A 54102-nucleotide genomic window follows, 5' to 3' on the forward strand; every position below is an offset into this window, starting at 1 on the left:
TGATGATCCCTCTCCATACTCTCTGCTCTGGGGGTTAGTGCATCCACCACTGCATTCGTGTCGTTTTTGTTTGGTTTGCCTGGACGAGGCCCTTGTTAATGGCTTGCTGGGCCCTGGCCTGGCCGGCGCGTCCATACCGGCCACGCAGGTAGGCTTCAACGCTCGAGTAGTCAACATCTTCTGTCAACTGTGGATCATTGATGCTTGGTGTTCCCTGGCTGCAGGTGTGAATGAGAGGCATCATGCAGTCGCATGTGCTACACCAGGACCAGGAGGACGCGCGGCTTTCAATCTCGGCTGACATGGGGAATCTCGCTTTCTACTGAAAGATCTCATGAACAAATGGGCTCGTCTCGCCGACGGTGGTAGTGTCGGTAGGTTTGGCACCAAACTCACTTTCGAACCCTCTCATGACATCGCCATACAATTTGTAGTCATCCATGTTTCTACCCTACATCGCCATACAATTTGTAGTCATCCATGTTGTTGTCGCTAAGGAGGCAAGGTCGCCAATTGGCAGAACATGCTAAAGTGGTAGGGAGAACCGCCTGCTCTTCTCTTGACAACGTGCTTCTTTCTCATTACAATACGAGTATGATATGCAACCAAAGGTTGCGCAAATGGGCTCGACTATAGAAGCGTTGGACATGTGACATGACGTCAGGAGAATTTCAATGACCGAGAAGATCGATGGCTAGCCAGAGCACCTGTGTGGAGCAGCGCAGCCGGGTGCGCAGTTCGTCCAACGGGAGGTGCGGGAGGTGGAGATGGAAGAAGAAGTGCTCGTGCAAGGTCTGTGCGTGCCCACCTGCACGAGTGAGCCACGTCGTGATGGTGGCCTGGCGATAGCCGAAGACCCGTTCGGCTTGGGTGAAGATAGCTGTCAAACCCGTACGGGATCCGTTCCCAGTTTGCTTGCTCAGCTCAATAGAGCTGTGTTGAGTCTGATGGATCGCCTTGGCGTTCGCAATGTTGCTCGCCAGATGCGCTACTTGAACGCCCATGTTGATCAGGCTCTTGATCTCATCCTTCTTGGCCAATGTTCTGTTTATTAGAATTGGAAAGCCCTGGGGTTACAAAGTAAACCTCTTGCAAGCGTACGGGCATATATGGCACAATGAGCACAGCATGCATAGCAAGAAAAGAGCATCCAGGTAATACCCATCTGGATGCTCTTTTCTTTGTGAGCAGTAAACATGGCAATTAGGGACGGAAATATACGATTTATTGAGGGATAAAACCGTTTTCCTCTCTTATAATACAAAGAAGAAGAAACGATAGTGCTTATAAGTGCTGATGTAGTGCAGCAGGAAACTACCCAGGCTTGTCATATCGTCTGCTGAGCCTGGATAGCTTCTTTGTCATTGTATAGCAAGCACGAAGCCATCCAGGGCGCAATACGCCATTGTTTTGCGGGGAGACTGAATAGCTTCTGTAGTCATTGTAATGGGCAACGATAATTAGCAAGTTTTATTGAAGCATGATACAACACTAGCCATAATGGTTATTTTTTACCAATATTGATATTTCTTGTTTAGACTAATGTAGAGCTAAAAGGCAATCTCTCTTGCGAAAGATTGCCAAAGCGAGTACTGTTCCGGTATCAAAGAAACAAAAGGAGCAGAACTCGCATGTACCTTAACACATGGAACGAGTTTCGTCACGAGATCTATGACTGCTTTTTGCGAGCCAAAGATGCGCTGTTCAATACGGTGGATGCGCTGATGACGGAAACGCAAGCCAAATCGTTGCCAGAAGTGACCCAATCACTCTGGTTTGAACGAAAGTGGTCGTCGATCGGTTGTGTTGCAAAGATGACGCCAATGTGATAAGTTTGGGCTTATTTTCCGAAGAGAGGCCCTGTCATGGAAAATGCCAAACTGTTCAAATGGCGTCATTTTGAAGCGGAGCTCATTTTGCTCTGTGTTCGTTGGTATCTTCGGTATGCTTTAAGCTACCGAGATCTCGAGGAGATGATGCGGGAGCGGGGCCTATCCATCGACCATACGACCATCTATCGCTGGGTTCAGCACTATGCTCCAGAATTGGAAAAACGCTGTCGGCTTCACCTGAAAGCCTGGAATGATTCGTGGAAAGTCGATGAGACGTACATCAAAGTCAAGAAAGTCTGGATGTACCTCAGGGCAATCGCATCTAAATAAGCTCAGCAACAATAAAGGAAAGGAAGAGGAGGTGATAAAATAAGCCAAAAAAGCGGGAGGCTATGAGATGGAGGAGAATGGCCGACGAGATCTTGAACGTCTGTTTGCGCAAGTAGAAGACCCTCGGGTGGAGCGAACCAAACTGCATCGATTACGGGATATCATCATCCTGGCGATCTGTGGAGTCTTATGTGGAGCAGAAGGCTGGGTTGAGATCGAGGAATTTGGGAACGCCAAAAAGGCCTTTTTTACGGATTTGCTCGACTTGCCCAATGGGATCCCGTCTCACGATACGTTCGGGCGTGTGTTTGCGCTCATTGATCCCAAACAGTTTGAAGCCAGCTTCATCCGATGGGTGCAAGGGATCAGCCAAACAGTCAACGGAGTGATCGCGATTGATGGCAAAACGCTGCGCCGCTCGCATGATCAGGCAGGAGGCAAAAAAGCGCTGCATCTGGTCAGTGCCTGGGCGGTCGAAAATCGTCTGGTGTTGGCTCAACTCGCGACGGAAGGGAAGTCCAACGAGATTACCGCCATCCCGCTGCTCTTAGAGCAACTGGCGCTCAAAGGCTGCATTGTGACCATTGATGCGATGGGGACGCAAACGAAGATTGCCGAGCGGATTATTGAGCAAGACGGCGACTACGCCCTGGCTCTCAAAGACAATCACGGGAACCTCTTTGACGAGGTGAAAGCGACGTTTGCTCTCGCGGAAAAAGACGGCTTTGCTAGCCCGTACTGGGAGTTGGATCGACAGGTGGAGAAAGGTCACGGTCGATTGGAAATTCGCGAACAGTGGACCCTGAGTGATCCGGAAATCCTGGCGTATCTCGACCCGCAACACCAGTGGAAAGGCTTGCGAGGCATTGGGGTCGTTCGGGCGCAACGGCGCATGGAACAGAAGACCACAAAAGAAACGCGCTACTTCTTGCTCAGTTTTTCGTCAGTCAACACCTTTGCCACTGCGGTCAGAAGCCACTGGGGCATTGAAAACAGCCTGCATTGGGTCCTCGATATCGCCTTTCGGGAAGATGAATCGCGCGTCAGGCTCGGTCATGCCGACGAAAATCTCGCGGTACTCCGCCATATCAGCTTGAATTTGTTGCGTCAGGAACGCTCTTCCCGTGTTGGCATCCATGCCAAACGTCTCAAATCCGGATGGGACAATCAGTATCTTTTGCGCGTTCTGGATGGGGTTAACTAGATGCGATTGCCCTGGGATGTACCTCTATCGCGCAGTGGATTCTGAAGGAAATACGCTCGAGTTTCTCCTGAGCCCAACGCGGGATGCAGAGGCTGCCAAATGCTTCTTCCTCAAAGCCTTGCAACGCACAACGTGTTCTCCCCCTCAAGACCGTTTGCCCCTGGAGCTCATGAAAGATCCCTCGGCAGAGGATGCGGTTCAACCCACCGCTTCTGCTCGTTTTGAGGTCCGCAGAATGATCCCAAGAGTGATCAATGTCGATAAGAACGCAGCCTATCCCAAAGCGATTGCTGGGCTTAAAGCAGCCGGAGTGCTGCCTGAACACGTGGAACTGCGGCAAGTGAAATACCTCAACAATCTGATCGAGCAAGACCACCGGTTCATCAAACGCTTGACCAAGCCAGGAATGGGCTTTTTCTCCTTCGAAACAGCCTGGCGAACCATACAAGGCTTCGAGGTGATGAATATGCTGAGGAAGGGGCAGGTACAAGGAGTGAACAAAGGCGATGTACAAAGGCAGGCCGCACTAGTACACGGAGGCGCAAATCCTCGTGTGGTAAAATAGGGCCAGCAAAATCGGAGGAGCAAAGCAGATGCGCGGTCCCAAACCAGCGATGTTGGCATTGAATGAGCGAGAGCAAAGAGCGTTGGAAGAACTGGTGCGTCGGCACAGCACCCCCCAACAGATTGCCCAGCGAGGGCGGATGATCCTGGCTGCGGCTCTGGGCAAGAACAACGGACAAATCGCCAGAGAACTGGGAGTGAAAGCGGATACGGTGCGCTGTTGGCGGATGCGATGGATTGGCTTGCAGGCAGTGTCGCTAGAAGACCTTCCCGCCAGCGAGCGACTCCAGGATATCCCGCGCCCAGGGCGACCAGCACAGATCACTGCCGAACAAACCTGCCAGGTGATCGCACTGGCCTGCGAGCAGCCCAAGGAACGTCCGATCAGCCACTGGACGGGGCGGGAGATAGCCGACGAAGTGATGGCACGAGGCATCATCAAGCAGATCTCCCCACGACATGCAACTCGCCTTTTAAAAAAAGGGATCTCCAGCCGCATTTGATCCGTTACTGGCTGACCCCGCCGGTTGATCCGCAACGAGAGGAAACCATCAGAACGGTCTGCCAGGTGTACCACGACGCGCCTGCTTTGGCCAAGCGCGGCGAGCGCACAGTGAGTACCGATGAACTGACTGGGGTTCAAGCGCTTGAACGCAAATATCCCAGATTACCTCTCGCATCAGGCCACGTGCAACGACGCGAATTTGAATACGAGCGTCATGGGACGCGTTGCTTTATCTTGAGCCGGGATGTGGTTACCGGAAAGCTGCTGGCTCCTTTTTGCGGCCCAACGCGTAAGGAAGAAGATTTCCTGGCTCATGTGCAAGCCGTCGTTGCCACCGACCCGCTGGTCAAACGCTGGCATTTCGTCTGTGACAATCTCAACATCCATCAATCGGAGGCTCTGGTGCGCTGGGTCGCCCAGATTTCTGATTTCCAGCAGGAACTGGGCAAGAAAGGCGAATATGGCATCCTGGCGTTGATGCCCCGTCGAACTGCCTTTTTAAGCGACCCCACGCATAAGGTTGTGTTCCATTACACCCCCAAGCACAGCTCCTGGCTCAACCAGATCGAGATCTGGCTTTCGATCCTGGTGCGCAAACTGCTCACCCGCAGTTCCTTCGTCTCGGTTGAAGACTTGCAGGCCAAAGTCCTGGCTTTTATCGAGTACTACAACCAGACCATGGCCCAGCCCTTCAAGTGGACCTATCAGGGAAAGGCATTGACCGTGTAGAAAGAACAGGAGTATTTTCTCAAAAATGGCCATCCTACTTAGGAAGGGAGATGGCTCCGGAGGCTCATTGCTGTTCCACACCTTTTCATCGAAGAGGACACCTCCGCTTTTCATTTATCTCTGGTTGCCTTTGAGGATGCGCTCGTTGATGAAAGGAGCAAAATGTCCTTGATATCGCTGTTGGACCTCTGGCAATTGCCAATCAATGCCCCTAATGCTCTGGCGACAGGCAGTCGTTCCACACTGACAGGGTTGATCAAGCTGCCAATGGGGTTCGACCGTGGTCAGCGCATAGTCCAACGTTAATTCTTCTCCTGGCGCGATTGTCCGACGCGCGACAATCGTGACTTCATCTTGCAACCACAAATTGGAATCACAGGAGTGATTGATGGACCCAGCTACGGCCTCTGGTGCTTGAATAAGATCAACCAGGTGGAGGTGTTCTCCGATCTGGGTCGCATTAAAACGCGAGGTGATCGCGATATAGGCATGGAACTCGTCTTCAGTCATCACGGTTCCCCCAACAATGGCAACAATTTCACCTGCTTGAATCGATTTACGTGCAAACATGCCACCTCCTTGAATCAGGGATGGACGAATTTCCACACGCGCATCATACCAACTCGTTGTTCGATAGATTTTTGGAGGCACAATACCCCTCCTTCATCATTTCTGCTGGCCCTATTTTACCACACGAGGATTTGCGCGTCCGTGTACTAGTCGCCAGACTCTTTGGAGTTGTTGTCTAAGCTGAACAAGGAGAGGCATTCCACGCTCATCTTGTTTCTTCTCATTTCTTGCAACACAACCCTTGAGCCGGGCGTTTTTCCCCAGCGGCCAGTTGACGCACAATAGCCAGTTTCAACTCTCTTGAGTGAACCCTTCCGCTCATCTGTTGACTCCTTTTGGGTCTTCTCTTTTCACTGTATCACAGTGCTCCTCTGCCTTTGGTCTGGCATCTTGGGTTCACTCCAGAGAGTGTGCACCTGCGTCCTCTGGATGGAGCGAAGGAGTAGCAGCAAACATGCTCAGCAGCACTCGCGCGTTTCGTTCTTCTGTTTCCTGTAGCTCGCGTTGGCGTCTATGAAGTCAAGGACCGCGAGCTTTTTGTCATCCAGGAGAGCGGAGAGAACCGGTATCATCGTTGGAGCTTGGAGAGAGATGAAAAAGCGCATAGGACAGAAATAGAGTATACTTGAGGCACTAAAGTAAGAAGCAACAGGGCGAGCATCTCTCGTCAAATCGGCTCGCCCTGGTGTGATCGGAGAAGAGCAAGGCTCTTGCTTTCATGATACCAGATGAGGATGGAAGAATGACATTTAACACACAGCAGTTATTGACCTGGCCGCGTGTCCATGAGTGGGCAGAACAACAGGAACCCGGCGCGATCGTCGGCGAGAGCTGCACCAACAGCACTTGCCCACTCGCCAACTATCTACGAGATCAGACCGGCATCCATTGGAGTGTAGGCCCAAGTATCCGGCCAGCAGACGGTATGGTACAAGATCGCTTGAACAAGCCAAAGTGGGTACAGATGATGATTGATCGAACTGACGAGGCCACCGGCAACAAGAGCGGTCACGTCACACGAGAGCAGTTGCTTGCAGTGCTAGAGCAGGTGAAGAACGAAGCAGAGCCATATACACCCTCACCCTCTGATGAGGGCCTCTTCTTGACGCTCCTCACAGGTCAGGTGTGCCAAAAAATTCAGAGTGAGTACTCAGCTGGTCGAATCGCCGACCTGGAGACCTACAATTGCCTGTCTGAGATGGCGAGGAAGGCTGATATGCAGGCGAGGAAGCTTCTTCAACTTTTAGAAGGCGGTCAACAAAGAGAGGAGAAATAGAGCATGCCAAAACGTGTACCGCATGTGGCAAGCCTGCATACGACGGCGAGGAAGAAGGGCGTGGATAAACGCAAAAGAATGATGGGCGACCTCAGCTATGCCGAGCACGTTCTCATGCGTGTAAGCACCTGGCTAGAGAAGGTACAGCATGATGAGGCACTCTCATCCGACCTGCGCACGCAAGCCTCTTCGTATTGCACAGATGTAAGACAGGCTCTGCATGGTATTCAAGAGCCTACCGATGGGTGAAAGGTGGCAATTCTCTCTCTGATAGGCGAGTTCTTGCCTGGGGATATCGTGAATCATCCTCTTTTCGGGAATGGCATTGTGCTACCATCGGCATCACACCCTGGATCTATCACAGTTCAATTTGCAGATGAAGCAAAGCCAAAAGAGCTTGATTTGTCAATTGCCAAGCTGAAAAAGGTTACCATCTCCACTCCTTAACACCTGCCACCTCGACCAGAGCGCCTCTCCAACTGGAGGGGCGTCTCTTTTGGTGCACCTTCTAGTGGCTTGCCCGGCTTTTTGCGGAATGTAGGGGACAATTTCTGTTCACGCTCCTTGAGGATCTCCATCATGTGCCTGGCGATCGCCATTGTGCGAAGCGGCTCCCCCTTCCCCCTTCGGCTGCTTCGCGACATCGTAGCCCGCAATCAGCACCTTGCCAGAGGTCGGACTGAGCGTGGTGGTCAGAATAGAGATGGTGGTTGTCTTCCCTGCTCCGTTTGGTCCGAGCAGCGCGAAGAGTGAACCAGGAGCCACGGTAAAGGAGATATCGTCAACTGCGTTGGTCACCTCGCGTTTATAGCGCTTGACCAGGTGCTCAACCGTGATGATCGGGCACGCATGCTCCCTCGTTGCATCTTGAGAGCGCTGAAGTGTGTCCTTTTGCGGCGAAAGAAGTACTCCGCTGGTATGTTGCATAGAATCCTTATACAGTGATCACAGAACTATTTCCTCATAATCTCTACGATCGAGAGAAAAGATATGTTGTGCATTTCCTGGCAGCGCATGCTTGTTATGAATTGTCGTCAGGGACCCAGCGGTTAGCTCTGTGCTGATCGATCAGGTCGGATGCGAATCTCAATCCTAATCGCGGGGCCGGGCAGAGCTTTCCAGGCGCTCGCGCATCTGCTCAAAAGAGGTGGCGTCAATCTCACCGCGTGCATATCGCTGGCGTAGCACTTCCATCGCGTCAGGCCCGGCAGGGCTGGCAGGCTCACTGCGCGGCATCCCAGCCGGGAATCTGCCCAACCTCCTGCCCTTGTGATTCAACCAGTAGATGACTCCCCCTATCAGGAGTCCTATTAGCAGCAGGCAGAAAAAGTGAAATGGCCACAGGCCAACTCCTGCCGCAGCTCCAGCTTCCCAGTGTTCCCAATGCATAAGAAAACCTCTCTTTCATACTCTTGTTTGCCCAAATTCAACTCTATGAGCGTGTCGTATCAGTGTAACTGGAGAGGATGACAGGGTCATGGACTTTGCCGCTTCCTTTTGTCATCAATCTGTCATCTGTTACGAACGCGAGGGATGACAGATTGATGACAAAAATGGGCAGAGATATTCACATTCCTGTCACCTTCGAGCGCTATACTCGTACTGCAACATCCTATAGTGGATCTGGGCGCACTCACGCTCATAGGAGTTCTCGGTGCGTGGTATCTCCGCCTCAAGCGGTCAGTCATCAAAGCTCCTGCGCTTCAAGCAGAAAGATAGTACAAAGAGGAAAGAGCATGATTAGAAAAGCGCTGGCCATACTGGCACTGTGTAGTCTTATTACCGTTCTCCTGGTAGCCTGCGGTTCTGTTGGCTCCGCTACCAATACGGAAAGGAACACCGTCCATATGAACGATACAAATTTCGTTCAGACATCCATAACGATCAAGAAGGGGGAGCGTCTCAAGCTGATTAGCGATACATTGACACCGCACGCTATCGCTAATGGAACCTGGGAGAGCGGCACGGCGCATGCGGCCAGGGAGTCGGGCGCACCGCAGGTCAAGGACGTGCAGGTCGACGGCTACAGTTCGCAGACCTTTGGTCCCTTCACCACGGCCGGAACGTTCAAGCTCTACTGCACCGTCCATGCCGGTATGAACCTGACCGTTGTAGTGCAGTGACGACTTCCCGCAGCTCTGCTTCATGCAGATCAGCGTTTGTCAGCTCTGCGTCACGGAGATCGGCTCCATTAAGATCGGCGCCCCACAGATTCGCCTCCCTGAGATCGGCTCGACAGAGATTGACTCCCCTCAGCGAGGCGGCAAAAAGGCAAGCCCCACGCAAGTCGATAGCGACGCCAGGAGATCGCCAGGTATTCCATTCGAGCACGCTGCGCTTGAGCCGTGCAAGTTGTTCTGGATCTGCCATGTTGCACCTTACGCTTTCTTTGTTAAAACCCCTTTGTTCAGCGACGGTTATTCTTGCCGCGGCAAAAATAGGGTTCATACGCAACCTCGCTGATACGAAAAGTGGTCTGTTGAAAGAGTGCGTATGAGCCACTACGTTGGTAAAATGAGACCGGGTGGACTATGACGCACATGAGTTAATCAGAAAAGAGGTAGAGACCACCTGATGCATTTTTCTCTCCATGCGACACGCTTCAAGGACGTCAATCATATCGCATGGACGTGATGCAAGCAACTGTCCTCTCGTCAAATGAGAAACCATGTGACATACTGTAGTATCTATATTTGTCGAGTGAGAAAGAGAGCATGATGGATTCGTTCCCCTCTGATGGCACATCGGTCCCGATGGTTCCTCCACCATCACCACTTGAGCCGACAGGGACCCCTCATTTGGATCTGGTGTTAGGTGGAGGGCTTCCAAAAGGAGGGTAGTGACTCTATTGAGAAGTGGTGTAGAGAGAAGTGGTCAAGAACGCGATCCAGGACCAGGGATGGTCGGTGAGTCCCAAGGCCATGGCAGGAGTGCGTGGCTGATAGCGTCGCGACTCCGCAGGCATTGGGAGACGTAATGCGCGATGAGGGCGTATCCAGTTGTGTTCAAAAAGCTGCAGGTGGACCAGGGCATCCCAGGTAGCGTCCCGTTTGGCAAAGGCATGGGTCTTGCGGGTGAGGGCATTGAGCCGATCGCGGAGCATGCCGTTGACCCGCTCAATATGGACGGTTCCGGGTTGGGAGATCACCTCGCCCAAGGCGGCACGGATCTCAACGGAGAGCAGTTTCCCATGCTCATCGCGATGCTTGATGGTCTGCGTCAAGCACACATGTGGAGGGACGACCAGTGGGGGCCGACCGCGCTGGCCCGAACGTAGAGGCTGACGATAGGCTCGAGTGAGGATCGCGGCATACCCCCGCCAGCCATCGCCGCACCAGTTCAACGGATGGCCCTGCGTGCGTGCTACGGTGAGGGTGACCGCTCGCTCGACGAGATCGTCGCCGATGCGTCCTGTGGCACAGGCGGCGATGAAGCGGCTAGGGCGATCTTGCACGAGGTATCCCCAGCGTTCACCGGCATCAGCTTCGTCGGGGACTCCGTTTTTTTGCGCACGAAGGACCAAAACTCGTCGATTTCTACCGTTGTGAGGTGCAGATCCTGCGTGAGAATGGCCGTCAAGGCCTCCGCATGCTCGCCTGCTCGCCGCAGCCATTGGCCAATCGTCTCGTACTTGTGTCCAGTAATCTCTTCCGCCGCCCGCAGACTTCCTCGGCGCATCACGACCAGGAGCGCTTGAGCCACCTCGGCTACTGGCGTATGCAGGCCATACATCGGTGTGCCTTCCGTTTCGCCAAAGAAGCGGCCGCATCCACGACACTGATAGCGCTGTCGTCCTTTGCTACTGCCATTGCGAATGACGTGTGGCTGCGCACACGCAGGATTGGGGCATGCTGGCAGAGATGGGGTTGCTGTCATGGTCAGTCCTCCTGACCTCTATTTTACCACTTCTTTCAAGAGTCATTACCAAAAGGAGCATTAACGGTTATTCTTGGACCACCTGGAAGTGGGAAAACCACGCTTGCCAGTCAGATCGCGTTCGCCGCAGCTCAGCGTGGAGAGAAAGTTCTCTTTTTGACAGCACTGTCCGAACCAACGACAAAGCTCTTAGAGCATCTGCGTTCCTATAGCTTCTTTGCGCCAAACCTCGTTGGTCGCACTGTACAAGTGTTCAGCTTGCAGCAATTTTTTCCACCGGAAGGTCCCATAACGGGGAAGGCGATTGTGGCAGAAGTGCATCGTATGAAGGCGAGTGTCGTGGTGCTTGATGGCTTTCAAGGGTTACGTGGCCAGGAAACCGATTTTGTTGCCGCCCGCCGCCTTCTCTACGATCTTGGAACACAATTGAGTATGTTGGGCACAACCTCACTCGTCACAGCGGAGGCAGATCCCCGCGATACAACGCTCTTTCCAGAGATGACCACTGCGGATGTGCTCATCGGGCTCTACAATACATTGCTCGGCGTGCGCACTCATCGGGCGCTTGAGGTGCTCAAAGTACGAGGGAAAGCTGCATTACCAGGCCTCCACGGTTTGGCGCTCAACGAGACAGGAGTACACGTTTTCCCTCGATTGGAAACCCGCCTCAGGCACCCGTTCAAGGTGGGCTGGAATAAGAAAACGCTCTCAGCAACGCCAGCGAAACGAGCGACCTTTGCATTGCCCGAACTTGATACCTTGCTTGGCGGTGGCTTGACCCGGCAAACAGGGACGGTCCTGATTGGGAGTCCCGGAACGGGCAAGACACTTCTCGCGCTCCAATTTCTCCTTGCTGGCGTAGCAGAGGGAGAACCGGGAGTGTATCTCGGCTTTCGAGAGACAGCAGATCAGTTGGTTCAAAAATCGGAGGGCTTTGCGTGGAGCCAACAATTACAGCACGCTTTGTCTGCGAGGAGGGGATTGACCGTCCATCACTGGGATCCGGTTGAATTGGACCCCGATCATGTTGCCACAGAGGTGCTTGCGGCATTAGAGCAAATAGGTGCACGGCGTCTGGTCATTGATAGCCTTGCTGAATGGGAGCGAGCCATCCAAAGGAGCAGTGGAGCCGAACGTGTTCCCGATTATCTCGCGGCATTCCTGAGTCTCTTACGTGAACGGGGTGTGACGCTGCTTGCCATCAAAGAGCCAACGCAAGGCGTCACCACGCAACCGGATTTCTCCGTGAATGAGCTGACGGTGCTTGCGGAAAATGTGGTGTCCATGCAGCACCTCATCTATCAAGGGAAACTCCATCGCATCCTCTCCGTTCCGAAGATGCGCTTTTCCACCCATGACGAAACGCTCCGTGATTTTCTGATAGCGACGCCCGAGGGGGTGCGCGTGCTGACACCCAATGAAAGTGAACAGGACATCTTGATCAAATTAGCAGAGCAGCAAGCAGCAATCCAACGGAGGGAGCCCCCCCACAGAGGAGTTCCCCTTCAGAGCAAGAGCAACACTAAGAAAGCAGGATGTAACACTTGCATGAGGAAATATACGAACCACCCATCGTCTTGATCGTTGACGATGATATCCCGATTACCGAAATCCTGACGCTGGTGGTCGAGAGCCTTGGGTACCAGCCACTGGTCGCCTTTAATGGTCAACAAGCGCTCGACCTCGCCCGTGAGCACTGGCCAGCGCTTGTGCTCACGGACGTGATGATGCCCATTATGGGGGGATTGGTGTGGTGCAAGGGTTACGTGAGGAAGCAAGCGCAAGGGGAATCGCGCCGCCGCACATGGTACTACTCACGGCAGCCAACATATGGCCTGAGTTATCTTTGCCTGTAGACGCTCTCATCTCTAAACCATTTGAGATAGATCAGCTTGAGCAACTCATTCACCGCTTCCTTCCCTCACCAGCTTCCTCCTAGTTTCTCTCCTCACGTGGATACCTTCTCTGCTAGAGTGCAAGCAGAAAAACAAGATGAGCAAAGACGTACGCAACAGAAGGCCCGTTCTTTTGCCTTGTACTTCATCTGTTCTCAAAAATCAGCGAACCTGCGTAAGAGCCCTTTTGCCTACACCCTGCACCGTGCTGGGAAGTCTTCTCGTCATCATCTCCGCGGTGGATGTACGGAAGGCGTATTGGGAGCGTGTAGAGGGTGCAGGAGGAGGGTATGGTGGTACGTGCGATGTTGTGCGTTGGGGTATCCTCTAGCAGTGAATGTCTGCCGTGGGGCGAGCGTGGAGAGGGTGTATCTTTCCTCATGTTCCTGGTCTGGTAGGTGTCCGTGTCTTCTGTCGTTGTGGAGAGATGATGAGGGGGGAGACGAGATGAGGTACAATAGAGGCATATTTTTGGCAGAGAAGGAAGGTATGCACAAGGCATGCGGTTGAAGAAGACGCAAGCGGGCGTGAGCGTGCAGTCGGCGTTACCCTGGGAGGCGGAGCATTTGTTGTCGCTTGCGGCCCAGGGGCGTGAATGGGTGCCACTCTCCAGTATAGGAGAGCAGGGGCAGGTGCTCGGCGAGATTAACAGCCAGACGTACGAGATTCGGCTGCGCAAAGGGGTCGAGGTGGTGGATCGGCAAGTGGTGGTGTTGAGCCCGCCGGAGGTGCCCAGGCGGTAGGTGAGAAGACTCCAGGCGAGGGATTGAGGGTTCTGTCAGAACTCAAACAACCCCTTGGCAGAGCGGTCAGACTTCTAGTATGCTGATCCCACGAAAACAGGATTGGATGAGGAGCATTGACTGATGAACTGTCCCCATTGTGCTGCCACTACCACCAAGAATCGAGCGAAGAAAACCAAGCTGGGTTATGCGACATTCTCCTGCCCTCATTGTCACTGTGCTTTCAACGAACGAACTGGTACTCCCTTCAACTACCTGGAATTTCCTACCGATATTGTTTTGCTCGTCGTTTTCTGGCGCCTGCGTTACAAACTGAGCCTGCGTGACCTTGCTGAAATGTTTTTAGCGCGTGGTTTCATCTTTACGCACGAGGCCGTTCGCGATTGGGAAGCACGATTCGCCCCATTGATAGCGGAGCAGTTGCGAATCAAGCGGCATGGGAAGGCGGGAAGATCCTGGCACGTTGACGAAACCTACCTGAAAGTGCATGGGAAGTGGTGTTATTTGTATCGAGCTATCGACCAGGATGGAAAGCTGGTGGATTCCATGCTGAGTGAGAAGCGGAATATGGAAGCGGCTAAATGTTTTTTTCGACAGGCTGTTGACGTTGTTGGTCATATTCCCGAGCAGGTGACGACAGATGGGCATAGTTCCTATCCGCGAGCAATTCGTGAGATAATGGGCAGCGATGTTGTCCATCGAACGAGTAAATATCTCAACAATCGGTTGGAGCAAGACCACCGTGGAATCAAACAACGATACTATCCAATGCGCGGTTTTGGAACAGTTGAAGGGGCAGCACGCTTCTGTTGTGCCTTCGACGAATTGCGCAATTATCTTCGTCCTCGTCGCACCATGGGTGAAGCGGTCTCTCTCCTAGAACAACGACAGGTTTTTCTCCAGCGTCTTGCTGCTCTCTAGACGGAAGCGTCAGAACTGAGAACAGGAGAAGCAACAAAATTGTGGGACGACGTCTCGTCCTCTCTCCTTGGGCTTAGGCTCTCAGAATGAGAGCCTTCAAGCTGTTCAGTCGTTGACAAAACAGAGCGCGTTGTTGGGCAAGAGGCACTAATTGGTTCATTGTCGTGCGGAAGCGGAAGAACTGCCGTAACTCATCAAAAGCGCGACAAAATCGGGCTGCCGAGGCTACGTTTCCGAAACCTCGCATCGGGTAGTAGCGTTGTTTGATCCCACGATGATCTTGTTCCAGTCGGTTGTTGAGATAGGGATTGCAACGATGGTGAACCTGGCTACCAAGTGTCTCACGAATCGCGCGCGGATAGGAATCATGTCCATCGGTCGTCACCTGCTCTGGTCTGTGTCCAACTGTCTCGACTGCCTGCCTGAAAAAGCACTTGGCGGCCTCCATATTCCGTTTCTCGCTCAACATACAGTCAACCAGATTGCCATCACGGTCGATAGCACGATACAAATACCACCACTTCCCATGCACCTTGATGTACGTTTCATCGACAAACCAGGATCGACCTGCTTGCCCACGTCGTTTGGCTCGCAGTTGGTCTGCTAACAACGGCGCAAACCGGGTTTCCCAGTCTCGGACCGCCTCATGGGTGAAGACCCAACCTCGCTCGAGAAACATTTCAGCGAGATCCCGCAGACTCAGTGTATAGCGCAACCGCCAGAGGATGACAAGCAGGACAAGATCGGTCGGATATTCCAGAAAGTTGAAAGGCGTGTTAGTGCGTTCGTTGAAGGTATGGTGGCATCCTCGACAACGGAACATCCGATAGCCAAGTGTGGTTTTCTTGTTCTGTTCTGTGGAGGTCGCTGACATGCAGTATGGGCAGTTCATAGGATACTCCTCATCCAAACGTTCCTGTGCTGATCAGTCTATCACGCCTTGTGGAACTCTGCTTGAGGTCCTGTTCTCAGTTCTGACGCATCCGTAGATGACTGGCGAGAGCGCATCGGCGCTTGTAATGGTAAAGTCGTGCGAGCGCTTGATGGGCGCGTCGCCAGAATGACCAGGCTAGGTGATAGGCAAAAGAGAGAGGCAGTTTGCCGACAAGATGAAAGAAAAGCCGCCGGATTTCGGCGACACTGAGGGGAACCATGACCGGGAGATCAGAAGGTACGTGAGTTTGAGCAGCGTCGGCTGCTTCTGGCTCTGGGGTCTGGAGCGTCTGCTCAGACTTTTTTTAAGCACGTTTTCTTCGCCATTGGCTCGTAAGACTGCTAAAAAGGCCAGAGCCAACATCGAGAGCGTGACGTGACGGAACCATCCGTGCCAGGAGCGAACTTCGTACTCATCCAGACCAACCTCTCCTTTGCCTTCTTCAAAACACTGCTCAATGGTACAATCGCAAACGACAAATTCTGTATGAGCCGAGCAGGCCGCTTGCAACTCAGCTGGTGGAGACTGCCGAGAAATCTCCGTCTTCCTGCCACGCCGCAAACGATCTATCCTACTGAGAGACATGAAGGGGAAAGTGAAGCTCAGGAGGATAGGCATGAAAGTACGTCAGTGGAGCATCCGGCGTCAGGCCATCCCAACAGCCGACGGGCAACGGAGGTGGGATCAAGCGTATCAGAATCTGATCCGATGGAGCCTGATGGCTCCGCAGGATCGTTTGCAGGAAGCGCCTCAACAGGAGAATGGTGATGAAAGTGGCAATATATGTCCGTGTGTCTACACAACGGCAGGCGCAAGCACAGACCATTGAGCAACAATTGGAACAACTTCGTCTCCACAGCCAGGCCCACAACTGGCTCTGGTGCGATGACCACATTTTTCGGGATGATGGTTACAGCGGGGCGAGCCTACGCCGCCCTGGGCTGGATCGTTTACGAGATCAAATCAGCGCCGCTGCCTTTGATCGTTTGCTCATCACGGAGCCGTCACGGCTGGCTCGTAAGTATGTGCATCAGGTTCTCCTCATCGAAGAATTCGAGCGAGGAGGATGCCAGGTAGAATTCCTCGATCAACCGAGAAGCGACACCCCTCATGATCAATTGCTGCTCCAGATCCGAGGAGCGGTGGCCGAATATGAACGCAGCTTGATCGCTGAGCGCATGCGGCGTGGTCGGTGGCACAAATATCAAGCCGGTGGTTTACTCCCTTGGACACGTCCCCCGTACGGCTACCGCGTCGATCCGGCACGCCCACGAGATCCAGCAGGGGTCCGTTTGGAGCCAATGGAGGCAGCAGTCGTTGCAGAGATTTTTGCCAACTACACCCAAGAAGGGCAGAGCTTGATGGGCATTACGAGACAGTTAGTAGCCCAGGGTGTGCGCAGTCCCTACGGACGACTGCGTTGGAATCAAGCGACAGTACACGGGATCGTTTCTAATCCGGCGTACACAGGGACGGTGTACATTGGTCGGAGTCATCGCACTCCTTCTCGTCATCGTCACTCTCCCCTTGCTCCCGTCGGTCGAGATCACGGTGGCCATCCTCGCACCCCGCGCGACGAATGGATTGCTGTGGCTCAGGTGCCGGCGATCATCAGCCAGGAGCAATTTGATCTGGTGCAGGCAAAATTGGCTCACAACCAGCAGTTCGCTCGTCGTAACAATACCACTCATCAGTACCTGTTGCGGGCTCTGGTGAGTTGTGGCATGTGCCGTCTGGCCTGTATGGGCCGCAACCGTGAGGGAGGATACGCCTACTACACGTGTCGCGGCAAGAAAGCTCCGATCTACTCCTGCCATGACGAGAAGTGCCCCTCTCGCTACATCCCGGCGAAGCAACTTGATGAGTTAGTGTGGCAAGATGTGTGTAAGCTTCTCACGCATCCTGAGCACATTGTCGCGGCGCTCCAGCGAGCACAAGGAGGACTGTGGCTTCCCCAAGAACAGCATGCAAGGCGCGAGAATTTGCGCAAAGCACGTGTGAGCCTGGAACACCAACTGGAGCGACTCACCGATGCGTACCTGGCCAGCGTTCTCCAATTGGACGAGTACAAGCGCCGGCACCAGGAGCTGGAGCAACGGCTACAATCTGTTGCAGAGCAGGTTCGCCAGTTAGAGGCCAGCGTGGGACACCGGGATGAGTTAGCAGCACAGGTTCAATCCATTGAAGCCTTTTGCCAACGGGTGCAGCAAGGGTTAGACCAGGCGACCTTTGAGCAAAAACGACAACTCATTGAGTTGCTTGTGGACCGTGTCGTGGTCACGGGAGAAGAGGTGGAGATCCGCTATGTGATCCCCCTCTCTCCCAGGAGTGAGCAGATTCGTTTTTGTCATTTGCGATTAGACTATTTCGACCGTCCAGCGGGCGCCGTACGCCTCCACCATCTCCTGCAACGTTGTGCCAATGGGAGCAAAGACCGCCCTCTCTGCTGGTTTGGCTCCCTCGTCCAGGCTTTGTCGCACCAAGAGCCAACGCTGCCACCCGTTGGCCTCTGGCGCGGCGAGTTCGATACGTGCCCACGCGAAAAGGCGCGGCCCTTTGCTCCCAGTGCCTGCACTTAGCTCCTGCCAATCCTCTCTCGCCAGACTACGCGCGACCTGATCCGCTCGCCTGCGCGTTCCCTGTACCTCCACGTGTTCTTTGCAGGCCACCGCCAGGGCATATGCCTGCTTGCGGGTCTCCAAACCAGCTCGGAGCGTCTGTGAGCTCCCGTAGACGGTATCACCGGTCACCCAGGCAACCTCCAACCCGGAATCTAAGCTGCGCCAGAGCATGCGGGCGGCCAATTCTGGCTTGGTGGAGAAACTCACCTCTTCAGGGACATCTGCTGCTCGGCAGCGGTCGAGGTCCTGGGTCCAACTCTTGGGCAGATACAGCTCACGGTCCAGCAGCGTATGCCCCTTGGCGCTTGCGTACGCTAAGAACACGCCGATCTGGCAATTCTCGATGCAACCAGCCGTGCCGCTGTACTGTCGCTGCACGCCCACCGATTTGGTGCCTTTCTTCAAAAAAACCGTCTCATCGATCACCAACACCGCCTTGGGAGCCGCAAGTGTTTCCACGACATACGTACGCAGCTCGTCTCGCACCCCGTCGCAATCCCACTTCGCCCGGTCCAAAAGATGTTGTATCGCGTATGGAGTCGCTTCCCCCAGCGCTTCAGCCACTTGCCACCCATTTTTTCGTTCCACTGGACTCATCAATCCTTGTACATAGGTTTGCGCACGCTGATACGATTCTGGTCGCACAAAAGCACGTCTGATCCGCTGGCCCAGTTCGTTGAATGCGGTGGTCCATACCTCTTCAGGAGAGGAAGATCCATTGATCGTGGAAAAAAGAAAACGCATACAGGATTCTCCTTGTGTTTTTCATTTTCTCCTTGGATGGTTCCCCTCCCTTATGGAGATTTCTAGAGAACGAGGCAACTCCAAGCAGCTCGTGCCTCTGTGCGGTGAGAGATTTCGCGCATGCCTTGACCCAAGCCTCAACCTTTTAGTAACATGAATGTACTCCACAACAGTTTGAGAGCGAAGAAACCGAGGGAGAGACTACAAACGAGATTGACAAGGCGGAAGAATACCGGTGTGACGAAACGCCGCCCCCAGGCAATCAGGCTCGACATAAAAACAGACCACAGCAATGCGCTGACCAGAAAACCAGTAAAGAACACCAATAAATCTTTGGGATCGAGAGAAGCTTGCCTCGTTGCAATCAGCGTGGGAAGGACGCTGAGCCAGAACACGACCGGGAAGGGGTTGGCCAGAGTAAGTGCGGCACCCAGTGCAAAATCTCCACGCACGTTTGCAGCTTTCGTCTCTCCAACCTTCCCCCGATAAGCATCTCTGAGCGCCTGCCACGCGAGCCACAGCAAGAGCAGCACACCTGTCGCGCCCAATATCACTCGGGCGAGCATATTTTGCACCAGGATGGCAGCGCCAACGAAGGCGATTACAGCCCATAGTATCAGTCCAATCAACGCACCAAGTTGCAGAAGCAAAGCCCAGAGAAAGCCACGCTGCCCTAAACCTCGTAAAAGCTGAGCAGTTATGGCACCAGGAGTAGCGAAGAGGGCAATGCCAAGTCCGAATGCAGAAAAAAAGAGCGGCATAACAAAACCTCCATAATAGCAGGATGCTTCTTTCCGGGGAGAATTTCCTTTCCTTTCAGAGCGCGCCGTTTGAGATCGCTCTGAAAGGAAATTAACCAGCTTTCAAGGCAGTGACTACAGATATTCAGCTCGCAAAGGCGAAGCCACTTCCTCTGCCAGCCGACGCAGGATACCCTGAGCAGCGGGCACAGGCACATGATAGATGATGTGCGTTGCTCCTACTTCTATATATGCGCGTGTCTCCAGACGTGCCGCCTTCAAATCAGAGGGGTCAACAGAGATATGCCTGGAACGCTCAATGGTCGCCGGATTGCGCCCAATGGCTGTACAATAGTTTTCCAGAAGCATGCTCTTCTGACGATATATCTCGGGAGAATCGACGCTACAATCCCAGATGTCGGCATACTGAGCAATCACTTTCAAGGTCTGTTCACCGTCTCCACCGATGACAAAAGGCGGAGATGGTTTCTGAAGAGGCTTGGGATCGCAAGGCGCTTCGCTCAATTGGTAGTAGCGACCCTCAAAGGTCACCAGCGGCTCCGTCCACAGCCGCCGGATCAACTCGCATGCCTCTCCTAAACGGCGAATACGTTCACCCGGCGGAGGGAGTGGGATGCCATAGGCGAGATGCTGCCGCTCTGACCAGCCAGTCCCAATGCCGAAATTCAGCCGACCGTGGGAAATGACATCGATGGTCGCGGCCATCTTCGCCAGAATCGCGGGATGACGATAGGTATTATCTGTGACCATGACTCCCACGCGTAAACGTCGCGTCTGGGCCGCAAGCGCCGCGAGTAAGGTCCATGACTCCAGGTAAGGTCCTGTGGGGGTACTATTCAGGTCCATGAAGTGATCATTCAGCCAGGCATGTTCGAAAATGGGGATGCTATCTGCCTCCTGCCAAACATCTAGCAACGCGTCGTGGGTCGCATGCCGTTGTGCCGTTTTAATGCCGAAGCTCAGTGGTCTTTGTCTATTCATACGTCCTTTATCCTCCTGATAGTAGCGGACTGATACATCATTTTGATGCTCCTAGTATATGCTTCGCACGTGCTAAAATACAGAAAGAAAGTAAGGCAGATCTCTTTTTCGATCTGAGATAAGAAGGGGGAATCTCACAATGACCTTAGAAGTTGAGAAGATACTTGATGAAACTGGCTGGCGCTTGCTCCATGAATTGCAGCAGAATGCACGCCTATCCTACACGGAACTGGGACAGCGCGTTGGACTCTCCCTCCCATCGGTCGCCGAGCGTGTGCGGAAGATGGAGGAAGCGGGCATTATTACCGGCTATCATGCCGAGGTCAATCTGACCACGCTGGGTTTGCCGATCCTCTCCATTATTCGCCTGGGGAGCTTTGTGGGAGAGAGTTGCGGACGTGTCGCTGCCCAGGCCAGCGAGATTCCTGAGGTTCTGGAATGTTATAAAGTGACAGGAACTGACTGTGTCTTCGTCAAAGTGGTTGCCGCCTCGATGCCTCACCTGGAGCAAGTCATTGAGCAGCTCTCCCGCTTTAGCATTGCCTCTACCTCCATCGTGTTCTCCACACCCATGAAGAATCGAGCCATCACACATGAGCTGCTGAAGCGGGCAGAAGCCACGCAAGAGAATTTGCTGTAGCTTCCACCGCTCCAGAGAGCGCTCTTCTGAAGCTCTCTGATGGCTTCACATTGTACATTTCTCCGATGAGCCTAAAGAGCCAGTTCGCTCAAAACAAGCTCCGTTCTCCTCGCCCGCGTACACCTGCGTGCAGCTATTGACGTTGAGCATGGTGAGCATCTACAACTGTAGGACTAGCTAAATCTTCTGACAGACCCCATGCTTTCATGGCATCAAAAATGAGCTGGAGACGTTGTCCTCGTTCCGTGAGTTGATACTCGATATGTAATGGTACCTCTGAGTACATTGTGCGTCTCACAATGCCTTGCTCCTCTAACATACGTAGCCGATCCGTCAGCGTTTTCGGGCTAATTGGGTGGAGTGAACGACGCAGTTCCCCAAAGCGTTTGACTCCACTCAACAACTCATGCACGACGAGAATGGTCCACTTGCCTTCTAAGATCTCCAAAGCGCGTTCTACTGGGCACGTCTTCTCAAGCATCAGCATATCCTCATAGTTTATTTTTTGAAACTAGAGCACTTTTTTGAAACTACTTTACAACTCTACCACAGCCACACTACTATGATCAATGATCCACTTGCCTGAGCAGTGAAAGGAAAAGAGCAATGAAGAAAATCACCCATCGTTGCCATTGTGCATCACCAGTTTCACCGAGACGGAACAAGATAGTGGGAAAAGGAGAATGACAAGATGAAGATTGCCGCACTCTATGATATTCATGGGAATCTGCCAGCGCTGAATGCGGTACTAGAGGAGCTCAAAGAGATACAACCAGACCTGATCGTTATCGGAGGAGATAGCATCTCCGGACCCATGCCAGGGCAGACCCTGCAACGTCTCTCCCAGCTTGGCGATCAGGTCCGCTTCATTCGCGGCAATGCCGACCGAGAAGTCGTCATGACTTTTGACGGCCAGCCGCTCAGCCGGCGACACTTGCCCGATCTGTCAGAGAAGGGGCATGAGGAGATACACTGGGTTGCCGGGCAGCTCACGCGCTCCGAGCGGGACTTTCTGGCAGCACTGCCGGAGCAGGTTGTATTCCAGATCGAGAATCTAGGAAGGGTGTTGTTTTGCCACGCAACCTCGCGTAATGACGAGGAACTTTTTACGCCCATCACACCCAAAGAGCGGATCAGCATCATCTTCTCAGGTGTAGAGCAGGAAATCGTCGTCTGTGGGCATACACACATCCAGTTCGAGCAGCAGGTAGGCAACTTACGCATTCTCAATGCGGGGAGCGTTGGGATACCCTTTGCGGACCGGCCCGGCGCGTACTGGCTCCTGCTGAGTCCGCAGGGGTACGAATTTCGGCGGACCGTGTACGATGAGGAGGCGGCTGCGCAAGAGATACGTGTAAGCGAGCATCCACAAGCGCAGGAGTTCGCGGAGGAAAATGTGCTCAAGGTCCGGACAGCGGCTGGGATGACGGAAATGTTCGAGCGCATCGCAAAGGAGTGCTGGTCGCAGGGAAGATGAGGGAACAGGAAAGGTGGCTCTGGGAAAGAGCGTTTCCTGCTCGTAAGACGGCAGGGGTGTTTTGAAAAGCAAGAACAAGGACTCAGGAGCAGGCATGGGTGAACTCTCGTGGGCCTTCGTGTGCCAAGTGGCACGGTCGCCATCGTGATCAACGATTGAAGAGCACAGTACCTCACAAATGATGAACAAGAGAAAGGAATAGCATCATGCCCATCCTCAATCTTTCTATTGATGAACTGCTGACCACGACACGCTCAGTGCGCAAGCGCCTGGACCGGGCACGCCCGGTAGAAGTGGAGGTGATTCGAGAATGCCTGGAGCTGGCTTTACAAGCTCCTACCACGAGCTCAGGTAAGAAAGGGCACTTTGTCGTCGTCACTGATCCCTCCCAACGTGAGGCCCTGGCTGCACTCTATCGCAAAGGAGCAGCTCTCTATGCCCACCAGAGAGATCAGATGCGAGCGGCGATCACTGATGAGGAAGAGGCGACAAAACTTGCTGCGATTCTTGACTCAGCGCAGTACTTGATTGACCACCTGCATGAGATTCCCGTCCACGTTATTGCCTGCATCGAGGGCCGCGCCGGGAATCTCTCCGCTGTTGAAGAAGCGGCTCACTGGAGTGCGATTCTGCCTGCGGTCTGGAGCTTCATGCTAGCAGCGCGGTCACGTGGCCTGGGCACTGTCCTGACAACCCTCCATCTCGACTTTGAGCAAGAGGCGGCGGACGTGCTGGGCATCCCTTACGAGCAGATCATGCAAGTAGCGCTCATCCCCGTTGCTTATACGCTGGGGACTATATTCAAGCCCGCTGCTCGCAAACCGTTAGAATCAGTGCTCCACTGGGATCGGTGGTAAACAGAAGCCTGAGAGGCGTGATGGTTTCACAATTCGCGGAAAGAGTGTAAAAATTGCTCTCGCATCCTGGGGTGTACTTTCACACGCACGGCATCACTCTTGAGCTGAAGTGCACTCCGCGCTGTATTCATCGCACTGACCTGCGTCATGATGAACGGGCGATGATCTGCCCAGCGGTATCGCGAGCGATGACGGCCAGACCTATTGGCGTTGAGTCAATGCCGTCTGCTGCCATCCGGTAAGGCAGACAGGTCTGATACGATAGAAAGTATCTCACTCCTTTTGTCGCATGAGGAGGCATATTATGTCTTATCCGCAAGCATTATCGCAATGGAGAGAAACGGTGTCAATCGCCTTTCCGAAGCTCAGTCGTCCACAAGCAACGGTCTTGGCGCTGTGGAGCTATGGCATGATTCTCGCCAAATCCTGTGGGATCACTCTGGTCTGCGCGACGCTAGCTCTGCAACTGGGGTGCTCGGAGGCGAGCTTGGCGCAGCGTTTAAGAGAATGGTGCTATGGGGCAAAAGACAAAAAAGGGAGCAAGCGCCAAGAACTGGAGGTCAGCACCTGCTTTGCGCCATTGTTGCGCTGGCTCTTGAGCTGGTAGCCTGCTGACGAACCACGCCTGGTGTTGGCTTTGGATGCTTCTACATTGAAGAAGCGTTTTACGGTGTTGTGTATCAGTGTGGTCTATCGTGGCTGTGCGATCCCTGTCGCGTGGAAAATTGTGGGTGCGGAAGAAAAGGGGGCGTGGCGCCCCTATTGGATCATCTTACTTTCCCAAGTGCAGGGCAGTGTCTCGACTGATTGGACGGTGCTCGTCCTCACGGATAGAGGTTTGTACGCCCCATGGCTCTTTGAGCATATTGTGATGCTCCGATGGCATCCTTTTATGCGGATCAACAAGCAGGGAAACTTTCGCCCAGTCGGAGAAAACACCTTTCGTGGCCTCTCTACAGCAGCCCCAGTGCCAGGTAGTAGCTGGTGTGGCGTGGCGGACTGTTTCAGCACAGAGGAGAGCCGTTTGCGTTGCACGTTGCTCGCTCGCTTCGATGAAGGCTACACAGAGGTTTGGTTGGTGGTCACTGATCTTGCTTCAGGGCAGGCCAACGTTGCTTGGTATGGGATGAGGAGTTGGATTGAAGGAGGGTTTAAGGATACCAAGCGAGGGGGATGGCAATGGCCCAAACCAAAATGGTGGACCCGCAACGGGCAGAACGGTTGTGGTTAGCCATTGCGGTGGCAACGTTGTGGGCAGTCAGCGTGGGTGGAGATGCTGATGCCACATTGCCTGTAAGCGGTTTGCAGGCGTTGCCTCCCACTCATGTGGCTCGTCGCACCGCATCTTCTCGCTCGCGTCCACGCATGCTCAGTTGCTTTGCCCGCGGCCTACTGATGATTGTCGGGATGTTGTTGAGAGGCGATGGCTTGGTCCTCGGCCGCTTTGTTCCTGAATCCTGGCCCCAGTCTCCTCCACTGGCTCGGCACAATCTGAAAGAGAAGAAAACCAAGCACAAGACTCATGCCCCTCAGGAGGCCGCTTGATGAAAAACCTACTGTTGAAAGGCTGCTCCGTCCCCCTGCTGGCGCGCCACTTTCCACGCACGCAGATCGCGCTCAATGACCTGTGTTAGATCGAAGGTGCGCTGGTGCTTGTTCTCTCACCAGGTACAGAACTGGGTCAGGTCTGTACGGACGGCGCGTTGGGTAGCCATCGAGATATCGTTGGTGGTGAGCAACGCAAGATACTGCTCAAGCAGGTGATCGAACATGGGTGCTCCTGATATTCCTGGTCGTCTAGAATGTGTGTGCGCGGCGTGCAGATTATCGGCAGCGTCAGGATAGCAGAATCAAAGAAAAAATGCAATACCATATCGGCAGTGTCGAGGCGTTTTGGGGTCTCAACGTTGCCGATATGGTTCACTATCGGCAACGTTGGGCTTGTTTGCTCTGTATTGCAGCCCCGTGTCACATGACTCCTTCCCATTGGAAATCGCTTTGGCGGGCTTAAAGAACCAATAGCGACTCGCTCACCTCTTTTTTGGAACTTGTGTCTTCCGATTGACTCCACTCCCACATGGCAACAAAAATAGGTTGGAGACGTTGCCCCCGCTCGGTCAGTTGATACTCGACATGCAATGGCACCTCTGAGTAGATCGTACGGGTTACGATGCCTTGCTCTTCCAACAGACGTAATCGATCGGTCAGGGTTTTCGGGCTAATGGGGTGCAACAAACGGCGCAATTCCCCAAAACGCTTGACCCCATTGAATAACTCACGTAGGAGCTGAAGGGTCCACTTGCCTTCCAACATCTTCAAGATGGGTTTGATTGAGCCAGGACATTCAGGATCGATCATCAGTGCCTCCTTTTAGTTCATTTTTTGAAACTAATGCACTTTCCTGAAACTACTTTACAAATATACCATAGTTCGCTACTCTTGTGCAAGAGGTCATTCTCAAGCCTGGAGGAAAAGAGCTGCTCATTTCCCAAGAGGGCCATCTGGTCACGTTGATGAACGTTTTCCCAGACCCGGCCCAAGCCTCAATAAGAACTCGTTGATCGACTTCCTTCGCGCGCGTAAAGGTCGGTGAAGGGTGCGCCCGGTCTGATCGGGGCGCAGTTCGCACCGAAGCAGAGATGGTACCCGTGTCGGAAACTCCGCACAATGGAGATCGAAGGCGGACGCGGGACCGCTTCCAGAAGGTGTATCGCGAGCAAATGGCTGTCCGTTGGAAGGCGAGCTACGCGCGTCGATCCGCATCCCTACGCGCGTCGTCTCTCTCTATGAGAAGGAAGAAGCGTTGATTGGTTGATACATGATGAAGATCGAGTAAAGCTTGAAGCAAGAAACAGAAAAACAGTTGTCTCTATTCGCTTGAAACAGGCGAAAGATGGGAGGAAAAAGTGAAAAGGCCGTTTGAAGTGGATTCAGTCGAGTATCCATTCGAGGACCATTGGCTGCCGTATCGGGATGGATACATTCATTACATTGACGAAGGACAGGGGCCGACGATTCTTCTCCTTCATGGCAATCCCACCTGGTCGTATCTCTATCGCAATGTCATCAAGGAACTGCGCAGCGAGTGTCGTCTTCTCGCTTTGGATTACCCTGGATTTGGGATGTCAAAAGCGCCTTCCCAGTATGGTTTTACGCCACAAGAGCAAGCGGATGCCGTCGTGGATTTCATCGGTCGCTTGAACCTTATGCATGTTGTTTTCGTCGTCCAGGATTGGGGAGGACCTATTGGATTGCACTACGCAGTCCGGCACCGGGAAAACCTGCGCGGCATTGTCGTCATGAACACCTGGGCCTGGCCCGCGACTTTGCTGCCCGTGAAACTGTTTTCCTTGGCAATGGGGGGATGGCCCCTGGGATACTGGCTTCAGACACAGCGCAACTTTTTCGCCAAAGTCATTGTCCCAGCCGGGATCTCTCATGCTGAAAAAGTGACGGAAACCTTGAGAAAGGCTTATAGTGATCCATTCCCAACTCCAAAATCACGGATACCAACCTGGGTTTTCCCCAGACAGATTCGCAAGGCACGGTCGTGGCTCGCGGAAACTGAAGCAAAACTACCAGTACTCTCTGATGTACCCGCGCACATTCTCTGGGGGACGAAAGATGGAGGCTTCCCACATGAGATGCTGGAAAAATGGCAGAGCTATCTCACAATGAACGAAACCGAACCGCTGGATGATGCTTCTCACTACGTGCAAGAGGATCGGCCAGATCGAGTGGTCGCAGCTATCCGAAGCGTCCTTGAGAGAACGAACTCAGCATCCTCCGAATTGACGCGCGAACAGGCAGAATGAGAGAGAAGCGAGCAGCAAACAATGAGCAAATTTACGCCAGAAGAAATAGCCTATTTCCAGAGCCAGCACTTTGGCAGGTTGGCAACCGTCAGCCCAAAGGGTGAGCTGCATATAGCGCCTGTGACCTTTGACTACAATGCGCTTGAAGATAGTATCGATATTGGTGGATATAACATGACAGCAACGAAGAAGTATCGTGACGCGATCCGTCATGGGCGTGTGGCCTTCCTGATAGACGATATTTTGCCATCCGGGCAAGCGCGTGTCGTTGAAATACGTGGAAGGGCTGAGGCAGTGCCAGAGCGTGGAAACGAGATCAAGACGATGGGCGCGCGCGAGCTTTTGCGCATCAGGCCCATGCGTATTGTCACCTTTGGTTTGGATGGTACCAGTACTCTGCGGGACAGGGTAAGAGGGATTTTTCTCAGTCGGAATGTGGAATAAAGCAGACTAGTTCCCGAAAGGTACAACGGGAAAGACGCAGGCTGGATGTGACTCAAAGACCTCTTGGTCTGCATGTGATGAATACCTTGCTCCGGTATTCGTCGTAGAGGACTCAACCCTCTTCCTATGTGGCCGTCAAATCCAACTTGCGCCTCGCGGTAGCTAAAATGCAGAGCCTTGAGGAATGCCTTCGAAGGAGAATACAGAAGGGAAAAGGATACATGGAACAGAGAGCAGAAGTTTGTTCGTTGCGGGAACGCGTTGGTATGTCGGTAGAGGCAGCTGATCCGACAACATTTGTTGCGACGCTTGTCGAGATTGAGAGAGCGGGAGTTGACCACGTCTGGGTGACCGGTCCGCCGTGGAACCTAGATCGGCTCACGACGCTGGCGGCGGCAACGATGCGCACGACTCATCTCGGATTGGGAACTGCTATCGTGCCGATCATTTCGCGCCATCCAGTACTCATGGCTCAGCAGGCTTTGAGCCTCAACGCCCTGGCAAAAGGCAGGCTGCGGCTAGGTATTGGCACTTCTTGGCCAGAATGGGGAAAGAGCGTCTACGGCGTAGAAATGGAACGGCCTCTCGCCTATTTGCGAGAATATGTCCAGGTGCTACGTCCGCTCCTTCAACAGGGCAGGGTCCATCACCAGGGGCACTACTTTACGACGGATGTCTTGTTACAAGCTTCATCGCAAATCCCCCTGTTTCTATCAGCGCTCGGACCGGGGGCTTTTCGTCTCGCGGGTGAAGTTGCGGATGGTGTACTCCCTTACATGTGTCCGATTCCCTACCTGCTCAATACGGCTCTGCCAGCCCTTAGAGCGGGTGCAGCCACAGCCGGGCAACGCTGTCCGCTTGCCGTGGCTCATGTACCAGTAGTTTTCACCAAGGATCGAGCGACCGCATTACAGGTTGGGCAGCAGGCAATACGCCTTTACACGACGCTTCCGTTTTATCGCAATATGTTCGTGGCAGCAGGATTTTCGCAACAGGAGATTGAGACCGTTTCAGATCGCCTAGTTGAAAGCCTGTTCGTCTTTGGCGATGAAAGCACGATACGAGCCCGCCTGCTGGAACTGCTCAGGATGGGATTTGATGAGCTGATGATCAGCCTTGCTCCGGTCTCCGACGCTGTTCAGGAAGAAATACGCCTGGCACGGCTCATTGGTCAATTGTGATCTTGAAATGTGCTGGCTCATGTGCATGGACGAGAAAACATCCATGGAGGAACAGACTATCGCTTTGAATGACGAGTTGAGCATCCAGGTGGTTTGGTTGCCTGTTTCGGCATCATAATCCTGGTGACGGTGGTCATGGTATGCCGTCCTGGAAAGATCGATGCAAAGGCACACTAAATTACCACTTTTCTCTCCATCACTGGATCATGACGAGTGGAATCTGAAGCATGATACTCGTCTACAAGCAGTCGGTATGGGTGACAGGGAGCCGAGGAAAGAGCGGATTGCGAGTTGAACGCTATGCTACAAATTTCAGTTGTTTCTGATTCCCGCTCAGCGGACAAGCTGAAGGCAAAGCGCTTGTGAATTTCGTCAGCGGGCCTACCGGGCCAAAGAGAGGAGAAGCAAAGCAGGATGCATGTTGAGTATCTCACCGAAGAACAAGAGTAACGCTATGGACGCTATATTGGCGAACCATCCCCAGAGCAACTCGCACGCTAGTATCATCTAGACGACGAAGATTGTTTGCTCATTCGAGCTCGCCGTGGAGATCACAATCGCCTGGGCTTTGGGGGCACACTCAGGTTCCTGGGTACCTTTCCCACTGATCCGAGAGGAAACGCAGCGTAAAAATAAACTCACCGCCATTTGTGATGAACTTTTCCCAGAACTGACTCAAGTGCTCAAAAAAAACAATCTATCTACGGCTCTTACCATCCGTGAGCGCTTTCCTACCCCTCATATGCTTGCTACGGCTTCTTTTTCTGCGCTGCAGGAGGCGCGAGGCCAAATGAGACAGCTCTTTGGACAGGGCTTTTTGGTTTACCCGAAAAGAGTGAAAAAGAAGTCATTTCTTGCTACACTTAGGAAAACTCAAAACACCCCTAAGAAAGCGAGAAATGACCTTGGATGCACCTTACCATATTTGACGAAATGAAAAAGCCTTTCCCGAAGCGATTGACGTGGATCCCACCTCCTTCTACGCCGCCTTTTCTCAGGTGAAAGATCAACGCGGCAAACGAGGGAGACGGTATCCCCTCCCGTTGATATTGACGCTGCTGCTGTTAGGAAAGCTGGCAGGAGAGAGCAGTATCCACGGGATTGTGGAGTGGATTAAGGAGAGAAAGGAGCAACTTCAGGGCTATTTGGGGTGGCCTAGGCGCTTTCCAACCAATTCCACCTACACCTTTGCGCTCAGTCAGTGTGATGACCAGGAGATTGCCACCGCTTTGGCTGGTGTTCTGCTGAAAGCCAGGGCCTTGAGGAAGGCGTGCATGGGGGGCGTGGAAGTCCGTTTGGGGACAAAGAAGACCTCAAACCAGCCTGCGGCATTGCTCAGGTGTGTATGGAGTTCGGGAGTTGGGCTTCAAAGTGGGCCAGGGCACGCTGTGAGGCGTCCGTTGAACCCAGCAGCGCGGTCACCGGTGCGTCGAGGCCCTGGAGGCGCTCCTCTGAAGGGCGCGTGTCTGTCGTGTCTGTGAGCGCGGCAAGAAAGGCCGACTCGTCAGGCTGCTGTTCAAGATCGTCGAGGAGTTTCATGGTCAGTGTGAGCGACCAAATTGCACGACGTAGAAGATCACCTCATGATACCTGGCGCCCGGATTTGTCGGAAGCACCTGAGCGCAAACCGGGAGGGCTGGATGTGCGCTCCTGTACAAGCGTGCCCATGAGACCTTTGGGAGTGGGAAGAGCCGCATCAGGTGCAGACCTTCGACAAGACTCTCGTGTAGTCGGCCAAGTGGGCTTTTGCAAGAGCATGGTGATAGAAGAAGAGGCAAGCATGTGTGGTTGAGACTGAATACCCAGCAGAATGTGCTAGAAGATCAGGAGCAACGGTGTGTGCCTCAGCGGAGGTCGCAAAGACTGCTATTTCAAGGACTTCTCCATACGTTTCCTCCCAGACGACCAGTTTCCCTTCGGGTTGATAGGTGACGCAACACGCCCAACCATTACTCTTCTTTACATCAGTCATCTTCATTCCAGCAGCGAGAAACGCCTCATAGACGTTTCTCGCTGTGTATGGCAGACCTGGCTGTGGAGTTTCAGGAGGATTGGAGACAAGAAAGGCTGGATAGTGCGAAGCAGATGATGGCGTTGTCGTTTGATGGGGGGAGACAGCCTGCAACTCAGACACAAAAAGCCCAATCACTCCTACAAGAAGGCTACAAAAGAAAAGAAGCAGCGTTTTCTGTGTCCTGTTGTTTCCTTTCGAAAAGAAAGGCAGAATCTCTCTTCGAGAGAGGGGTTGGGCTTGCTCTCTTGGCGGGTGAGCGTTCGTTGCATCGGTAGACATACATCCTCCCTCCTGTTGAGGAAACCAGCACCTCTGCCAGCGTCACGACGGAATGTACCAAACTGGTGACGACAAGCGCAAGGCAAGTGAGACCATTGAGCGGCAGTATTCCTCTTAGTGTATATTCTGTCTCCCTGTCCATGCAAGTAGCCCCCAACTCAGCATGTATCAGATGAGCTGAAGATGCCTCTTTTGCCTCGCTTAGAGGTGGAAATGGAAAATGAAATGAAGCCTATTTTGACGGAGGATGTGAGGTGGAAAATAGGCTTCATCTTGCCCTTCTAGGGCATTCATATGGCTTTACAAGCCTTCCTCGCCTTCTTGCTTGTAATGAGCGATTGCTGCTGTGGTGAAAGAGTGCTTGATTGCCTCTTGACGAGGAGCGAGACGGCATGTAGAGTGCTTACAAGGAATACATGAGGTAAGGAGGCAGAACCGATCATGCCCATCATTTTTGAACATCGTCTGGGCAACAGCCCCTCTGATAAGAAGCTGAGAAAGATCTACCATCTCCATCATACCCTTTGGACGCTCTACTTCACATTTTTCTTCGCTGTCGTTGGTTTTAGTATAGCTATCCTGGTGGGTGTCGGCGGCAATCCTCTCTTTGCTGTGACCATCAGCGCCGTCACGGTTGGCGTGCTTGTGCTTTTCTTGAGGTTTCGCAGGAGACGCAGGGAGTAATCCTGGAGATCTAGGCTTAGAGATTCCCTTGCAATATTTCGTACAGCGTCATCGACGATGTCAGAGCATCTGGACCAGGGTATCAGGGATGGGCTGCCCCCGTTCACGCAGGCTCGCCAGGGCTTTGAGAAAGGCATGGAGTTGGGGCGTGACGCTTCGCTTGGGGACCAAGAAGACCTCAAACTAGCCTGCGGCGTTGCTCAGGTGCACATGAAGCTGTAATAACAGGGAGAATTAGCACTTTAGTTATTCTCCCTGTTATTTTCTATAGTCGCATTAAATAGTAACCACCAGAAAAGAATTGTGCCAATGATCCACGTTATTTCAACATCACCACCAAACTTTGGTGCTTTTTTTCTAGTCATTATTGCTGCTTTTCTTTTGTTTAAGCGTTATCGTAGTAGGGCAACAGCCGATGAAAAAATGAGAAGCGATGGTATTCTAGCTCAAGGCTCTTTAGTAAATCGTCGTAAAGGATTGATAACTTTTGAGCTCATATACATATATGAAGTTCAAGGAAAAACATATAGCCAGATCCAACGTGTTGATGAAGAAGCTTTTAAGGGTATGAATCCTAACAAAGCTGTAACGGTCTGCTATATAGTAGAAAACCCAGAAATATCTGTGTTGTCTGATATACCGGTAGTTTATCTAGAATGGCAACTTTTTTTGCTGCTATTATCATTATTTCGGTTTATGTGATTATAAATGTAATATTTGCTCTAATAGCATTATGTATAATACTCGTTCGTCATTGAATTCCTGCCCATTGGCTGATTAGTCCCTTGTCTCGATGCCTTATCTGGTTCGCTCCACAACATAAGTTGGGGGTATCTCTCGATCTCAGGAAACGAGCGATAGTGACGTAGAGAAGAACGCGACCTCCCTTTTCCCCTCTAGCTGAGTAACTACAGAGATTCATTTTTTCCAGGATTGGAGATGAAGATGTCCAGTCTATGATAAACTAGACAAATGAATAAGGAACAGGAAAGGACTGGACGAGATGGAAAGAAAAAGCTACACAGCGGAGTTCAAAACGAAAGTCGTTTTAGAGAGCCTGTAGCGGGATACAACGCTCGAGCAGGTGTGTCAGCGCTTTGGCGTCTCCAAATCGATGGTCCATCGGTGGCGCAACGAGTTCCAAGAAAAAGCCCCGACACTCTTTGCGGATAAACGTAACCCTTCGCAGAAAGCCATAAGCCAAGGCTACAAGCCGGGAGAGTCACCAGATGAGCTGAAAAAGATCATTGGAGAGCTCACCGTCCAGAATGAAATTCTAAAAAGAGGCATGCTCCTACGGAGCACCACCGCGGATGAACCAGGGTATACTTGGAAGGAAGGGTCCCAACGCGCAGGACGAAGTTTCCGCTTGATACGCCTTTGAGCGTGGCTAAAAAGATGTTCCTGGGTATCGAAATGCACCACCGCATGTCGCTCCTGAAGAGGAAGCACGAAGAGGAAAATATCAATGTGTGCAGATACCCCATTGGTGACCTTTCACCCACCAACGTCTCTCTGCTTCACCAAGGAGGGTGGTTGCCATGCATGTGCTTTACCAATGTTGTTGTGGTCTTGATGTTCACAAGCGCTTCGTGGTTGCGTGTCTGATCTGGTACAGCGAGGATGGCAAGCAACACAAAGAGCTCCAACGCTTCTCTACGCTCACCCCTGACCTGCTCCGCCTAGTTGATTGGCTCCAAGCTACCCACTGCACCCATGTGGCCCTCGAATCCACGGGGGTGTATTGGAAGCCAATTTTCAACCTGATGGAGGGGCTCTTCGAGATCGTGTTGGTCAATGCCCAGCACATGAAGGCGGTCCCAGGTCGCAAAACCGACGCGAAAGACGCTCAGTGGATTGCCGATTTGTTGCAACACGGCCTGCTCAAAGCCTCCTTCATTCCACCTCAGCCCCAGCGCGACTTGCGGGATCTGACCCGCTATCGCAGCAGCCTCAAGCAAGAGCGAACGCGTTACGTGAACCGTATCCACACATTGTTGGAAGAAACCAACATCAAGTTGAGTTCCATCTTCGCCGACATGATGTGCAAAACGGGGCGTGACATTCTTCATGCGCCTCTCCGCCGGGGAGATCAGGCCTGAGGTGTTAGCTGATCTGGCGCTGCGACGTATCCCAAGCAAACGGGATGCTCTGGTTCCTGCCTTGCAAGGATGTATGCGAGCCCACCATTGCTTTTTGTTGGAGGAACTCCTCATGATGGTCGAGCACCTTGAGCGCCGCATCGCACGGCTGGATCGCGAAATTGAAGAGCGTCTCGCTCCTCAGAAGGAAACGATGGAACGACTCGATGCGATCACCGGGGTCAGTCAACGCGTGCTAGAAACCCTCTTTGCCGAGATCGGATGGGACCTCAAGGCCTTCCCAGATGCGGCCCATCTCTCCTCCTGGGTGGGCATCTGCCCAGGACAGCATGAAAGTGGAGGGAAGAGGATGAGTGGACGGACACGCAAAGGGAATCGGCATGCAAAAACCATCCTGGTGCAAGCAGGTCACGCTGCCGGAAAGACCAAAACGTACCTGGGAGCACAATTTCGGCGGATGAGCAAGGGGCGAGGAATCAAACATGCTGCGGTGGCGGTGGGACATAGTATTCTGCTGATCTACTACCAGATGCTCACTACAGGGCAGCCCTATGAAGAGAAAGACTCTCTATGTCAAGCCCTCAAATGATCAATGTGAAACCAAGCAAAAATTGAGAACAGGAGGAAGAACGATGCTTCCAACACGGCATGAAGGAGTGTACCACGCCGCTCAGGCGTGTCAAGGAAAGCGCAGCGGCTTGACACGCCTGAGCTTGCGTGGTCAAAAAAAGGCATGCCGAGTTGAAAGGCAAAAAAACAGGCGCCTGTTTTGCCTGGGAGGAAGAGCGCATCGCTTCTCTGTGGTTGATTCAGCCCTCATGCCGCACGAGGCGCATGCTGATGTCTAGCGTGTTCAAAGATCGCAGGCTGGTAGGCTTCTCTTTTGAGCCACAGCGCAAAGAGAATGCGGACCCAGACATTGGCCAACGCGCGGACAGCAACGCTGTGACTTTTGCCTTCCCGACGTTTGCGCTCATAGTACTCGCTAGCCCAGGTTTCGGTCTGGATGCTTTGCCAGGCAAACTGCTGCAGCACATTGCGCAACGGCTTGATGCAGGCATAGCGCCGATGCGGCTTGGCATAGTTGCCACTTTCATAGGGGACTGGCGAGGTCCCAGCCAAGGCTTGCAAACTGGCTGTACCTTGATAGCGCGAGCGATCATCCCCAAATTCTGCCAACAGTCGTGGGGCAATCCGCTTGCCTGCACGAGGCAGCGTGCGAAAGAGATGACTGTCAGCATGCATCAAAAAAAGACGCTCGATCTCCTGATCATAGGCGGCAATCGCTTCCATCACGGGCTGCAATTGACGAATCAGAGCGATCAACAAACGCGATTTGGTCCTGCACGTCACGTCATCGGCAGCCAATTGGGGCTGATGCACCTGATACACAATCGTGGCAGCGGCCTTCTTTGGCGTCGGATGTCCAGCGCTTTTCAACACTTCAGCCATCTCTTCGCACGAAGCGTTCATCACCTCCAGCGGAGTCGGATAGGCGAGCAAGAAGCGCAAGGTCGAAGGTTGCTGCACTTTGGTAAACAGAGTGAGCGCACTCGGATAGTAGGCTTTGAGACAGGCGGTCAGTTGATTGACCAGGCGGGTTTGCATCTGGATCAAGCCATCTTGATCGCGCGTCAAGGCTTTGAGTTCGGCAATCAGGGGGCTATCGGGTTCCAGCCGTCTCAAATCAGCCACCTCCGATCGGCCGTGCTTCGCCAGCAGATAGGCATCAATCTGGTCCGTCTTGGCTCCCGATGCCGAGCGTTTGCGATCCACCGTTTTGGGGTTGACTGGGTAGACGGGAAACCCAGCTTCCAACAAGTGCGTAATCAACAATCCACGAGTGGTCTCAACAATGCAGGCCAGTTCGGCCTTGTGCTCTGGACCACAGATGGCTGTCAGGCGGTTGGTCAGCTCGTCGAGGCCTTTCGAGGTGTGCATGACCCGAAACGAGGCGAGCTTTTGCCCTCGTTCATCGAGGACGAGAATGTCATGATGGGTATCTGCCCAATCGATTCCTGCAAACCACATACGCAGATCCTCCTGCTGAAACAACGGCTCCTGGTGAGGCGAGAGGGTCCTTTTACTGCGGCGCTCATGGCGCGACTCTCCAATGATTCGTTTTCCAGGAACACAGGAAGGCGAAGAGCGATCTTTCTCAATTGGTCAAGCCACATGGAGAAGCGAGTCTTTCGCCTTCCAGATTCGAGCGTTCATATCAGCAAGTGTATTGCTTGCTGTGGCCTTGTGTCGAGAAGGCCTATACGTAGTTTACTGTAAAAGGAGAAGACTACTTTACCCAACGAGATCAACAAGAGAAACAATGGCGATTAGTCAAGCAGCTAGAGCGGCTTGGATATCATGTTGACCTGACACCGCAACACGTCGCCTAGTTTCTTCTCTTGCTCTCCTCGCACCTGATGCGGGCACAGGGGGGCTTTTTTTGCCTTGGGCACAGCTGGTTCGGAGGAAAGCCGTTATGCCTCTGCGAGACACCAATGATAATGGAAATTCAAGCTTAACAGAATATAAGGAGTAATAGTAGGCGATTTCCCGAGGAAGGCAGTAGCCATCTTCTCGCGCCCGCAGCCATGCGCGTTTCAGTTCGTTGAAGAACATCGGCACCACTATCAGGTGAAGGTCCTCTGCGAGACTCTGGGCATCTCTCTCAGCGGCTACTACGCCTGGCGTCATCGTCCGATGTGTCAACATCAGCGAGAAGATGGTCATCTTGCCCAACAGATTCAGACAGCCTATCAGCAGCACCGAGGACGCTATGGAAGTCCGCGTGTGCATGCAGAGTTGCGTGCTCAGGGAATTGCCTGTGCTCGCAAACGGGTTGCCCGTCTGATGCGGGAGCTGAACGTGATGGCGCATCAGCCTCGCCGTCGGATCAAGACCACCCAAAGTGACCCCAAGGCAAGGTTCATGCCCAATCACTTGGATCGGAACTTCACAGCCACGTACCTCAATGAAAAATGGGTTGGGGACATAACTGCAATCTGGACGGACGAGGGCTGGTTGTATCTGGCGATAATGATTGACCTGTATTCACGAAAGGTGGTTGGATGGGCGATGGACGCCTCAGCCAATGAGCAGTTGGTGGAGAAGGCGTTACGCATGGCCCTGCTCCAGCGGCGCCCGTAAGCGGGACTGCTTCACCACACCGATCGAGGGTGCCAATACACGAGCCAGAGCTACCAAGCGCTTCTCTCAGCAAAGAGCATGCTGGTGAGCATGAGTCGCAAGGGCAATTGTTGGGAGAACGCTGTCGCCGAATCGTTCTTTAAAACACTGAAGGGTGAATGTGTCGAGCTTTTCTGCTTCCACACATGTGCAGAGGCTCGGCAAGCGATCTTCGAATACCTGGAGTGCTACTACAACCGAGTCCGACGCCATTCTTCGCTTGGCTCTGTCAGTCCAGTAGTTTTTGAACAACAGAAGGAGTAATCCTTCTCTTTCAAATCTCCACGAAAGCGGGTCAACGTCAAAACGAGCATCAACGTAGATGGCAGAACCTACAAGGCCCTGCAAGTCGCAGTCCCAAGAGAGGGAAAGAAACCGCTGGTAGCGACCTGGGAAGCAATCCCGCTCAAATGGGAAGTCAAAACCCCGATAGAAGACCAACCTCAACGACAACCATGGAATGATCGATCAGAGCTTGAAAGACGACTCCTGGCCCAAATCTGCGAGCATTGTGGGGCAACCCGCTTGACAGAGAGGTTAGAGGTGCATCATATACGTGCACTTAAAGACCTTCGCAGATATGAAGGCCGAGAGAAACCCGATTGGGTCAAAATCATGGCCGCCCGTCGCCGAAAAACGCTGGTCCTCTGTCGTACTTGTCACCAAAAGCTTCATGCTGGACGTCCACTCCAGCACAAACGATCTCATTCACGGACAGGACTCTCCTGATGATGCTGGAAAGCCCGGTGCCGAGAAATTGGCACGCCGGGTTTGGAGGGAGGCGCTCGGAAAAAGGCAGCAACGTACTTCGCTGGGTGCCTACCCTACTTCGTTGGTCTCTTCAAGTTAGCAGTAGCTGAGCGGCGATCCTATGCGACATTAGGAGCATTTCTGCGCGCGGCCCAGGACTGGGTCCTGTTTTACAACACCTTGCGACCTCATGAGAGCCTCAAGTATCGTTCGCCTGATCAATTTGCCCAGGAACACGGCTTGCCTGTTGTTCCTCCAATTACCCTCTTGTCGTGCCTAGCATTTTAGAGACTGGACACTCTCGGTGTGAAACATGCTTCTGTTTCTTTGGTCGCTCTCTCCTCAAGCGTCAAAAAGGACGCAGCTTTTTGACGCTTGAGGAGAGAGCGAAGCTCATGGCTTTTTCATTCCTCACTATACAATAGGATATTTTGGGAAAATAGTCTGTATCTGTTCTTGAAATAAAAAAGTACTGATAGATATAGAAAGAAACCAAAATGCATTGATATTGTTGTGCAGGAAATAGTGCTATTGGGGAAGAGGAAACGAGAGATCAATTCAGGAAGGATTGGGAGTGTGGCGAGCCAGAAGCCCGTTTTCGCTGGATGCAGCGCCAGGATCATCACACCGAAGCCGACTTTGATGTGTCTGGTGGTAGCAGCAGCGGTGGCAAGGACCAATGTGCTATCCAGGCCGGGAACGGGACCACCGGGATCAGATGGTCGCCGACCCACACGGATTCCAGCCCCACCTCCTCGGCATGCTGAACGTGCGAAGCGAGGTTGCCAACGTCGTCCTCGCTGAATCGTGGCAAGGTAACGCCCATCTTCAACTTCCTCATTTTCGCACCTCCAGCAAGGTTTTCCCTACAGAGGCCCGCGACTCGATGGCCCTGTGCGCTTGCGCGGCTTGATCCAGCGGGAATCGCTGTCCTATCATCGGTTGCAAATGGCCAGCTGCCGCAAGAGTGAGCACACCCTCTGTGAGTGTGCGCATCTCCTCGGGCGTCGGACGCGGCAAGTCGACCAGAGTTACCCCACGACCTGTCGCGGCCTCTTCCGAGATATCCGTCCATTGTCCACTCGCCATCCCGAAGCTGAGCATTCGCCCGTGACGGGCGAGCAACTCGAAAGCCGATCGACCGATGGAGCCACCAACTCCGTCAAAAACGACGTCGACCGAGCCTACGGCTTCGCGCACCTGATCCACCCAATCTGGCTTCGAGTAGTCAACCACTACATCGGCGCCCAGGTCCCGCGCCATCTCGACCTTGCGTGCGCCACCAGCTACAGCGACGACTCTCATGCCGACAGACTTCGCGAGCTGAACCAGCAAAGTGCCTACACCGCCCGCAGCCGCTTCGATCAGTACCCGTTCTCCTCGGTGCAGTCCAGCCGCCCGGATCAGCAACGATGCGGTGCGACCATCAGCCAGCAGCGCAACCGCACGATCAAGCTCCAATCCGTCTGGAACCTCGAACAGATTGCCGACATCCACTACGGCACGCTCGGCGTAGCCGCCAGAACCGTCGGTGCTGCTGACCACCCGCTTGCCCACAAGCCCGGAGTCGGCTTGTGAACCGACTGCAATGACCACACCGCCAATGCCGTTGCCAGGGATCATCGGCAACTTCGCCTTGAATGGCCCGAAACCGCTCGCGCGGAACTGGGTCTCCACGAAGGTGATATTGGCGAACGCTACCTCGATCAATGCCTGCCCGGCCTCTGCCACCGGGTCAGGAGCATCTGCTGCGACAAGCACCCCAGGCCCGCCGAACTCATGCAACCATACCGCTCTCATACTGTTCTCTTTCTTGCTTCCCCGAAGGGGAGATCTGGGCTTGTTCATGTGTCTTCATGAGAGAGTGAGACCAGCCCACGTTCATCGTACGGAAGGACACTGTTCGGCCTGTCCATAGGTTCAGGACGAGCAGCGTCGACTGTTTTGAAAGGGGACTCAACAGGTGAGCATTCCGAGCAACACATGTGGCTCTCAGAGGAGATCCTCTCCTTGTGGCCGGCATTCTTCACAACAGGCGGCTGAAGGACGACACATCGTGAAAGGGGAAGTGTGCACCCCAAAACGTGATCGCTCTTCTCATTGAGATTACAAACAACCTGTTATGCTTGACCGCCGAAGAGACTGGCTGCGATACGCGCAATCTCTTCGGAGGAAACATCTCGTAGATGTTGCGCGAGATTCCAACGATAGCCAAACGGATCAAGGATTTGTCCGTGCAGGTCGCCCCAGAATTGTTCTTGCAATGGTTGCACAACCGTAGCACCAGCATCTATAGCACGCTTCCAGAGCTCTTCGACATTCTCAGTAGAGAAGTGGAGAACGACTGGAGTACCACCTATAGCTAAAGGTGAGAGAATACCCGCATCGGGAAGCTCATCAGCCAGCATGACCGCCGAGTCCCCAAACCACAGTTCTATCTGCATGAATTTGCCGCCAGGCACGGGAATACGACCTCGCTCTTCGGCTCCTAGCACTTGTTTATACCATTTGGCAGCTCGTTCTGCATCGCGCACAACAATATGTGGTGTGATGGTGTGAATCCCTTCGGGAATAGCTTTTACCTTTGGCTGAGTCATAATATCTCTCCTTTGTTTTTCAAACTGTGTAGCGAATATTGCTTTCTCAAGCTACGAATCCCTTTACTTGCGTCCATCAACCAGTTGCTCCTTCTCTCCATAGATCCAAGGAGCGGTGGCATTGATGAAATTGGCAGGGAAGCCCAGCTCAAAGTGGGTGATGGTATCCAGGCGAGCAATCAACTCCGCAGGGAGCTCAACATTGAGCGCGCCAAGGTTCTCCACTAACTGGTCAAGCCTGCGTGCACCGAGAATTGGATGAATGGCGCGCGAGCGGCTGCGTATCCAAGCAATAGCCACTTGCGAAGGGGTAACACCCAGCTGATCCGCTGCATCTTGAACTACGCGAACAACAGTATGGTCACGTTCACTGATCGCATCGGGCGATAAGCGTGTTCTCCCTTCAACACCTCCAGCGCGCGTAAACTTCCCTGAAAGCACGCCATCGGCGAGCGGTCCCCAGGTGGCAACGCTCATCCCATATGCCTCGGCCATAGGAAGCAATTCGCGCTCGATGTCGCGCTTGAGGAGGTGATAGGGAACTTGTAAAGCAACAAACGGACTCCAACCGCGCCATTCGGCAAGTGTGTTAGCACGTGAAACGATCCAGGCTGGCGCGTCCGAGACACCTATATAGAGGATCTTTCCTGCTCGTACAGCATCATCAAGAGCGCGTAGTGTTTCCTCAATGGGAGTATGCTGATCCCAAATATGCACCCAGTAGAGATCAATATAGTCGGTACGCAAGCGCTTCAAGCTGGTCTCAAGAGAGAGCATAAGATTCTTGCGGTGATTGCCAGCGGCATTAGGATCTTCACGGTCGCGTGTCACTGTGTATTTGCTTGCAAGCACAAAGCGATCTCTGCGCCCTTCGAGGAGCTCTCCGACAAAGCGCTCGCTGTCGCCGTTTCTATAATTGATGGCGGTATCAATGACATTGCCACCAGCCTCAGCATAAGCGTTGAGCATCCGGCGGGATTCCTCTAGTGAGGCGCCTGGCCCTGATTCCTCGCCAAAGGTCATCGCGCCAAGAAAGACTTCTGAGACGCGCAAACCACTTGTTCCTAACAGTCGGTATCTCATTCCAGTGGTTTCCTTCTTCTTTTTGCTTCTCGTCATGCACCAGAAATAGGCTCTGGTAAGCAGTGAATCTGAGATGGTCATGTTTGTTCCTGCTTATGCAGAGTATAGAGGGAGGCTCTGTGCTCGTGGGTAGCCGAAAGAATACCTCTTGAGGTGTAAATGTCCTAAAGGTTGGGGGTGGAAGGAGAGCATCCTGAAGAAGTGGTGCAGCAGGAGGGACATCAATGGTGATTGTGCTAGAGTAACTTGGAATCGCGAGCACGAGCAAGAGCCTGTATGCGATTCTCGGCTCCTAGTTTATTTAATATATTCGTGACATGCTTCTTCACCGTTGCCAGCGCAATGACAAGCTCGTTGGCAATATCCTGGTTGGTGGCTCCCTGTGCCAGGAGATGTAACACCTCTTGTTCGCGGGCGGTGAGAGCGGTATGAGATGACCTGGGAAATGAGCTAGGAGGTTGGTTAGCACGTCCCTGCTGACCAATCATCTGCTGCGTGAAGGCCGCCAGAAGCGTCTTGAGAGCATCGAGAGGAATCTGGATGTGTTGCTGCTTCAGAGGCACCTTTACGTCACACAGCATTTTCTGAAGCACCTGTTGCATAGGATCGCCTATATCCAGATAGACGCGGAGGTAGTCTGCTGGCTCCGCCAATTGGAGCAGGTGGAGTGCGCACTCTTGTGCTCGCGCAAACTTGCTGGACGTCTGATACACAAGGACTTGTAGCGCCTGGAGATGTATCACGTTCCATGTATTCCGGTTTTGCTCCGCATGAAGAAGCAATGACGTCAGCAGGTCGTGAGCGTCGTTCTCTCTCCCTGTCGCGAGATAGACCTGGATGAGAGGCAGCGTGATAGAATCAATGGATGCCGGATCGGTGTAGAAGGCGCGGCTCTGTGGATCAAGGTCGCAGGAAGCCACCCAGCGTTTGGCTGCGTCTAGCTTGCCCTCAGAAAGCCAGAGGCGCGTCTGAGCAAACCCTAAGCGCACACGGTGCCACCTCCACACCCCCTGCTGACTGAGACGTTCCGCCTCCAGAAGCGCATCTGCAGCCTCTGCCTGTTTTCCCTCAGCAATGAGAAGCGGGATAAGCTGGCAATAGCCCTCAATTTGTAATTCTCTCTGGTGCCAGGCCTGAGCAAATTGTAATGCAGTCTCCAGGTGACTTTGAGCCTCCACAAGTTGATTTCGTGCCCAATGGAATCGAGCCAGATGCAGGTGAACATACCCAAACATCGATCTCGCCTTTCCCACCTGCTGCAAGCGTTGCAACGCATCCAAGTTGATGCGGTAAGCCAGATCCAATTGCCCATTCTGGTGATAGGCTTGACTGAGCAGGTACAGACACCAGGCGGCTTCATAGCCATGCTTCTCTTGCTCTGCCTGCTGCTGCAATTTGGAATAGAGAGGAATGAACGTCGTTTGATTGGTCTGAAAGAGAGAGAAGACAGAGACCGGGAACATTTGCCACACCACAGTGTCTTCTCTCACAAGCTCCAACATCCTGACAATACGCTCCTGCATGTGAGCGAGCTTCCCCTGGGCATAGATCTCTCTGCATGTGAGCCAGCTACGCAGGAAGGCGAGGCGATTGTGGAGCAGGTGATTCTCCTCTGGCGAGAGAAGCCCGTCTTGACACTCTACAAGTGTTTCAATGCGCTTAGTCATCTGCTCTGCTCTGCTGGTAGCCTGCTGCCATTGTTCATCTGAAGCAGAGTAGGCTGGAAACAAGAGGTGCAGGACGGATGTGAGCGCGAGACTGGCATGAGCAAGCAGTACTTCGTCGGGCAATTGCGTCATCCAGGTATATAATGTGACCCCTTTCCCATTGAGCCACATCTGCTCCGAAGACTGCTCCATCAGAAGCGCGGCAAAGGTATAATCGCTTCCCGTAAGCGCGTGGACAATCGCCGCATAGAGATCGCTCTGTTGAGTGTACCATCGAGCTGCACGCTGATGTAAGGTGGGTATGACATCGGGGTAGCAGGCTTGCAAACGTGCCTGAAGCACATCTCGAAAGAGGCTATGGAAACGATACCAACGCTGTTCCTCATCAAGAGAGGTGAGGAAGAGATTGGTTTTCTCCAACGCCGTGAGCATGTGCTGGCAGGCGAGTTCGGTCGGGTCTCCAAGCACATGTTGACAGAGCGAAGCATGCAGACGAGTGAGGATAGCCGTCTTCACGAGAAAATCTTGTACTTCCGGGGGCTGGTGCTGCAAAATCTCTTCTTGCATATACTCTGCAATAAAGCGTTGGTTGCCGTTGAACTGTTGGAGAAATGTCGCGCGATCAGTCCGTGTCCGCATAGCGAGTGCCGCCAGTTGTAGCCCAGCAATCCAGCCTTCAGAACGTTGTTCGAGGACATCGACCTCCGCATCCGTCAGAGGAATGAGCGCTGTGTGAGCGAGAAAATGCTCGGTCTCAGTTCGAGTAAAGCGTAAGTCCTGATCTCGTATCTCAATCATCTGCCCTCGTGCGCGCACAAGCGCGTCAGATGCAGCGGAGGATCACCGCGCCCTGCCAGAATCACATGGAGATTTGGTGGAAGGTGCTCTAGCAAGAACTGAAGTGAGTCACTGATAGCGGGATCATCGATAACATGATAGTCATCTAGCACCAGCACACTCTGCTCCCGACTGATCATCAGATCGTTAATCAGTGATGTCAGGATAACGAGCAAGTCTGGTGGCTGAGGAGAGTAGAGCATGGTCAACGCTGTATCGCCTGGTTCTGGCTGACGCTGTGAGGTGACGCCAGAATGCACACGCAAGGCCGCGATGATATAGGCCCAAAAATGGGCCGGATCGTTATCCCGTTCATCGAGCGAAAGCCATGCGAAGCGAGAAAATGGCGATGGAATATGAGCCACCCATGCCGAAAGTAATGTCGTTTTGCCAGATCCGGCAGAGGCTGCGAGGAGCGTGAGCGGATGGTTCCTGGCTTGTTCCAGGTAGTTGAAGAGACGCGTACGCGTAACCAGTGTCGCAGGCAAGCGAGGTGGTACAAGCTTCGGCAAAAGCAAGGTGTCAGGAAACGGCGTCGGAGCCGAGAAAAAAGGGGGCGAAACTGAAGGGTATGCTGGTTGAGCTTTGCTCTCAGTTGCCATGGGAGAGAGTGTGTCCTGGTGACAAAGGATGGAGCCCGCTTCTTCTAAATGGGCCAGTGTCAGTGCTCTGGTGGTGCCAAGATAGCGTTTCTGTTTGTGGTGATTTCGATAGGCATAGGCGTACCAGTATCCATCACCACGCGAGCGAGCTTCTTTCAGGAGAGAGAGATGGCCGTGTTGCCCTCGAAAAGCAAAACTGGTCTGGCATTTCAACCAGTTCTGCCATGCTTGCCCATCATCTACGCGAAATCGCTGTTGCAGTGTGCCATTCAGAAGAAGCTCATAGACTTGGTCTTGGGGAGACCAGGCCAGCACATACGAAGAAGGCTTTGGCGACATGCAGGTGTCCTTTTTATTTGTATCCCCCAACACCCCCAACAGGAGGAAGTATAACAAAGTCACCAGAAGTATACAAGCCGCGCATCGTTCTGCGAGAAGATGCATCCTGATTGGCAAAAGAAAGAGGGGCACATGCATCCTAACTATTTCGATACTTCTGCCGTGAGCATTGGAGAGAGAAGCCTCACATGAGACAATGGTGAATGTTTGCGCTTTGTAAGCAGTAAAAGACCCTTCGACACCGATATATGAGTGCTTCTCGAACTGCCTGACCCTAGAACAATTAGGTATAGCATTCTGGAAGGAGCTTCAATTGTTGCCACTGTTCACGATCATGCCCATGAACGATCAAGGTCACACGCTCTCTTTCGGCAAGAGCAATCAGCTTGCGCGTGCTGGCTCGCACCTCTGCTTCATCCATGTCAAACGGGGTCAGAGGACGGGTGTCTGGGTCCAGGCAACTGGCGGACGGAATGGCATCAATGGCAAGCAGAACTGCCCCTTTTTGTGGTAAGCGCACAAGGACAGACTGATGCCCTGGGGAATGCCCGCTGGTTTCAATCAGTTCGATTCCTGGCAGCAACGTTGTATCTCCATCGACCAATTGATACCGCAGTTCTGGAGCATCCCACTGGAAACGAAGAGCTTCCTGACGTGCAATGATTCCTTCTTTCGCCACAAGATACTGGCGGCGCTGGACGACGATGTGTGCCCTGGAAAACGCTGTCAAATTGCCTGCATGGTCAGGATCAAAATGTGAGCTGATCAGAAAATGGATATCGTGGGGAGCCAGTCCTATCCTGGCAAGCTGGTTTACCACGCCTTCTGCCTCGCCCATACGCGCGAATGGTTGCCCATGAAACAAGTGGGTTGCAATGAACTGATGGGAAATGCCAGTATCCACCAGAACATTGAGACCGTCATCGGTCTGGATGAGATAGCCAGCGATGGGAAGATGAAAAGGAACGATCCAGCCAAGTTTCATGCAATACAGTTTCATTGAGAACTCCTTCATACACATATTTTTGCTCTCCCCCGAGAGAGGGAAGAGGCATTGCTTCCCCTTCCTCGGCATCAGCACAACGCTCAGAGCTGTTCGCTGGAAGTTGGTTCTGTTGCTGAATCTGGAACAGACAACTGTGACGCTGACAATCCGCGTACCGCAATAAGCGTACTGATGAAACCCACAAGCACGAGCCCGATCAAGAGCAGTACGCCATTTCTCATCCGTTCTGCGGAGCTAGCAGTGATCTGCCAGGCCCAGAGTACACTGACCAGCAGTGGGCCACAGGTAAATCCGAGCTGACGGGTCACGCCAGAGAGGGCACTGGCAGATCCGAGCGCCGAACGTGGACCCACGGACATCAAGAGCGTCAACAGTGGGATATAGGCCACGCTATTGCCCAGACCAATCAGAAGTAAGCGCCAATCGAGATTGAAGATGCTGGTAGGTGTCGCGATGACAAGCAGCAATGTCAACAATCCTAGCAGCGTCACCGTCCATCCTACAGGCATAAGCAGGCGAACGCCACAACGATCAACCAGATACCCGCTCAGTGGACCCATGACTGCCATACCGAGCGATGGAACGAGCAACGTCAGGCCAGCCAGCGCCGAATTCAGGTGATGAATATCCTGCAAGGCAAACGGTAAGAGATAGGAGAGAGCGCCACTGGCCGAACTAAAAGCCAGGAGCGTTAGAGAGACAGCGAGGAAGCGTCTCTGGCCCAGCAAAGAGCGCATCTGGTCCAAACCATTGACGCTGGTTGTACTCAGCGTCACGCGGCGAAGACCATACAGGGCCAGGCTAGCCGCTAGCAGGCTTGCTGGGACATTAATCAGGAAGAGCACAGGCCATCCCCAGGTTGAGAGCAAGAGACCCCCAATTCCCGGCCCTGTGATCGCGCCCAACGGCCCCATTGCACCGAGAATGCCCATTGCTCGTCCACGCTCCTGTGGCTTGATCACTGCCTCCACGACCGGTAACCCCTGTGTTCCCAACAGCGCCCCAATCGCCCCCTGAAGAGCGCGGCCAATCAGTAAGAGTTCAAAGGAGGGAGCAAGCGCACAGAGTACACTTGCTCCCGCAAATCCCCCGATTGCGCCTAAAAACGTTGGCAACGGCTGCCAACGCGTCACCACCAGGCCAGACGGGATCAACAACAGCGTTGAAGGAATCAAGTAGCTGAGGAGAACAGCCGACATAGCTTCGTCCGTCTGCCGAAACGTCTGCCCCATCGCTGGTAACGCCAGCGTCACAATGCTCATATCAACGGTCGTCATAAAGATCGTGAGTCCAAGCACAATCACAGCACTCCATCGACGCATACAGCTCTCTCCTTCTTCGATGCACATGCCCAACTCATCGGATCTTTTTCAGCCTTTTCCATCGTTTTTCACCATCTTCCTCTTCTTGTGATGTGCGCTTATTACGCAATCTGGGTGGGCACCTGGCGCAGAGCCTTCAACGCACTCCCCCAAGCAATCACCTGATCAAGCATTACGTGAAGCGATGCCTCTTGATAGGGGCGTGGCCGAAAGGTACTGTAGTGCTCGAAATCGCTGGTGAGCGAGAGGCTCACCTGAGCGCTGACGTCGGCAACGTGCAATCCCCCCATTATCAGCCGCAACTGTTCCACTGCTCGCGTTCCGCCATTGGCCCCATAGCCGACAAATCCTGCCGCCTTGTTGTTCCACTCCTTGTAGAGATAATCAATCGCGTTCTTCAATACGCCTGACGGCCCATGATTGTATTCAGGCGTCACGAAGATATAGGCATCGAAGGGGGCAATTTTGCTAGACCAGGCACTGGTATGCGGCTGATGGTACTGCCCTGTGGATGCTGGCATCACCTCGTCGAGGTGTGGTAGAGGAACATCTTTGAGGTCCACAAGCTCAAACTGAGCATCACCGCGCCTCGCGGCAACCTCGTGGACCCAGCGGGCTACGGCCTCTCCATTGCGACCTGGACGAGTGCTTCCAAGAATAATGGCAATCTGTATCATGTGAGGCTCCTTTCCTTCTCTCAAAACGTCTTACTGCATCACGGCTCTGAGTATAGAGGACAACAGGGTGGGTATACACCCTCCAAGTGGGTTGTTTGGTGGGTGGTTCTTGAAGGTTGAGGAGCAGCTCCTGCCAAATGTCTTCGGGAGGTCGAAATACGGAAGATGGGGGGCTGGTGCTAGACAAGCCGGACATATCGGGCGACCGCACTGGCCTGCATGCGGTTGTTCACGCCCAGTTTGCGGTAGAGATTTTTGATGTGTCCCTTGACGGTATTGACGGAAATGACCAGGATATCAGCGATCTCCGGGTTGCTGCGCCCGGCGACGAGCAGCGTGAGCACGCGCTGTTCCTGCGCAGAGAGCGGTTCGAGTGGTAGGCCCTCTGTTGTCTGCCCATCTTTGGCATAGGAAGACGACGGGGTATTGGTGAATGCGGAGAGAAGGCTCTGGACATAGGTACGCAGAGGCTTCTCCGTCAAGATGGGCAAAACCTGGCGGAGAAGAGCGGCAAGCGGTTCCCCTTCATCCAGAAAGAGGCGCCGAAAGCCCTCGTTGCACGCTTGAGCGAGGACCAGCGTGATCTGACGTCGGGCCTCCTGTCCTTGCTTGCGGGCAGCATAGGCAAGGGCGATGAGTAGTTGGATTTCTACAATACGAGCGAAGTGGCGGCGAGCCTGCGCATTTGAGAGGGAGTGCTCAAGCAAGGGAAAAGCAGCTTCTGCCTCCCTCCGCGCAAGATGCAGACGGGCATGCAACAAGTGAAGAGTCTCTTCTTGCAGTGGTGACAACGCTCGTTCTGACTGAGCAAGCAGGGCCAGTGTATGTTCGGCCCCCGCTAGATCTCCATCCCAGAGGTACCAACGCGTTTGCCAAAGGCGGACATCGTTGATGAATGAGAACGCCCTGGGAGTGGTAGCCAAGTCTGCCAGGAGAGCGGACAGAGCAGCTCGCTCCCCAGCGTTATCTCCACCAAGACGCAAGGCAAGCAGCCTCCCAATCCCGAGTTGCACATGTGCTCTTTCTTCCCAGGAGGAGAAAGGCCCATCGGATCGCTCGATGGAGGCCTCTCGAACCAGTTGTTCCACCTGATCAGTCTGATTCCACTCATAGGCCAGTCGTATTCGTCCCCAGGTCGCGTTGGCGTGTTGCAAAGCTCCTCTCTTCTCATCCTGAGTGCCCAACAAATGAACAGGCTGCGTAGACATCTGCTGACAGTAGAAGGCAGCTTGATGCAGTTCACCCAACTCAATACACACCTCGCTCAGTAATCCGCCGAGAATGGCTGGGAGCACGCGGTCATTTCCCTTCAAACTGAAAGCGTAGGCTTGCACAAGCCATGAATGTGCTCGCTCAAAGCAGCCGTTGTGCATAGCCTCCATCCCCAGGATCATCAGGCTGCTACCGCGCCAATCGGCCCATTCCAGACGGTGGCTCTGGCTCTGGTCTCCCGCTAATGCGCCCCTGCTCCTGGAGACGGGATGTGGAGCGACTGGTGGGCGTAGATGGCAGCTTGTGTGAGATACCCCTCAAGCAATGCCACAGCAGCACGAAAGGCCAGGAGCATACCAATCCTCTCCAGATCTCCTCGCTTTCGCCAGCCTTCCTCCGCTGTTTGAAACAACCCTTCTATCCGACGGCGTGCTGGCTGAGAGATGGAGCCTTTACTCATGAGTTCTGTATAGGCAGCGCAGAAACAGAGCGTTGGGTGGCTTCGCAAGAGCGGGTTGGGGAGTTGTTTCAGCCAACCCAACAGCGTGTGGTGTTCGCGGAAAGAGGCGTCCTCATTGAATCTGGCGATGAGAAGGGCCGCTCGCCCGAATTCCTGGGCCGCGAGGGCGGTGTCTATGGCTTCTACCAACATGGCGTGCGCCTCATACCAGTGGGAGGCTTTGAGGGCCAGGCTTCGTATGGTTTTCTCGCCCAGTAGGCGGGTCGCTTCAGCCCTCATCGTCGAAGCCCAGAGGGAATGGTAACGATACCACACCCGCGAGGCCTGGGGACGGTCAACCTGCGCCCGTTCGGTATGATGAGGTGCCTCGCTTTCCACTGCCTCCAGAAAGAGCCCCGAACGTGCAGCCGTGGCTAACCACTTGGCGCTCTCGTGTCCGCCAGTCACGGCCTCGCAGAGAGAACCGGTGAGGCGGCTGAGGATACTGGTCTGAAGTAAGAAACGTTGGAGCGGTTCTGGTTGGACGGCGAGGACCTCACTGAGAAAATACTCCTGAATAGAGCGCTGGGCATGATCCGTGGCGGTATCCAGGTGAAATTGCGTCAGCGCACCCTCGATGGTCTGCTTCGTCGTGTGGTTTTGCACACTGAGGGCAAGCAAACGGAGACCAGCCGCCCAACCTTCCAGATAGGTGGAAAGCCTGAGGAGGGTCTCGGGCGTGTGGGTCGGTGGCACAAATCCCTCCCTCGGATGAAGCACCTGCTGCAAAAAAACATCGGTTTCCGCTGCATCGAAGCGCAACTGGCTGCTCGTGACTTCTCTCAGATCTCCCCTGGCTTGCCAACGCATCAGAGGCAGAGGGGGCATACTGCGTGTCAGGAGTATCACCTGCAGTGAGCTGGGCAGATGCTCAATGAAAAAAGTGAGCGTTTCGTGGACACGTGCGTGCTCGATGCAGTGGTAGTCCTCCAGAATCAACACACAAGGCGAGTCCAGTCCTACCAGATCATTGAGCAGAAAGGTCAGCACTGTTTCCAGTGGCAAGGAAGAGAAAGGTGAGCGAGAGATCTGAGAAAGCTGTGCAAGCGCCATCTGTCCAACCTGGGCATGGAAGATCTGGCACGCAACAATGAAGGAGGACCAGAAACGGATCGGGTCGTTATCTCCAGCGTCGAGAGAGAGCCAGGCGATGACGCCGCCAGCAGCCTGACGCCGGGCAATCCATTGGGTGACGAGCGTGGTTTTGCCAAAGCCTGCTGGTGCCTGCACCAGCGTCATTTTTTGTTCTCCATCAAGCAGCATCAGCAGACGAGAACGTTCGATGAGGAGGGCCGGGAGCCGGGGCGGATGCAGTTTGGATTCCAGCAGCGGCATCATTGAAGCGTCAGCATACTGGTGGGGAGAATACTGAGGAGAAAGATGCTGCATCTTGGCTGCCTCTGCGTGTATGCGTGTGGCTAAGATCAAGGCGATCTCACCCAGTCGTGCCAGGGTCAGATCTTCTGACTTTCCCAGATACGCCCGATACAATTTCCCCTCAGACTTGCGATAGGCTTTCCAATACCACCCTCCTCGATGATTGCCAATACGTTCTTTGCGTGCGGTGTAGGAACCATAGAGTGTCTGAAAAGAGAAAATCGTAGATGAGTGCTGCTCCAACCACTCAAACCAATGTTCTGATCCAATCGCAATGGAGATATCTTGTGCTTCTTTACCCACAAAAAGTGTGGCATCACGTACAGTAGGGGTTGATCGTGCCATAGAGTAAAGAGTGCTTCCATCTTTCTCGTCAAGGTGTGAGGACCCATCGTTCCCCAAAGTTCTCCAACAGTATACCACACGTTGGAGAACTTTCTCATTCCCCTGTCCAGGAAACGCTTGTGTCTCCTCTTCAGCGCGGTGCGTGTTTTTGCCTGATGTGATTCCTCACAACGGAAAAAAGCCTTGGCGGAATTTCCGGTAGGACTCCACTAACCGGTGGCTGAGTGAGGGGCTTGCAAAAAGTTGGCTCCATAGGCAAGATATTTGTATGCAAACTCATCTATTTGACCCATGGAGCAGTCACAGGTATTTTGCCCCAATCTGATGTGTTCCGCAAGAGGGCAAACTGCAAGGGGCAACATCATCATTCATGATTGCAGGCGACAACGGTACCGATGCAAGGTGTGCAACAAGACCTTCACTTCCCGAACGGGAACCATGTTCGAGGGGCTTCGCACGCCGACCGAGCTGGTCGTGATCGTGGTGACCCTCCTGAGTTATGGCTGCCCAGTGCAAGCCATCGTCCATGTCTATCATCTTGATGAACGGACCGTTGCCTCTTGGCGAGATCGAGCCGGAGTCCATTGTCAGCGCATCCATGAGGAACTGGTCGAGACAGAGAGCCTGGATCTGGTGCATGTGCAAGCTGATGAGATCCGGGGAAAGGCTACAAGCTGGTGCCCTGGATAGGACTGGCCATCATGGTCTCGACCCGCCTGTGGCTCGCGGGAGTGGTGCAAGCCACGCGAGATCGACACCTCGCCGATCAGTTGCTTGCCCAAGTGCGGCGATGTGCCATGCGCTTGCGACCGCTGCTGGTGCTCACCGACGGCTGGAATGTCTATCCTCCCAGCATCTGGAGAGCCTTTCGTGAGAAGGTCAAACGCATTCCAGGAGGGGGACGAGCCTGGCTGATCGTCTGGCCCACCTTGCACATTGGGACCATTATGAAGCACCGAGAGAAAAAGAAGGTGGTCAAGATCACTCGCAACATGGCTTGTGGGGACCTCACCCAGACAGAGCAACTTTTGCAGGTATCACGAGGCGGCAGCGTCTTCAACACGGCATTCATCGAGCGCTTGAATGCGACCTTTCGAGAGCGCTTGGCGAGCTTGACGCGTCGCACCCGATATGCGGCTCATCGCCTCGACGCACTTGAGAGGGGGATGTATCTCATCGGATGTACCTACAATTTCTGTTGGCCCCATCATGAGCTTTCCAAACCATCGCATGTGGGCACAACCTGCACCCCTGCCATGGCGGCTGGCCTCACCGATCATGCCTGGAGCGTGAGCGAGCTCTTGCCTCACAAAGTGGCCCCTGCGCCCTGGGTGCCACCCAAGCCACAAGGTCGTCCGAAGAAGAAGCCCGTTCAACTGCCAGTGACTGAGCCCAAAGCCTTCTTGGGTTCAGTCACCGGTTAGTGGAGTCCTACCGAATTTCCATCCTGTGTAGTCTCAGGCTCAAACATGCAGCCCGGTATATTCGGAGACAATGTGGTAATAGGCTGGATGAGAGGGGAAAGATAAGAGCGGCTTCCCCTGGCGAGGCGACCGAACGACTGCTTCATAATGTGCTACTGACGCCCACTCAGCGACGACGATGAAGCGAAAGCTTGCCTTGGAACCTGGGCGCTCCCGAAGTCTGGCGGAAATACCCGGTACGCGCAGCAAGTGTTCTTCAACTTCCGAGTCTGCCTCGTAAAGTTTGACAGAGAGAAGACCCTCCACATATCTCAGGCGCTCTACCACTTCAGGCCACTCCTTGCGAAATACTTCTTCTTGACCTTCTGGTATCTCAAATGCATTGATGAAAGTGAAAGCTTGCATCGTCTTAGGTTCCTTTCTTTTCAGAATGTCTTCTTTTCATCATTGCTTCAGTATAGGGAAATGCGTATGTTGTCGTCACTGTCCAGAAGGAGGAAGAATTCCTGTACAAAAGGTCAGAACCCGCGTGATGAGCGCCAAAAGACCGTATCCATTTCCTTATCACCATGTCAAGAAAGAGCAAACCTGATAGATGTCAACTTTGCAGAGCAATTGAAAGCTGGGTTTGACACGTTACGTGAGAAGGAGCTACTCTGGTTTGCCTCTCTGAGCTATCAACGTCATCTATTGGTCACATTGCTGGATTGTGTTCCGTCATTGGAACGTAGGGCAAGATTGAGTCGATGTTTCGCTCCCCAAACAAGGTTTTCCATTGAAGCTGGTCGGAGAGAAACATCAATGCAACACATGCCTAGTAATTCAGATAGTCATGTGGATGTAAGAAAGCAGATCATGTTGGGGAACTTCTCCTCGATCCCCAACATGAGAGAAAGAATGTTATGCCTAAATCATCGCGCTCTCTGCTTATCTGGTCACAGGAGCATAAGCAGTATGTATTCCACACCCAAGAAAACGCTGTTCATTGGTTTCGCAAAGACGATGAAGCGACCTTCTCGCGCTGGTTAGAAACACACACCTCCTTTGCTTTTGTGGGGCAAGCCGGGAGGCTCTCGGCCCTCAAAGAAACTCGGCCTTGTGGAGGGAGCTATTGGTACGCCTATCGCAAGCAGGGAAGGCAGGCCAAAAAACGCTACTTGGGACACTCGGATCAGGTCACCATCGCCCGCTTGGAGCAAG

Annotated in this window: 61 protein-coding genes and 7 pseudogenes (1 of these 68 only partly in view); 38 read left to right on the top strand and 30 right to left on the bottom strand. The window is 53.4% G+C overall.

The features are described 5' to 3' along the window. Positions 1 to 34: 34 nt before the first annotated feature. Together JMJ16_RS14520 and JMJ16_RS14525 are read right to left on the bottom strand one after the other, a co-directional pair. On the bottom strand, positions 35 to 304 hold the full coding sequence (locus JMJ16_RS14520; RefSeq protein ID WP_201382301.1) for a hypothetical protein: 270 nt from the start codon (positions 302 to 304) through the stop codon (positions 35 to 37). Positions 305 to 671: 367 nt separating this feature from the next. Further along, positions 672 to 1004, bottom strand: coding sequence for a hypothetical protein (locus JMJ16_RS14525; RefSeq protein WP_201382303.1), 333 nt, complete (start codon positions 1002 to 1004; stop codon positions 672 to 674). Between the two features lie 627 nt (positions 1005 to 1631). Between JMJ16_RS14525 and JMJ16_RS14530 the strand changes: the two genes are divergently transcribed. The 6 genes and pseudogenes from JMJ16_RS14530 (at position 1632) to JMJ16_RS54305 (ending at position 5164) form a co-directional block, all read left to right on the top strand. Further along, positions 1632 to 1829 carry a hypothetical protein gene (locus tag JMJ16_RS14530; RefSeq protein ID WP_201382305.1) on the top strand — a complete coding sequence of 66 codons (198 nt, stop codon included), beginning with the start codon at positions 1632 to 1634 and terminating at the stop codon, positions 1827 to 1829. A 36-nt stretch (positions 1830 to 1865) separates the two neighbouring features. Next, positions 1866 to 2156: pseudogene (locus JMJ16_RS14535) on the top strand (IS6 family transposase); the annotation flags it as partial. Between the two features lie 73 nt (positions 2157 to 2229). Then, positions 2230 to 3366 (top strand): ISAs1 family transposase, encoded by a 1137-nt coding sequence (locus tag JMJ16_RS14540; protein ID WP_201380589.1) that lies wholly within the window; start codon positions 2230 to 2232, stop codon positions 3364 to 3366. A 16-nt stretch (positions 3367 to 3382) separates the two neighbouring features. Further along, positions 3383 to 3931 (top strand): annotated as a pseudogene (locus JMJ16_RS14545) (IS6 family transposase); the annotation flags it as partial. A gap of 28 nt (positions 3932 to 3959) precedes the next feature. Further along, positions 3960 to 4433, top strand: a complete 474-nt coding sequence (locus JMJ16_RS54300; RefSeq protein ID WP_236601492.1) for a helix-turn-helix domain-containing protein — start codon at positions 3960 to 3962, stop codon at positions 4431 to 4433. Then, positions 4430 to 5164 carry a transposase gene (locus JMJ16_RS54305; protein WP_236601493.1) on the top strand — a complete coding sequence of 245 codons (735 nt, stop codon included), beginning with the start codon at positions 4430 to 4432 and terminating at the stop codon, positions 5162 to 5164. The genes JMJ16_RS54300 and JMJ16_RS54305 overlap by 4 nt, the downstream gene beginning before the upstream one ends. Positions 5165 to 5278: 114 nt before the next feature. On the opposite strand, the gene JMJ16_RS14555 is transcribed toward JMJ16_RS54305, so the two are convergent. Continuing rightward, complete coding sequence (locus tag JMJ16_RS14555) at positions 5279 to 5815, bottom strand: SET domain-containing protein (RefSeq protein ID WP_201382314.1); 537 nt, start codon at positions 5813 to 5815, stop codon at positions 5279 to 5281. A 661-nt stretch (positions 5816 to 6476) separates the two neighbouring features. Here JMJ16_RS14555 and JMJ16_RS14560 point away from each other — a divergent pair. Then, a complete protein-coding gene (locus tag JMJ16_RS14560) occupies positions 6477 to 7010 on the top strand; it encodes a hypothetical protein (RefSeq protein WP_201382334.1) in 534 nt (177 codons plus the stop codon). 3 nt (positions 7011 to 7013) lie between these two features. Next, the gene (locus tag JMJ16_RS14565; protein ID WP_201382336.1) at positions 7014 to 7259 is read left to right on the top strand and encodes a hypothetical protein; all 246 of its coding nucleotides are present in this window, start codon (positions 7014 to 7016) and stop codon (positions 7257 to 7259) included. 375 nt (positions 7260 to 7634) lie between these two features. Here the strand turns inward: JMJ16_RS14565 and JMJ16_RS57045 are convergent. Both JMJ16_RS57045 and JMJ16_RS14575 read right to left on the bottom strand, forming a co-directional pair. Then, a pseudogene (locus JMJ16_RS57045) lies at positions 7635 to 7850 on the bottom strand (ATP-binding cassette domain-containing protein); the annotation flags it as partial. A 252-nt stretch (positions 7851 to 8102) separates the two neighbouring features. Beyond that, a complete protein-coding gene (locus JMJ16_RS14575; protein WP_201382345.1) occupies positions 8103 to 8399 on the bottom strand; it encodes an SHOCT domain-containing protein in 297 nt (98 codons plus the stop codon). Positions 8400 to 8746: 347 nt separating this feature from the next. Here JMJ16_RS14575 and JMJ16_RS14580 point away from each other — a divergent pair, with 347 nt between their 5' ends. After that, positions 8747 to 9133: a plastocyanin/azurin family copper-binding protein gene (locus JMJ16_RS14580; protein ID WP_201382347.1), complete on the top strand. Its 387-nt coding sequence runs from the start codon at positions 8747 to 8749 to the stop codon at positions 9131 to 9133. On the opposite strand, the gene JMJ16_RS56005 is transcribed toward JMJ16_RS14580, so the two are convergent. From JMJ16_RS56005 to JMJ16_RS14595, 3 genes are all read right to left on the bottom strand, one after another. Beyond that, the gene (locus JMJ16_RS56005; protein ID WP_305068089.1) at positions 9078 to 9380 is read right to left on the bottom strand and encodes a pentapeptide repeat-containing protein; all 303 of its coding nucleotides are present in this window, start codon (positions 9378 to 9380) and stop codon (positions 9078 to 9080) included. The genes JMJ16_RS14580 and JMJ16_RS56005 overlap by 56 nt on opposite strands. 475 nt (positions 9381 to 9855) lie before the next feature. Then, positions 9856 to 10464 (bottom strand): hypothetical protein, encoded by a 609-nt coding sequence (locus JMJ16_RS14590; protein ID WP_236601494.1) that lies wholly within the window; start codon positions 10462 to 10464, stop codon positions 9856 to 9858. After that, positions 10374 to 10886 carry an IS1 family transposase gene (locus JMJ16_RS14595; protein ID WP_201382351.1) on the bottom strand — a complete coding sequence of 171 codons (513 nt, stop codon included), beginning with the start codon at positions 10884 to 10886 and terminating at the stop codon, positions 10374 to 10376. Before JMJ16_RS14595 ends, JMJ16_RS14590 begins: the two co-directional genes overlap by 91 nt. 69 nt (positions 10887 to 10955) lie before the next feature. Between JMJ16_RS14595 and JMJ16_RS14600 the strand changes: the two genes are divergently transcribed. The 4 genes from JMJ16_RS14600 to JMJ16_RS14615 all read left to right on the top strand — a co-directional run bounded on the left by JMJ16_RS14600 (position 10956) and on the right by JMJ16_RS14615 (position 14445). Further along, positions 10956 to 12467 carry an ATPase domain-containing protein gene (locus JMJ16_RS14600; protein WP_236601576.1) on the top strand — a complete coding sequence of 504 codons (1512 nt, stop codon included), beginning with the start codon at positions 10956 to 10958 and terminating at the stop codon, positions 12465 to 12467. Then, a complete protein-coding gene (locus tag JMJ16_RS14605; RefSeq protein ID WP_236601495.1) occupies positions 12431 to 12742 on the top strand; it encodes a PleD family two-component system response regulator in 312 nt (103 codons plus the stop codon). The genes JMJ16_RS14600 and JMJ16_RS14605 overlap by 37 nt, the downstream gene beginning before the upstream one ends. Before the next feature lie 539 nt (positions 12743 to 13281). Next, complete coding sequence (locus JMJ16_RS14610) at positions 13282 to 13524, top strand: transcriptional regulator (RefSeq protein WP_201382353.1); 243 nt, start codon at positions 13282 to 13284, stop codon at positions 13522 to 13524. 123 nt (positions 13525 to 13647) lie between these two features. Then, a complete protein-coding gene (locus tag JMJ16_RS14615) occupies positions 13648 to 14445 on the top strand; it encodes an IS6 family transposase (RefSeq protein ID WP_201382355.1) in 798 nt (265 codons plus the stop codon). A gap of 73 nt (positions 14446 to 14518) precedes the next feature. On the opposite strand, the gene JMJ16_RS14620 is transcribed toward JMJ16_RS14615, so the two are convergent. Both JMJ16_RS14620 and JMJ16_RS14625 read right to left on the bottom strand, forming a co-directional pair. Beyond that, positions 14519 to 15337, bottom strand: coding sequence for an IS6 family transposase (locus JMJ16_RS14620; RefSeq protein WP_201380793.1), 819 nt, complete (start codon positions 15335 to 15337; stop codon positions 14519 to 14521). 177 nt (positions 15338 to 15514) lie between these two features. Beyond that, positions 15515 to 15841 (bottom strand): annotated as a pseudogene (locus JMJ16_RS14625) (IS701 family transposase); the annotation flags it as partial. Positions 15842 to 15995: 154 nt separating this feature from the next. On the opposite strand from JMJ16_RS14625, the gene JMJ16_RS14630 reads away from it, so the two are divergent. Beyond that, entirely contained in the window at positions 15996 to 16208 is a 213-nt protein-coding gene (locus JMJ16_RS14630) for a hypothetical protein (RefSeq protein WP_201382357.1), read from the top strand. After that, positions 16147 to 17250: pseudogene (locus JMJ16_RS14635) on the top strand (recombinase family protein); the annotation flags it as partial. The gene JMJ16_RS14630 and the pseudogene JMJ16_RS14635, both read left to right, overlap by 62 nt. Before the next feature lie 486 nt (positions 17251 to 17736). On the opposite strand, the gene JMJ16_RS14640 reads toward JMJ16_RS14635, so the two are convergent. The 3 genes from JMJ16_RS14640 to JMJ16_RS14650 form a co-directional block, all read right to left on the bottom strand. Next, the gene (locus JMJ16_RS14640; protein ID WP_236601496.1) at positions 17737 to 18744 is read right to left on the bottom strand and encodes an IS701 family transposase; all 1008 of its coding nucleotides are present in this window, start codon (positions 18742 to 18744) and stop codon (positions 17737 to 17739) included. Positions 18745 to 18881: 137 nt separating this feature from the next. Next, positions 18882 to 19505, bottom strand: a complete 624-nt coding sequence (locus tag JMJ16_RS14645; RefSeq protein ID WP_201382359.1) for a LysE family transporter — start codon at positions 19503 to 19505, stop codon at positions 18882 to 18884. A gap of 114 nt (positions 19506 to 19619) precedes the next feature. Continuing rightward, positions 19620 to 20486, bottom strand: coding sequence for a TIGR03560 family F420-dependent LLM class oxidoreductase (locus JMJ16_RS14650; protein ID WP_201382361.1), 867 nt, complete (start codon positions 20484 to 20486; stop codon positions 19620 to 19622). Between the two features lie 139 nt (positions 20487 to 20625). On the opposite strand from JMJ16_RS14650, the gene JMJ16_RS14655 reads away from it, so the two are divergent. Beyond that, positions 20626 to 21126, top strand: coding sequence for an Lrp/AsnC family transcriptional regulator (locus JMJ16_RS14655; protein WP_201382362.1), 501 nt, complete (start codon positions 20626 to 20628; stop codon positions 21124 to 21126). 133 nt (positions 21127 to 21259) lie between these two features. Here the strand turns inward: JMJ16_RS14655 and JMJ16_RS14660 are convergent, their stop codons facing one another. Continuing rightward, positions 21260 to 21607 (bottom strand): helix-turn-helix domain-containing protein, encoded by a 348-nt coding sequence (locus tag JMJ16_RS14660; protein WP_236601497.1) that lies wholly within the window; start codon positions 21605 to 21607, stop codon positions 21260 to 21262. Between the two features lie 210 nt (positions 21608 to 21817). Here JMJ16_RS14660 and JMJ16_RS14665 point away from each other — a divergent pair, with 210 nt between their 5' ends. The 5 genes from JMJ16_RS14665 to JMJ16_RS14685 all read left to right on the top strand — a co-directional run bounded on the left by JMJ16_RS14665 (position 21818) and on the right by JMJ16_RS14685 (position 25005). Beyond that, positions 21818 to 22603 (top strand): metallophosphoesterase, encoded by a 786-nt coding sequence (locus tag JMJ16_RS14665; protein WP_201382366.1) that lies wholly within the window; start codon positions 21818 to 21820, stop codon positions 22601 to 22603. Between the two features lie 206 nt (positions 22604 to 22809). Next, entirely contained in the window at positions 22810 to 23460 is a 651-nt protein-coding gene (locus tag JMJ16_RS14670) for a nitroreductase family protein (RefSeq protein WP_201382368.1), read from the top strand. Between the two features lie 304 nt (positions 23461 to 23764). Beyond that, on the top strand, positions 23765 to 24067 hold the full coding sequence (locus JMJ16_RS14675; RefSeq protein WP_201382370.1) for a hypothetical protein: 303 nt from the start codon (positions 23765 to 23767) through the stop codon (positions 24065 to 24067). Between the two features lie 63 nt (positions 24068 to 24130). Then, positions 24131 to 24691 carry a hypothetical protein gene (locus JMJ16_RS14680; RefSeq protein WP_201382372.1) on the top strand — a complete coding sequence of 187 codons (561 nt, stop codon included), beginning with the start codon at positions 24131 to 24133 and terminating at the stop codon, positions 24689 to 24691. After that, positions 24640 to 25005: a hypothetical protein gene (locus JMJ16_RS14685; protein ID WP_201382374.1), complete on the top strand. Its 366-nt coding sequence runs from the start codon at positions 24640 to 24642 to the stop codon at positions 25003 to 25005. The genes JMJ16_RS14680 and JMJ16_RS14685 overlap by 52 nt, the downstream gene beginning before the upstream one ends. A 462-nt stretch (positions 25006 to 25467) precedes the next feature. Here the strand turns inward: JMJ16_RS14685 and JMJ16_RS14690 are convergent, their stop codons facing one another. Next, positions 25468 to 25818: a helix-turn-helix domain-containing protein gene (locus JMJ16_RS14690; RefSeq protein ID WP_201382376.1), complete on the bottom strand. Its 351-nt coding sequence runs from the start codon at positions 25816 to 25818 to the stop codon at positions 25468 to 25470. A 548-nt stretch (positions 25819 to 26366) separates the two neighbouring features. Here JMJ16_RS14690 and JMJ16_RS14695 point away from each other — a divergent pair. The 6 genes and pseudogenes from JMJ16_RS14695 to JMJ16_RS54320 form a co-directional block, all read left to right on the top strand. Beyond that, entirely contained in the window at positions 26367 to 27275 is a 909-nt protein-coding gene (locus JMJ16_RS14695; protein WP_201382378.1) for an alpha/beta fold hydrolase, read from the top strand. Positions 27276 to 27296: 21 nt separating this feature from the next. Beyond that, positions 27297 to 27719, top strand: a complete 423-nt coding sequence (locus JMJ16_RS14700; RefSeq protein ID WP_201382380.1) for a PPOX class F420-dependent oxidoreductase — start codon at positions 27297 to 27299, stop codon at positions 27717 to 27719. A gap of 221 nt (positions 27720 to 27940) precedes the next feature. Continuing rightward, complete coding sequence (locus JMJ16_RS14705; RefSeq protein ID WP_201382382.1) at positions 27941 to 28900, top strand: LLM class flavin-dependent oxidoreductase; 960 nt, start codon at positions 27941 to 27943, stop codon at positions 28898 to 28900. Positions 28901 to 29365: 465 nt separating this feature from the next. Continuing rightward, a pseudogene (locus JMJ16_RS57050) lies at positions 29366 to 29512 on the top strand (DUF4158 domain-containing protein); the annotation flags it as partial. Next, on the top strand, positions 29445 to 29837 hold the full coding sequence (locus JMJ16_RS54315) for a hypothetical protein (protein WP_236601498.1): 393 nt from the start codon (positions 29445 to 29447) through the stop codon (positions 29835 to 29837). The pseudogene JMJ16_RS57050 and the gene JMJ16_RS54315, both read left to right, overlap by 68 nt. Before the next feature lie 61 nt (positions 29838 to 29898). Continuing rightward, positions 29899 to 30072, top strand: a pseudogene (locus JMJ16_RS54320) (transposase family protein); the annotation flags it as partial. Between the two features lie 163 nt (positions 30073 to 30235). Here the strand turns inward: JMJ16_RS54320 and JMJ16_RS14720 are convergent. Further along, a complete protein-coding gene (locus tag JMJ16_RS14720; protein WP_201382917.1) occupies positions 30236 to 30439 on the bottom strand; it encodes a hypothetical protein in 204 nt (67 codons plus the stop codon). 157 nt (positions 30440 to 30596) lie between these two features. Then, positions 30597 to 31034: a hypothetical protein gene (locus JMJ16_RS14725; protein WP_201382386.1), complete on the bottom strand. Its 438-nt coding sequence runs from the start codon at positions 31032 to 31034 to the stop codon at positions 30597 to 30599. Positions 31035 to 31634: 600 nt separating this feature from the next. Here JMJ16_RS14725 and JMJ16_RS14730 point away from each other — a divergent pair. From JMJ16_RS14730 to JMJ16_RS14745, 4 genes are all read left to right on the top strand, one after another. Then, positions 31635 to 31877: a hypothetical protein gene (locus tag JMJ16_RS14730; RefSeq protein ID WP_201382388.1), complete on the top strand. Its 243-nt coding sequence runs from the start codon at positions 31635 to 31637 to the stop codon at positions 31875 to 31877. Between the two features lie 309 nt (positions 31878 to 32186). After that, a complete protein-coding gene (locus JMJ16_RS14735) occupies positions 32187 to 32579 on the top strand; it encodes a hypothetical protein (RefSeq protein ID WP_201382390.1) in 393 nt (130 codons plus the stop codon). Between the two features lie 839 nt (positions 32580 to 33418). After that, positions 33419 to 33979 (top strand): IS110 family transposase, encoded by a 561-nt coding sequence (locus tag JMJ16_RS14740; protein ID WP_201382392.1) that lies wholly within the window; start codon positions 33419 to 33421, stop codon positions 33977 to 33979. 112 nt (positions 33980 to 34091) lie between these two features. After that, complete coding sequence (locus JMJ16_RS14745) at positions 34092 to 34568, top strand: transposase (RefSeq protein WP_201382394.1); 477 nt, start codon at positions 34092 to 34094, stop codon at positions 34566 to 34568. Positions 34569 to 34795: 227 nt separating this feature from the next. Here JMJ16_RS14745 and JMJ16_RS14750 read toward each other — a convergent pair whose 3' ends face one another. After that, entirely contained in the window at positions 34796 to 36010 is a 1215-nt protein-coding gene (locus tag JMJ16_RS14750) for an IS110 family transposase (RefSeq protein WP_201382396.1), read from the bottom strand. Positions 36011 to 36550: 540 nt separating this feature from the next. Here JMJ16_RS14750 and JMJ16_RS14755 point away from each other — a divergent pair. The 4 genes from JMJ16_RS14755 to JMJ16_RS57065 all read left to right on the top strand — a co-directional run bounded on the left by JMJ16_RS14755 (position 36551) and on the right by JMJ16_RS57065 (position 38203). After that, positions 36551 to 37126 (top strand): IS3 family transposase, encoded by a 576-nt coding sequence (locus JMJ16_RS14755; RefSeq protein ID WP_236601577.1) that lies wholly within the window; start codon positions 36551 to 36553, stop codon positions 37124 to 37126. 90 nt (positions 37127 to 37216) lie between these two features. After that, on the top strand, positions 37217 to 37429 hold the full coding sequence (locus JMJ16_RS57055; RefSeq protein ID WP_201382398.1) for an IS3 family transposase: 213 nt from the start codon (positions 37217 to 37219) through the stop codon (positions 37427 to 37429). A gap of 234 nt (positions 37430 to 37663) precedes the next feature. After that, positions 37664 to 37894: an RNA-directed DNA polymerase gene (locus tag JMJ16_RS57060; protein ID WP_374229006.1), complete on the top strand. Its 231-nt coding sequence runs from the start codon at positions 37664 to 37666 to the stop codon at positions 37892 to 37894. A 42-nt stretch (positions 37895 to 37936) separates the two neighbouring features. Next, complete coding sequence (locus JMJ16_RS57065; protein WP_201382400.1) at positions 37937 to 38203, top strand: integrase core domain-containing protein; 267 nt, start codon at positions 37937 to 37939, stop codon at positions 38201 to 38203. A gap of 116 nt (positions 38204 to 38319) precedes the next feature. Here JMJ16_RS57065 and JMJ16_RS57070 read toward each other — a convergent pair whose 3' ends face one another. The 11 genes from JMJ16_RS57070 to JMJ16_RS14820 form a co-directional block, all read right to left on the bottom strand. Then, entirely contained in the window at positions 38320 to 38649 is a 330-nt protein-coding gene (locus tag JMJ16_RS57070; protein WP_201382402.1) for an LLM class flavin-dependent oxidoreductase, read from the bottom strand. Between the two features lie 103 nt (positions 38650 to 38752). After that, on the bottom strand, positions 38753 to 39715 hold the full coding sequence (locus JMJ16_RS14775) for a zinc-binding dehydrogenase (RefSeq protein WP_374228967.1): 963 nt from the start codon (positions 39713 to 39715) through the stop codon (positions 38753 to 38755). 320 nt (positions 39716 to 40035) lie between these two features. Further along, positions 40036 to 40512, bottom strand: coding sequence for a VOC family protein (locus tag JMJ16_RS14780; protein ID WP_201382406.1), 477 nt, complete (start codon positions 40510 to 40512; stop codon positions 40036 to 40038). A gap of 63 nt (positions 40513 to 40575) precedes the next feature. Beyond that, the gene (locus JMJ16_RS14785; RefSeq protein WP_201382408.1) at positions 40576 to 41595 is read right to left on the bottom strand and encodes an aldo/keto reductase; all 1020 of its coding nucleotides are present in this window, start codon (positions 41593 to 41595) and stop codon (positions 40576 to 40578) included. A 236-nt stretch (positions 41596 to 41831) separates the two neighbouring features. Then, positions 41832 to 44060, bottom strand: a complete 2229-nt coding sequence (locus JMJ16_RS14790; RefSeq protein WP_201382410.1) for a LuxR C-terminal-related transcriptional regulator — start codon at positions 44058 to 44060, stop codon at positions 41832 to 41834. Beyond that, positions 44057 to 45040, bottom strand: coding sequence for an AAA family ATPase (locus tag JMJ16_RS14795; RefSeq protein WP_201382412.1), 984 nt, complete (start codon positions 45038 to 45040; stop codon positions 44057 to 44059). Before JMJ16_RS14795 ends, JMJ16_RS14790 begins: the two co-directional genes overlap by 4 nt. A 283-nt stretch (positions 45041 to 45323) precedes the next feature. Further along, positions 45324 to 46040 (bottom strand): N-acyl homoserine lactonase family protein, encoded by a 717-nt coding sequence (locus JMJ16_RS14800; RefSeq protein WP_201382414.1) that lies wholly within the window; start codon positions 46038 to 46040, stop codon positions 45324 to 45326. Positions 46041 to 46126: 86 nt separating this feature from the next. Continuing rightward, positions 46127 to 47368 carry an MFS transporter gene (locus tag JMJ16_RS14805; RefSeq protein WP_201382416.1) on the bottom strand — a complete coding sequence of 414 codons (1242 nt, stop codon included), beginning with the start codon at positions 47366 to 47368 and terminating at the stop codon, positions 46127 to 46129. Between the two features lie 101 nt (positions 47369 to 47469). Continuing rightward, complete coding sequence (locus JMJ16_RS14810; protein WP_201382418.1) at positions 47470 to 48045, bottom strand: NADPH-dependent FMN reductase; 576 nt, start codon at positions 48043 to 48045, stop codon at positions 47470 to 47472. Between the two features lie 179 nt (positions 48046 to 48224). Further along, a complete protein-coding gene (locus JMJ16_RS14815) occupies positions 48225 to 49472 on the bottom strand; it encodes a LuxR family transcriptional regulator (protein WP_255553211.1) in 1248 nt (415 codons plus the stop codon). Between the two features lie 26 nt (positions 49473 to 49498). Next, a complete protein-coding gene (locus JMJ16_RS14820) occupies positions 49499 to 51478 on the bottom strand; it encodes a hypothetical protein (RefSeq protein WP_201382422.1) in 1980 nt (659 codons plus the stop codon). A gap of 438 nt (positions 51479 to 51916) precedes the next feature. Here JMJ16_RS14820 and JMJ16_RS14825 point away from each other — a divergent pair, with 438 nt between their 5' ends. Both JMJ16_RS14825 and JMJ16_RS14830 read left to right on the top strand, forming a co-directional pair. After that, positions 51917 to 52168 (top strand): hypothetical protein, encoded by a 252-nt coding sequence (locus JMJ16_RS14825; RefSeq protein ID WP_201382424.1) that lies wholly within the window; start codon positions 51917 to 51919, stop codon positions 52166 to 52168. Then, entirely contained in the window at positions 52156 to 52902 is a 747-nt protein-coding gene (locus JMJ16_RS14830) for a hypothetical protein (protein ID WP_201382426.1), read from the top strand. Before JMJ16_RS14825 ends, JMJ16_RS14830 begins: the two co-directional genes overlap by 13 nt. A 39-nt stretch (positions 52903 to 52941) precedes the next feature. On the opposite strand, the gene JMJ16_RS14835 is transcribed toward JMJ16_RS14830, so the two are convergent. After that, a complete protein-coding gene (locus JMJ16_RS14835; protein ID WP_201382428.1) occupies positions 52942 to 53307 on the bottom strand; it encodes an antibiotic biosynthesis monooxygenase in 366 nt (121 codons plus the stop codon). Positions 53308 to 53804: 497 nt separating this feature from the next. On the opposite strand from JMJ16_RS14835, the gene JMJ16_RS14840 reads away from it, so the two are divergent. Then, positions 53805 to 54102: the 5' portion of a hypothetical protein gene (locus JMJ16_RS14840; protein WP_201382430.1), read on the top strand. Its footprint extends 122 nt past the window's final position; the window shows 298 of its 420 coding nt (coding positions 1-298); it begins with the start codon at positions 53805 to 53807; its stop codon lies beyond the right edge, outside the window.

This window comes from Ktedonobacter sp. SOSP1-52 (assembly GCF_016587395.1).

Excerpts from the sequence above, each read along its gene's own strand:
- JMJ16_RS14700 (WP_201382380.1), top strand. The coding sequence starts at position 27,297 with ATGAGCAAATTTACGCCAGAAGAAATAGCCTATTTCCAGAGCCAGCAC.
- JMJ16_RS14620 (WP_201380793.1), bottom strand. The coding sequence starts at position 15,337 with ATGAACTGCCCATACTGCATGTCAGCGACCTCCACAGAACAGAACAAG.
- JMJ16_RS14595 (WP_201382351.1), bottom strand. The coding sequence starts at position 10,886 with ATGACAGCAACCCCATCTCTGCCAGCATGCCCCAATCCTGCGTGTGCG.
- JMJ16_RS14795 (WP_201382412.1), bottom strand. The coding sequence starts at position 45,040 with ATGTCGCCAAAGCCTTCTTCGTATGTGCTGGCCTGGTCTCCCCAAGAC.
- JMJ16_RS14525 (WP_201382303.1), bottom strand. The coding sequence starts at position 1,004 with ATGGGCGTTCAAGTAGCGCATCTGGCGAGCAACATTGCGAACGCCAAG.
- JMJ16_RS54300 (WP_236601492.1), top strand. The coding sequence starts at position 3,960 with ATGCGCGGTCCCAAACCAGCGATGTTGGCATTGAATGAGCGAGAGCAA.
- JMJ16_RS14750 (WP_201382396.1), bottom strand. The coding sequence starts at position 36,010 with ATGTGGTTTGCAGGAATCGATTGGGCAGATACCCATCATGACATTCTC.
- JMJ16_RS14640 (WP_236601496.1), bottom strand. The coding sequence starts at position 18,744 with ATGCGTTTTCTTTTTTCCACGATCAATGGATCTTCCTCTCCTGAAGAG.
- JMJ16_RS14690 (WP_201382376.1), bottom strand. The coding sequence starts at position 25,818 with ATGATCGATCCTGAATGTCCTGGCTCAATCAAACCCATCTTGAAGATG.
- JMJ16_RS14825 (WP_201382424.1), top strand. The coding sequence starts at position 51,917 with ATGTTCGAGGGGCTTCGCACGCCGACCGAGCTGGTCGTGATCGTGGTG.
- JMJ16_RS14780 (WP_201382406.1), bottom strand. The coding sequence starts at position 40,512 with ATGACTCAGCCAAAGGTAAAAGCTATTCCCGAAGGGATTCACACCATC.
- JMJ16_RS14735 (WP_201382390.1), top strand. The coding sequence starts at position 32,187 with ATGATCCACGTTATTTCAACATCACCACCAAACTTTGGTGCTTTTTTT.
- JMJ16_RS14820 (WP_201382422.1), bottom strand. The coding sequence starts at position 51,478 with ATGGCACGATCAACCCCTACTGTACGTGATGCCACACTTTTTGTGGGT.
- JMJ16_RS14575 (WP_201382345.1), bottom strand. The coding sequence starts at position 8,399 with ATGCATTGGGAACACTGGGAAGCTGGAGCTGCGGCAGGAGTTGGCCTG.
- JMJ16_RS14565 (WP_201382336.1), top strand. The coding sequence starts at position 7,014 with ATGCCAAAACGTGTACCGCATGTGGCAAGCCTGCATACGACGGCGAGG.
- JMJ16_RS14720 (WP_201382917.1), bottom strand. The coding sequence starts at position 30,439 with ATGAAACTCCTCGACGATCTTGAACAGCAGCCTGACGAGTCGGCCTTT.
- JMJ16_RS14520 (WP_201382301.1), bottom strand. The coding sequence starts at position 304 with ATGTCAGCCGAGATTGAAAGCCGCGCGTCCTCCTGGTCCTGGTGTAGC.
- JMJ16_RS14775 (WP_374228967.1), bottom strand. The coding sequence starts at position 39,715 with ATGAGAGCGGTATGGTTGCATGAGTTCGGCGGGCCTGGGGTGCTTGTC.
- JMJ16_RS14685 (WP_201382374.1), top strand. The coding sequence starts at position 24,640 with ATGGCCCAAACCAAAATGGTGGACCCGCAACGGGCAGAACGGTTGTGG.
- JMJ16_RS57055 (WP_201382398.1), top strand. The coding sequence starts at position 37,217 with ATGAGTCGCAAGGGCAATTGTTGGGAGAACGCTGTCGCCGAATCGTTC.
- JMJ16_RS14670 (WP_201382368.1), top strand. The coding sequence starts at position 22,810 with ATGCCCATCCTCAATCTTTCTATTGATGAACTGCTGACCACGACACGC.
- JMJ16_RS56005 (WP_305068089.1), bottom strand. The coding sequence starts at position 9,380 with ATGGCAGATCCAGAACAACTTGCACGGCTCAAGCGCAGCGTGCTCGAA.
- JMJ16_RS14740 (WP_201382392.1), top strand. The coding sequence starts at position 33,419 with ATGCATGTGCTTTACCAATGTTGTTGTGGTCTTGATGTTCACAAGCGC.
- JMJ16_RS14785 (WP_201382408.1), bottom strand. The coding sequence starts at position 41,595 with ATGAGATACCGACTGTTAGGAACAAGTGGTTTGCGCGTCTCAGAAGTC.
- JMJ16_RS14835 (WP_201382428.1), bottom strand. The coding sequence starts at position 53,307 with ATGCAAGCTTTCACTTTCATCAATGCATTTGAGATACCAGAAGGTCAA.
- JMJ16_RS14540 (WP_201380589.1), top strand. The coding sequence starts at position 2,230 with ATGGAGGAGAATGGCCGACGAGATCTTGAACGTCTGTTTGCGCAAGTA.
- JMJ16_RS14800 (WP_201382414.1), bottom strand. The coding sequence starts at position 46,040 with ATGAAACTGTATTGCATGAAACTTGGCTGGATCGTTCCTTTTCATCTT.
- JMJ16_RS14730 (WP_201382388.1), top strand. The coding sequence starts at position 31,635 with ATGCCCATCATTTTTGAACATCGTCTGGGCAACAGCCCCTCTGATAAG.
- JMJ16_RS14655 (WP_201382362.1), top strand. The coding sequence starts at position 20,626 with ATGACCTTAGAAGTTGAGAAGATACTTGATGAAACTGGCTGGCGCTTG.
- JMJ16_RS14610 (WP_201382353.1), top strand. The coding sequence starts at position 13,282 with ATGCGGTTGAAGAAGACGCAAGCGGGCGTGAGCGTGCAGTCGGCGTTA.
- JMJ16_RS14805 (WP_201382416.1), bottom strand. The coding sequence starts at position 47,368 with ATGCGTCGATGGAGTGCTGTGATTGTGCTTGGACTCACGATCTTTATG.
- JMJ16_RS14630 (WP_201382357.1), top strand. The coding sequence starts at position 15,996 with ATGAAAGTACGTCAGTGGAGCATCCGGCGTCAGGCCATCCCAACAGCC.
- JMJ16_RS14615 (WP_201382355.1), top strand. The coding sequence starts at position 13,648 with ATGAACTGTCCCCATTGTGCTGCCACTACCACCAAGAATCGAGCGAAG.
- JMJ16_RS14580 (WP_201382347.1), top strand. The coding sequence starts at position 8,747 with ATGATTAGAAAAGCGCTGGCCATACTGGCACTGTGTAGTCTTATTACC.
- JMJ16_RS14530 (WP_201382305.1), top strand. The coding sequence starts at position 1,632 with ATGTACCTTAACACATGGAACGAGTTTCGTCACGAGATCTATGACTGC.
- JMJ16_RS14560 (WP_201382334.1), top strand. The coding sequence starts at position 6,477 with ATGACATTTAACACACAGCAGTTATTGACCTGGCCGCGTGTCCATGAG.
- JMJ16_RS14790 (WP_201382410.1), bottom strand. The coding sequence starts at position 44,060 with ATGATTGAGATACGAGATCAGGACTTACGCTTTACTCGAACTGAGACC.
- JMJ16_RS14645 (WP_201382359.1), bottom strand. The coding sequence starts at position 19,505 with ATGCCGCTCTTTTTTTCTGCATTCGGACTTGGCATTGCCCTCTTCGCT.
- JMJ16_RS14665 (WP_201382366.1), top strand. The coding sequence starts at position 21,818 with ATGAAGATTGCCGCACTCTATGATATTCATGGGAATCTGCCAGCGCTG.
- JMJ16_RS14650 (WP_201382361.1), bottom strand. The coding sequence starts at position 20,486 with ATGAATAGACAAAGACCACTGAGCTTCGGCATTAAAACGGCACAACGG.
- JMJ16_RS14705 (WP_201382382.1), top strand. The coding sequence starts at position 27,941 with ATGGAACAGAGAGCAGAAGTTTGTTCGTTGCGGGAACGCGTTGGTATG.
- JMJ16_RS14660 (WP_236601497.1), bottom strand. The coding sequence starts at position 21,607 with ATGCTTGAGAAGACGTGCCCAGTAGAACGCGCTTTGGAGATCTTAGAA.
- JMJ16_RS14745 (WP_201382394.1), top strand. The coding sequence starts at position 34,092 with ATGATGGTCGAGCACCTTGAGCGCCGCATCGCACGGCTGGATCGCGAA.
- JMJ16_RS14810 (WP_201382418.1), bottom strand. The coding sequence starts at position 48,045 with ATGATACAGATTGCCATTATTCTTGGAAGCACTCGTCCAGGTCGCAAT.
- JMJ16_RS14675 (WP_201382370.1), top strand. The coding sequence starts at position 23,765 with ATGTCTTATCCGCAAGCATTATCGCAATGGAGAGAAACGGTGTCAATC.